Below are 55,930 nucleotides of genomic sequence, written 5' to 3'. Positions count from 1 at the left end.
GCAATGCGGGTCTCCCCCGTGCCGATCCTGCGGATCTTCGCGACCTGGTACGTCAACATCTTCCGCAACACTCCGCTGACGCTGATCATCGTGTTCTGCTCGGTGGGCCTCTACCAGAACCTGGGCGTGCACTTCGCGCCCGAGGACTCGGCGACGTTCATCGATCAGAACAACTTCCGGCTCGCGGTGCTCGGTTTCGTCGTCTACACCGCCGCTTTCGTGTGCGAGTCGCTGCGGTCGGGCATCAACACCGTGCCGATCGGGCAGGCCGAGGCCGCCCGCTCGCTCGGTCTGACGTTCACCCAGGGCATCCGGATGATCGTGCTGCCGCAGGCGTTCCGCGCGGTCATCGCGCCACTGGGCAGTGTGCTGATCGCCCTGACGAAGAACACCACGATCGCGTCGGCGATCGGCGTGGCCGAGGCGTCCCTGCTGATGAAGACGATGATCGAGAACGAGGCGGACAAGTTGTTCCTGGTCTTCGGCATCTTCGCCATCGGCTTCATGATCCTGACGCTGCCGGTCGGGTTCCTGTTCGGTTACCTCGGCAAGCGTCTGGCGGTGAAGCGATGACCCAGCAGTCGAGCGTTCTCTTCGACATCCCCGGGCCGCGCGCCCGGGTCCGCAACCGGCTGATCGCGATCGGCTTCGGCATCGTGCTGGTCGCTCTCGCGCTGTACGTGCTGAACGTGCTCGCCGACAACGGCCAGCTCGAGGCCGACAAGTGGTCGCCGTTCCTCGACCACTTCACCTGGACGACCTACCTGCTGCCGGGACTCAAGGGCACCCTGCTGGCGGCGGCGCTGTCGATCGTGTTCGCACTGATCCTCGGCGCGATCCTCGGCATCGGGCGGCTGTCCGATCACCGCTGGGTGCGCTGGATCAGCGGCGCGTTCGTCGAGTTCTTCCGCGCCATCCCGGTGCTGATCCTGATGATCTTCGCCTACCAGGCGTTCGCGCAGTACGGCGTCTTCCCGTCGAGCCAGTTGGCGCTCGCCGCCGTCGTGGTGGGCCTGACGCTCTACAACGGCTCGGTCATCGCGGAGATCCTGCGGGCCGGCATCCTCTCGCTCCCCAAGGGGCAGACGGAGGCGGCCTCCGCACTCGGTATGCGCAAGAGCCAGATGATGCGGCTGATCCTGCTGCCACAGGCGATCACCACGATGCTCCCGGCCCTGGTGTCGCAGATGGTTGTCGCACTCAAGGATTCGGCGCTCGGCTACCAGATCGGCTACATCGAGCTGATCCGCAGCGGCCAGCAGGCGGCGTCGTACTACCGCAACTTCTTCGCCGCCTTGATCGTCGTCGGCGTGATCATGGTGATCATCAACTTCGCGCTGACCTCGTTCGCGACGTGGCTCGAGAAGCGCCTGCGCACCGGCGGCAAGAAGGGGCGCCGCCCGGCCGTCGTCCCGATCGACACCAACGAACTCGACGGCGCCCCCGGCATCGACGATTTCAGTGACACCGTGCAGTCGCGGCCACCGCGCTGATCGACGGACACACCCGGAGGGCTCGCGGAGGAATCGTTCCTGCGCGAGCCCTTCGCCGTTAGTCTCGCTCCATGACAGTCGATTTCGACTTCTCCTGGTCCCGGTTCCTCACGACGGTGGTCATCTTCGTGGGTGTGCCGACCGCGATCGGCGCGGGCGTCATCTGGTCGTCCTGGCGGGCGGAGCGCACGAGCCTCACCACGTCGATCTCCCGGCCGACGAGCACCGGCCGACTGGGACTGTGGGCGACCGGCCTGATCGCGTTCGTGCTGGGATTCCTGTCCTGCGCAGGCTGGCTCAGCTGGTCGGCCGACTCCAACGGCGACGTCCGCGGACCCGCTCTGCCCGCACCCACCGAGTTCCCCACCTGGCAGGTGGTCGCCTGCGGAGTGACGGTGGTGCTGGCGTGTCTCGTCGCGGCCCACCTGTCCCGCTGGGCGGTCTCCGGCGGCCTCGCTGCCGCGGCGGGCACGGCGGCCGGGTTCACCACCGCATTCACCGTCGCCGCCAGTGTCGGGGTGACCAGCCAGGAGGGAATCGGTGTGGCGTTCTCCGAACTGGGCTGGGGCATCGGACTGGTCGTGCTGATGGCCGTCCGGGGCGCCTGGCTGACCGGCCGCCGCGGCAGACGGGCACCCGGTCCCCTGCCCTGATCGGCAGGAGAATCGCGGGGACTCAGTCCCCCGTGAGACCTTCGGTGTCGGCTCCGAGATTCGCGAGTTCAGCTTTGACGACCGCGAAAGACAGACCCGCCGGATACCCGCGCCGGGCAAGCATGCCGACCAGTCGCCGCATCAATTTTTCCCGGTCGTCGCGGTCGGCGATGTCCGCCGACGTCGTTCGAACCAGCTTCTTGCGCACCAGTTCGGCGGCCCGCTCGTGCTCATCGTCGGCACTGATCTGCGCGAGCGCCTCGGTGGAGGTCTGCTGGTCGATCCCCTTGCGGCGCAGTTCGGTTGCGAGCGCGCGACGCCCCTTGCCGGAGTAGGTGTGGCGAGAATGGACCCACTGCTCGGCGAAGGCCGCGTCGTCGACGAGCCGGACCTCGGCGAGCCGGTCGAGGACGGTGTCGATCACCGCCCGCGGGTAGCCCTTCTGCTCGAGCTTCTGGTCGAGTTCCGCGCGGCTGCGGGCGCGGTCGGTGAGCAGCCGCAGGCACACGTCCTTGGCCCGGGCCGCGAGCGTCTCCGGGCTGCCCTTCAACTCGAACGGTTCACCGTTCTCCCCGACCGGCCGTCCGCGCCCCCGGTTCGAGGCACGGCGCCGGCCGGTGGTGACGTCGTCGCTGCCGTACCGGTCGTAGTGACTGTTGTCGTCGTGGCTGTAGTCGTCACTCATGGCTGATGGTTCGTCTCGGCCCCGACCGTAGAGTCCGGCCGGGGCTGAGACTGCTACCCAGGGCCTAGAAGTCGGCCGACTCGTCGGACTCGTCGGCGGTCAGAACCGCGCCGATGCCGAGCTTCTCCTTGATCTTCTTCTCGATCTCGTCGCGAATGTCGGTGTTCTCGAGCAGGAACTTGCGGGCGTTCTCCTTGCCCTGGCCCAGCTGATCGCCCTCGTACGTGTACCAGGAGCCCGACTTGCGGATGAACCCGTGCTCGACACCCATGTCGATCAGCGAGCCCTCCTTGCTGATGCCCTGGCCGTAGAGGATGTCGAACTCGGCCTGCTTGAACGGCGGCGACACCTTGTTCTTGACGACCTTGACGCGGGTGCGGTTACCGACCGCGTCGGTGCCGTCCTTGAGGGTCTCGATACGACGGACGTCGAGGCGGACCGAGGAGTAGAACTTGAGCGCCTTACCACCGGTCGTGGTCTCGGGCGAGCCGAACATGACGCCGATCTTCTCGCGAAGCTGGTTGATGAAGATCGCGGTGGTGCCCGAGTTGTTGAGGGCACCGGTCATCTTGCGCAGCGCCTGGCTCATGAGGCGGGCCTGCAGACCGACGTGACTGTCGCCCATCTCGCCCTCGATCTCGGCGCGCGGCACGAGCGCGGCGACCGAGTCGATCACGATGATGTCGAGGGCGCCGGAACGGATCAGCATGTCCGCGATCTCGAGGGCCTGCTCACCGGTGTCGGGCTGCGAGACCAGCAGCGCATCGGTGTCGACACCCAGCTTGCGGGCGTACTCCGGATCGAGCGCGTGCTCGGCGTCGATGAAGGCCGCGACGCCGCCGGCGGCCTGCGCGTTCGCGACCGCGTGGAGCGCAACCGTCGTCTTACCCGAGGATTCCGGGCCGTAGATCTCGACGACGCGACCGCGCGGCAGTCCGCCGATACCGAGCGCCACGTCCAGCGCGATCGATCCGGTGGGGATCACGGCGATGGGCTGACGGGCCTCTTCACCCAGACGCATCACCGAACCCTTGCCGAAGCTCTTGTCGATCTGAGCCAGCGCCAGTTCGAGTGCCTTGTCGCGGTCGTGTGCCTGTGGTGCCATCGTGGTCCCCTTTTCGAAGTCTCGTCCAGCGATCTGAGGTTCAGGTTAGAGCCCGGTACCGACAACTTCGCCGGCGCGAACGTTCCGAACCGCCACGATCAGCCGCAACCCGTGGACGCATCGGATACGACCAGCATAAGCGAACACGTGTTCGAGTCAATCACCGGCGCTGGTCTGTTTGTGGCGGTGCCGCACTATCGACACCGTGGCGGTGCCGCGCTATCGGCGCCGCGGCGGGACGTCGAACTCGTCACACAGCGCACGCCACACCTCTTTGGGGTCGAGTCCGGCCTCGATGGCGTCGGCGGCGGTCTTCCCGCCCAGGCTCAGGATCACGTGGTCGACCAGCAGGGAGTCGCCACGGACCTGCCCGAACTCGTCGCGGACGAGATCATGGAATTGGGTCAGTCGCACACGTGCCACCGTAGTCGAATCGGGTGGACGCCTCCCCCGCTCACCCGGCAACCGAGTGACACACCGCGACGGGGTCGGCGACGTCGGCGATCCCCGCGGCCGCCCGGCGCGCCGCGGCCCCGAAGGCAGGGTCGTCGAGGACGCGTCGGACACCGTCGCGGAGGGCGTCGACCGTCAGGGGCCGGATCAGGACACCGCTGCCCTGCCGGGCGACGCGATTGGCCACTTCCCACTGGTCGCCGCCGCCGGGCACGGTCACGAGCGGCACCCCGGCGAGCAGCCCCTTGGCGAGGACGCCGTGTCCGGCGCCGCACACCAGCGCGGACGCGTGCCGCAGCATCTCGTCCTGCCGCCCGTAGCCGGCACGCACCCAGTCGGGCAGGTCGACGTCGGGCTTCTCGAACACGGTGACCAGCATCCGCACCCCCAGGCCGTCGAGGGCACGGATCGCAGTGTCGAGCATTCCGCCGGCCCCGGTGGACGCGGTGGACGGCGCGAGCACGATCAGCGGGCCGTCGCCCGGCGGCGGCTCGAGGACGTTGTCGGCGGGCTCCCACACGAGCGGACCGACGACGTGCGCATTCGCCGGCCAGTCGGGCCGGGGCACCTCGAGCGCGGGCAGTGTCGCGATCAGCCGGGCCGCGGGCCCGGGGTCGTCGAACGATAGACCGACACTCGCGCGCGCCTCGCCGCGCTGGGCCGCGCCCTTCCGGATGGCGGGCGCGGTCATCGCCCGGAACACCGCGTCACGGACCCGGCCGCGAATCCCCGTCCCGGGAGCGAGACCGGACCCGATGGGCGGCAACCCCTTCGACGGCAAGTACAGCGGATGCGGCGACAGTTCCACCCACGGCACACCCAGCCGTTCGGCCGCCATGCCGCCGCCGACGGTGATGATGTCGGAGACCACCAGATCGGGATCGACGTCCCGCAGGTCGGGCAGCAGTTCCGTGGAGACGTGCGCGGCCCGGCCGTGGATCTTCGAGCCGGTGTCCGAGTCGTCGTCGAACTCGCGGGGCGCGAGACCGCCGAGCTTGCGGGCCTCGATTCCGCTGTCGCGCGCGACGTCGAGCCACCGCCCGTCCGAGAAGAACACCGGATCGTCGCCCGCGGCAACGAGTTTCCGGCACAACGCAAGGGCCGGGACGGCGTGTCCGGCTTCGGGGCCGGCGACGACTGCTACGCGCATCCGGACAGCGTGCCACACCCGCCGCCCGGCACACGGTCAGCCGCGCACGAGCGGCCCGAGGGTGCGTCCGGCCAGCTCCACGATGCCCGGCTGGTGGCCGTTCGCAACCAGGTTGAGGATCACCCCGTCGACGCCGACGTCGAGCACCGCGGCCTTGATCTGGTCGGCCACCTCGTCCGGACTGCCGACGAACTGGCGGTCGGTGGCCACCGCGCGTTCGGCGACCGACAAGGCCGACAGATCGACGCCGCGCGACAGCAGGAACTGTCGTTGCAGCTCACGCGCCTTGTCGCCGTCCTCGTCCAGGATGACGAACGCGAGAAAGCTCGTCTCGAGGGTCGCGCGGTCGCGTCCGGCCTCCTCGCAGCGCTGCGCGAGCGCGTCGAGCTTGCGGGGCAGTTCGCTCGCGTTGGCGATGATGTTGAGGTGGTCGGCGTAGCGCGCGGCCAGTCCGAACGTCTTCTTCTCGCCGCCACCCCCGAGCATGATCGGCAGGTCGTCCCGGATCCGCGGCTCGTTGATGGCGTTCTCGGCGCGGTACCACTTGCCCTCGAACGTGGGCCGCTCGCCGTGCAGCATCGGGGCGATGATCTGCAGCGCCTCGTCGAGGCGCTCGAAGCGATCGGTGAACGTGCCGAACTCGAACCCGAGCTGCTGGTGTTCGAGCTCGAACCAGCCGGCCCCGATGCCCAGGACCGCGCGGCCGCCGCTGACGACGTCGAGCGTCGACACCGTCTTCGCCAGCATTGCCGGGTTCCGGTAGGTGTTGCCGGTGACGAGCGCGGACAGCTGGATCGTCTCGGTGGCCGTGGCGATTCCGGCGAGCGACGTGTACGCCTCGAGCATCGGCTCGTCGGGTTCCCCGATGCCCGGAAGCTGATAGAAGTGGTCCATCACGAAGACGGCGTCGAATCCGGCCGATTCCGCCTCGCGCGCTTGGGTGATGACAGTCGGAAACAGGTCCCGGACGGGAGTCGAGTAGCTGAAATTCGGAATCTGGTAGCCCAGTCGAATACTCATGTGGATCGACGCTACGCCGAATCCTCGGATCGGCACTTCGAATGCCTTACCACCCAGACGAATTCCGTCCTACCGTGTCGCGAATGCCGTTATCGTCGCGTCATGCGCGAGCGGCCGGTGGACAGACGCCTGTGGACCTGGGTGGTCCTTCTCGGCCTGACGGGCCAACTGGCCTGGACGGTCGAGAACATGTATCTCAACGTGTTCGTCTACGACACGATCACCGATTCCCCGACGGCTCTGGCGAGCCTGGTCGCGGCGAGTGCCGTCGCGGCGACCGTGGCGACGCTGCTGGCAGGTGCCGCGTCGGACCGCACCGGACGCCGCCGCGAGTTCATCGCCGCAGGCTACGTGCTGTGGGGTGCGTGCACCGCGGGATTCGGCCTGGTCAGCATCGATGCCGCGGCGTCGACGCTGCCGATGCTCGACGCCGTCGTCGTCGCGGTGGTCGCCATCGTCGTCCTCGACTGCGTCATGAGTGTGTTCGGTTCGACCGCCAACGACGCCGCCTTCAACGCGTGGGTCACGGACTCGACGAATCCCGGCAACCGCGGGCGCGTCGACGGCGTGCTCGCCACGATGCCACTGCTCGCGATGCTGGTGGTCTTCGGCGCGCTCGACCCGCTCACCAAGGACGGTCACTGGACCCTGTTCTTCTCGATCATCGGCGGAGTCACCGCGCTGGTGGGCATCGTCGCGTGGTTCGGCCTCCGGGAACCCACCCGCCCACGCCCCAGCGGCACCTACCTGTCCTCGGTTCTCCACGGACTGCGACCGAGCACCGTGCGCGCGCATCCGCGGCTGTACGTGGCGCTGGTCGCGTGGGCGATCCTCGGCACCAGCACGCAGGTCTTCCTGCCGTACCTGATCATCTACGTGCAGCGCTACCTCGACATCGAGGGATACGCGGTCGTGCTGGCCTCGGTCCTGATCGGCGCTGCCGTGATCAGCATCGTCGGCGGCCGGGTGCTGGACCGGGTCGGCCCGTCCCGCGCCATCGCACCGGTCGCCGCGATCTACGCCGTGGGTCTGCTGCTGATGTTTCCCGCGCGCGGGATGGGCGCGGTCATCGGCGCCGGGATCGTGATGATGTCGGGCTTCATGCTCGGCGTCGCCGCCATCTCGGCGACCGTCCGCAACCTCACACCACCGGAGCGTGCCGGCCAGGTACAGGGGCTGCGGATGATCTTCGCGGTCCTCGTACCGATGGTGGTCGGGCCCTTCCTCGGCGCGGCCGTGATCTCCGGCGCCGACGAAACCTTCGTCGACCTGGGCGTCGTGAAGCAGGTGCCGACGCCGTGGATCTTCCCGGCCGCCGCCGTCGTCGTCGCACTGATCGTCGTTCCCGTCGTCCTGCTGCGGAGGATCGACGACACCCCCACGCCCGCAGCCGAACCGTTGGAGACCGCCCCGTGACGACCGTGTGGGGCGACGCCCTCGACCCCGACCACGTCCTGCCCGAGTACCCGCGCCCGCAACTGGTGCGCGACTCGTACCTCAACCTCAACGGCCGGTGGGTGTACGCCTTCACCGCGGCCGGGGCCACCGAGCGGCCGAGCCGCTGGGACGGCGAGATCGTGGTGCCGTTCTCCCCCGAGGCGCCGCTGTCGGGAGTGCACCGGACGCTGCAACCGGACGAGGCACTCTGGTACCGCCGCACCGTCACGCTGCCCGACGGCTTCGTCCGGGATCGGGTGCTGCTGCACTTCGGGGCGGTCGACCAGGACTGTGACGTCTGGGTCGACGGGACTGCGGTCGGCGGGCACCGCGGCGGCTACCTCCCGTTCGCGCTCGACATCACCGACGCGCTCGACGATCGCGCCGAACACGAGCTCGTCGTCCGCGTCCGCGACGTGACCGACACGTCGTGGCGCAGCCGCGGCAAACAGAAACTCGACCGCGGCGGCATCTGGTACACACCGCAGTCGGGAATCTGGCAGACCGTGTGGCTCGAATCGGTTCCCGACCGATGGGTCGACGACCTCGTGCTCGTGCCGCACCTCGAGACCGGCGAGGTCGAGGTGTGTGTGAGGCCGGGCGGCAGTGGCGGTTCCGTGGCCGACATCGTCGTGAGCGCCGGTGGCCGTGAGGTCGTCGGCGAGACGGTCGCCGTCGGTGTCCCGACCCGTCTGAGCCTCGGCGTCGACGTGCGCCGGTGGTCGCCCGAGGACCCGTTCCTGTACGACGTCGAGGTGCGGCTCGGCGACGACCGCGTCACCGGCTATTTCGGGATGCGCTCGTTCGGCCTCGGCCCGGACGCGTCCGGTCGCACCCGGCTACTGCTCAACGGCGAGCCCTACCTGCACGCGGGCCTGCTCGATCAGGGCTACTGGCCCGACGGGCTGTACACCGCGCCGTCGGACGAGGCCCTGATCCACGACGTCCGGACGGCCAAGGATCTCGGATTCACGATGCTGCGCAAGCACATCAAGATCGAGCCACTGCGCTGGTACCACCACTGCGACCGGCTCGGGATGCTCGTGTGGCAGGACATGGTGAACGGCGGACGCAGCTACCGCAGCGCCGTCGTGACCGCACCGGTGCTGCTGCCGGTCAAGCTGGACGACTCCCGTTACGCCCTGTTCGGACGGCAGGACGCCGACGGTCGGGCGGAGTTCCTCACCGAACTCGACGCGACCGTCACACTGCTGCGCTCGGTTCCCAGCGTCGCGGCGTGGGTGCCGTTCAACGAGGGCTGGGGGCAGTTCGACGCGCTTGCGGCCGCCGGGCGGGTCAAGGCGCTCGATCCGACCCGTTCCGTCGACCACGTCAGCGGCTGGCACGACCAGGGCGGCGGGGACATGGCCAGCCGGCACGTCTATTTCCGGCCGTATCAGCTCTCCCGCGCCGACGCCGAGGATCCGCGCGCCGCGGTGCTCTCGGAGTACGGGGGCTACTCCCACCGTGTGCCCGGACACGTGTGGAACGACGACGAGTTCGGTTACCGCAAGTACGCCGACCGCGGCGCCTTCGAACGGGCGTTCCTGCGGCTGCAGCACACCCAGATCGGGCCCGCCGTCGAGCAGGGGCTGACGGCGTTCGTCTACACACAGCTCGCCGATGTCGAGGACGAGACCAACGGCCTGATGACCTACGACCGCCGGGTGCTCAAGGTGGATGCCGACGCGCTCCGATCCTCGAATCGGCGCCTGCGGCAGCGGCACGCCCGCGCGGCCGGCGGCCAGGCGCTCCCCCTCGCGGTGCGCGAGCGCGAGATCACCGCGCCGGTCTCCCTGACCCGGCCCGGCGGACGCCTGAACCCCGACGCGGTCGGCTGGACGCGGACGCCGGTGGTCACCACCGACGGGGTCGGTCGCGGCCGAGTGGGCAACGGCCGCAACAAGCGCTGGGAGTACTGGGCGGTGACGACGCCGACGCACGTGGTCACCCTGGTGGTCTCCGACATCGACTACGCGGCGGTACACGGCATCTGGCTGCTCGACCGGGCCACCGGGCGGACCCACTCGTTCGACGCGATCGGTCTCGGCGGCGGCAGCGCGACGCTGCCCGGCACCCTCGGCGCCGGTCCGGTCCGGGCCCGCACCCGCAAGCTGCAGATCGACATCGACGAGGTCGCCGGCGGGACGCGACTGCGGGCGCGCGCGGAGGGGGTGGAGATCGACGTGATCGCCCACCGGCCCGAGGGCCACGAGTGCCTCGGCGTCGTCGTCCCCTGGACCGAGACACTGTTCCAGTACACCGTCAAGGACGTCGCGCGACCCGCGACCGGGACGATCCGCGTCGACGGGGTTTCCGTAGTCGTACCCGAGGGCGAGTCCTGGGCGACCCTCGACCACGGCCGTGGACGCTGGCCGTACTCGGTGCACTGGAACTGGGGCGCCGGGTCCGGCCGCACCGACGGCCGCGTGATCGGCATCCAGGTCGGCGGCAAGTGGACCGACGGCACCGGATCGGTCGAGAACGCACTCGTCGTCGACGGGCACCTGTCGAAGATCAGCGAGGAACTCGTCTGGAGGTACGCCACGGACGACTGGATGGCGCCGTGGCGGATCACCGGCGACACCGTCGATCTCACCTTCACGCCGTTCCACCTGAAGGAGTCGGTCACCGATCTGAAGGTGTTCTCCTCCCGCACACACCAGTGCTTCGGACACTGGTCCGGGAAGGTCCAGGACGACACCGGCGCCTGGGTACGGCTCGACGACGTGGTCGGCTGGGCCGAGGACGTCCGCAATCGCTGGTGAGGCGTCAGCTCATCGCCCGGTCAGCGCCCGCTCCGCGGCCGGCAGCGCCCGCTCCCGGTCGCCCGCGACGAGACCGATCCGGGTGCGCCGGTCGAGGAGGTCGTCGACGTCGAGCGCGCCCTCGTGGCCGACCGCGAACGCAAGTTCCGCGTGGGTGACGTCGATACCGTCGGCGATCGGGGTGAGTTCGCCGCACTCGGCGACGATCCCGGCCTCGCTGCCGTACCGCGCGACCAACGACGAGGGAAGATTTCGCGGCGCCGTCCGATCCGCGCCGACCGCGGGGAGATTCGTCGTCGCGCACGCGCGGACAGTCAGCCCGCCGGCCGCGATCGCGGCGTCGACCGCGTCCTGCGCCATCTTGCGGTAGGTGGTGAGCTTGCCGCCGACCACGCTGACGACGCCGTTCGACGACCGCAGCACCGCGTGATTGCGGGACAGGTCGGCGGTCTCCCCCTCGCCGGTGTCGAGCAGCGGGCGCAGGCCCGCGAACGTCCCGAGCACGTCGGCCCGGGTGACCGGCGTGGCGAGCGCGGTGTTGACGGTGTTCAGCAGGAAGTCGATCTCGCCGTCGGAGGCCACCGGGACGTCGGGGATCGCACCGTCGACGGCCTCGTCGGTGAGCCCCAGATACACCCGTCCCAGCTGGGCGGGCAGCGCGAACACGAAGCGGTTGCTCTCCCCCGGAATCGGCACCGTGAGCGCCGCGGTCGGGTTGCCCAGCAGCTCCGCCGGCAGCACCAGGTGGGTGCCGCGGCTCGGCTTGAGACGGATGTCCGAGTCGACCTCACCCGCCCACACACCGGCCGCGTTGACGACGGCGCGTGCCCGGATCGTCAGTTCCTCACCGGTCAGCTCGTCGCGCAGCCGGGCCGAGTCGCCGGTGACGTCGTACGCGCCGACGCGGGTGAGGACGGTGGCGCCGTGCGCGGCGGCCGTGCGGGCGAGCGCGACGACCAGGCGGGCGTCGTCGACGAGTTGGCCGTCGTACGCGAGCAGGCCGCCGCGCAGTCCGTCGCGGCGCACCGCCGGGGCCAGCTGCGCGGCCCGCTCGGCACCGACCCGCCGGGACCGCGGCAGCACCGACGACGGGGTCCGGGCCGTGGCGCGCAGCGCGTCCCCGGCCAGGAATCCGACTCGGACCAGGGACTTCTCGAACAGACTCACCGACGGCAGCAGCGGCACCAACTGAGGCAGCGCGCGCACCAGGTGCGGGGCGGTACGGGTCATGAGGATGCCGCGTTCCACGGCGCTCTCCCGGGCGATCCCGACATTGCCCGACGCCAGGTAGCGCAGTCCGCCGTGCGCCAGCTTGGAACTCCAGCGGCTGGTGCCGAACGCGAGGTCGTGCTTGTCGACCAGGACCGTGCGCAGACCGCGCGCCGCCGCGTCGAGCGCCGTGCCGACACCGGTGATGCCGCCGCCGATCACGAGGACGTCGACGTCGGTGCGCTCGCCGAGATCGGCCAGCTCGCGACGACGCCGGTCGGCATTGAGCGCCGACTTCGGATTGTCCTGCACGGGTTCCTCCTGGTTGTGGTGCTGGGGATGCCGCGTCAGCGCGGCGCGAGGTAGTTGTCGACAGCGACCCGCAGTTCCGCGGCGAGGGCGTCCGTGGGCAGCACCTCGGCCACCATGCCCGCCGACTGGACGGCCGACTGCGCCATCAGCAGCACCATCGCCGCGATGTGGACGGGGTCGCCCGCCCGGACGGATCCGTCGATCTGACCGGCGGCCACCGCCTGCGAGACCCGCTCGACAATCGCCCGCTGGCTCGTGCCGAGGCGGTCGACGATGTAGGTCATCAGCAGGTCCGGGTCCGAGCGCAGGATCTTCACGAACAGCGGGTGCTCGCTCATGCCGGTCGCGACGTCGACCACGGCGCGCACGAGCTGGACCCGGGCGGGCTCGTCGCCGTCCATGTCGGGGATGACGACCCGGATCTCGCGGGTGAGCAGGTCCGCGACGACGGCCCGGGTGTCGGGCCAGCGCCGGTAGACGGTGGGACGGCTCACGCCCGCCCGGCGCGCCACCTCGGCGAGCGTCGTCCGACGGAGGCCGAAGTCGAGCACGCACGATCGCGCCGCGTCCAGGATCTGGTCGTCGACGCTGAGAGAGTCCGAAAGCTCGTTACAGATAGACATCGTGTGTAACACTGTAACGCATGTCCGACGCCTTCGTCCCCGAGTTCCCCACCACTCCCGCCCCCGACATGGAGTGGGATGCCTGGGGTGTCGCAGAGTTCCGCCGCCACCTCTCGCCGCAGGTCATCGCGCTCCTCCAGCAGGCGCTCGGCGTCTCTGCCGAGCAGTCCGCGCCGCCGGAGGAGGCCGACGCGATCGTGCGTGCAAGCGCACTCGGCGCCCCACTCGTCCACGCCCTCGAGGACCTCCTCGGCGCCGACAACGTCCGCACCGACGGCCCCACCCGACTGCGGCACGCCGGCGGTAAGAGCACGCCGGACCTGTTGCGCCGCAAGTCCACCGGCGAGCAGGACGCCCCCGACGCGGTGCTGCTGCCCGGCACGCACGACGAGGTCCTGGCCCTGCTGCGGTTCTGCGCGGCCGAGGGCATCGCGGTGGTGCCGTTCGGTGGCGGCACCAGCGTCGTCGGCGGCGTCGATCCGGTCCGCGGCCGCTTCGGCTCCGTCGTCGCCCTCGACCTGCGCCGCCTCGACGCGCTGGTCGACCTCGATCCGATCTCCGGCGTGGCGACCCTGCAGGCCGGAGTGACGGGACCGCAGGCCGAACAACTCCTCGGCGAGCACGGCTTCTCGCTCGGCCACTTCCCGCAGAGCTTCCAGTTCGCGACCATCGGCGGGTTCGCCGCCACCCGGTCCTCGGGGCAGGCGTCCGCCGGCTACGGCCGCTTCGACGACATGGTCGAGTGGATGCGTGTCGCGACACCGTCGGGCACCGTCGACCTGGGCCGCGGACCCGCCTCCGCCGCCGGGCCCGACCTGCGCGAGCTGTTCGTCGGCTCCGAGGGCACGCTCGGCATCATCACCGAGGTGGGCCTGCGGGTGCATCCGGTCCCGGAACGCACCGCCTACCAGGCGTGGTCGTTCCCCGATTTCGAGACCGGCGCCGCCGCGCTGCGAGCCGTCGCCCAGTCGGGTTCGGCACCCACCGTGATGCGCCTGTCCGACGAGGCCGAGACCGGGATCAACCTGGCCCTGGCCGGCGATGTCGGAGGCGACAGCCCGACGTCGGGCTGCCTGGCGATCACCACGTTCGAGGGCACCGACGCGCACGTCGAGGCCCGGTACGCCGAGGCCACCGCACTGCTGGCCGCCGCGGGCGGCACTGCGCTCGGCGACGCGCCCGCACAGGCGTGGGAGCACGGGCGCTTCGGCGCCCCGTATCTGCGCGACGCACTGCTGAACGCCGGCGCGATCGCCGAGACCCTCGAAACTGCCACGCGCTGGTCCAATCTCGCGAACCTGCGTTCGGCCGTCACGACCGCGCTGACGGAATCGCTTACCGCACAGGGCACTCCGGGCATCGTGATGTGCCACATCTCGCACACCTACCCGACCGGCGCGTCCCTGTACTTCACCGTGGTGTGCGCGCAGGCCGCCGATCCCCTGAACCAGTGGGCCGCAGCCAAGCGCGCGGCCGGCGACGCGATCGTCGCGGCCGGCGGCACCATCACCCACCACCACGCGGTCGGCGTCGACCACCGCCCGTGGATGGGCAGTGAGGTCGGAGAACTCGGCGGCCGGATCCTGCGTGCCGTCAAGGACGCAATCGACCCCGCCGGAATCCTCAACCCTGGCAAGCTCATCCCATGACGCGATCGGTCACCGTCCTCACCAACCCCGCCGCCGGTAGCGGTCACGCCCCGTGGGCGTCCGCCGCCGCCGTCACGCGACTGCGCGAGCAGGGTGTCACCGTCACCGAGATCGAGGGCAGCTCCGCGGAGGAGGCGCTCGCGTTGGCCCGTAAGGCCGTCGCGGAGGGCACCGACGCCCTCGTCGCGGCGGGCGGGGACGGGCTGGTCAACATCGCGTGGCAGGCGCTGGCCCAGACGGGAACTCCGCTCGGGATCATCCCGGGCGGCACCGGCAACGACCACGCCCGGCTCTTCCACATTCCGGTCGACGACCCGGTGAAGGCCGCCGACCTCGTCGCGTCCGGCGAGGTCGCCACCGTCGACCTTGCGCGGGTCGGCGAACGCTGGTTCGGCACCGTGCTGTCGAGCGGGTTCGACGCGCTCGTCACCGACCGCGCGAACCAGATGCGATGGCCCAAGGGCCCGATGCGGTACAACCTCGCGATGATCGTCGAACTGGCGCAACTGAAACCGATCCCCTATCGGATCGTGCTCGACGACCGCACGGTCGAACTCGACGCGACGATGGTGTCCGTCGGCAACGGGACGTCGTACGGCGGCGGCATGCTCATCACCCCGCACGCAAAGCTCGACGACGGACTGCTCGACGTCACCGTCGTGAAGTCCGGCGGGCGATTCAAGCTGGTGCGGCTGTTCCCGACGGTCTACAAGGGCACCCACGTGGACCTCGACGAGGTCGAGACGTACCGGACCCGGACGCTGCGGCTCGAGACCGGGACGCCCGTCACGTCGTATGCCGACGGCGAGTTCGTCGGACAACTGCCGATCGACGTCGAGGCCGTCCGCGGTGCCGGACGCGTCATCGTCGGCGCGCCGCTGACCTGAGCGTCAGCCGCCGAAGACGTACAGCTCGAACCCGACCGCGCGTTCGGCGTCGAAGCCCGGCTTGGGCCCGGTGGCCATTTCGATCTGCCGGGCCGCCTGGTCCAGGACGGGCTCGCCGCTGAGCGCCTCGAGGTAGGCGCGGTGCTCGCACAGCGACTGCACCGCCCGCTCGACGGTGGCGGTCACGTCCACCGCGTGGGTGATGCCGACCATCGCGTTGACGGCGGCCCACCGGACTCCCGTCCACGGCGGTTCGGTGAGTTCCGGGAAGATCCACTCGTTCGCGGCGTCGGAGACGGCGTCGAGCGCCGCCAGTCCGACGGCACGGTGGTCGGCGCTGTTGAGGAACCCCGGCCCCCACGTCTCGCGGTGGTTCATCGTCACGACCATCTCGGGGCGGTGCAGCCGGATCACCCGCGCGAGGTCCATCCGCAGCTGCGGCCCGTACTCGATCCGGCCGTCGGGATAGCCGAGGAACTCCACCTTCGTCACCCCGACGATCGCGGCCGACGCCCGCTCCTCGTCCTCGCGCAGCGCTCCGCACTGGGCCGGGTGCAGGCCCGCGATGCCGGCCTCCCCGCTCGTCACCAGGACGTACCGGATGTCCTTGCCCTGGTCGGTCCACCGCGCCACCGCCGCAGCGGCGCCGTACTCGATGTCGTCGGGGTGGGCGACGATCACCAACCCGCGCTGCCAGTCCTCGGGAATCGACTCCATGAGGTCAGCATGCCCCGACGGGGGCACTCGCGCGCGCCGAAATCCGTAGATCGAGCCACCACACCGCGAGGACCGCGACGGACAGTCCGGCGCCGGCCCAGCAGATGCCGGCCCACCCGTGGGTGGCCCACAGCAGCGAGCCGAGCGCCGATCCGGCCGCGCCGCCGACGAAGTAGCCGGTCATGTACACCGCCGTCACCCGCGAGCGCGCCTGTGGTGCAAGCGCATAGATGACACCCTGATTGCTCACGTGCACGCACTTGAGCGCGACGTCGGAGATCAGCACGGCGAGCACGAACGCGACGAGGCTGCTCGCCCCCAGACCGAACAGCGCCCACGACGCCACTAGCACCGCGGCGCCGACCCCGGCCGTGGCCCGCGCGAAGCCGCGATCGGCGAGACGTCCCGCGACGTTCGCCATGACCGCACCGGCCACGCCCGCGAGTCCGACCAACCCGATCGCGACGTCGTCCAGGCCGAACGGCTCGGCGGCGAGCACGAAGGCCATCGCCGCGAACACCGTGCTGGCCGCCGCGAAACTGAGTGCGCTCATCGCGGTCGCGGTCCGCAACCGCGGATGCTGCCGCAGCAGCGTGCCCATCGACGCCAGGATCGCGCCGTACCCCAGCCCGTGACTGTCCCGCGACGTCGGCAACGCGCGCCACAGTGCCACGGCGATCAGGAGCATCGCGACCGCGCTCACGCGATACACCGTCTGCCATCCGCCGAGCGGGGTGAGCAGGCCGGCGACACTGCGGGCCAGCAGGATTCCGACCATGAGCCCGCTCATGACCGTGCCGACCGCGGTGGCGGCGCGTCCGGGTTCGGCGAGCGCCGCCGCGAACGGGACCAGCACCTGTGCCGCCACCGAGAACAGACCCGCCATCGCGGTGCCGACAATCAGCCACCCGATCGACGGCGCGAATCCGCACACCGCCTGCCCGACGGCGGCGAGAACCATCAACCCGACGCTGAGCGCCCGGCGGTCGACCAGGTCACCGAGCGGGACGAGGAACAGCAGGCCGAGGCCGTAGAACACCTGCGACACCGTGACCGTCACGGCGGCGGTCGACTGCTCGACGCCGAGCGCGCTCGCGATCGAGTCGAGCAGTGGCTGATTGAAGTAGTTGCCGCCCACGCACAGTCCGCACGCGACGGCCATGACGAGCAGCAGCCCCGGAGAAAGAGCGGGGCGGACGGTTCGGGATTCGGTAACGCTCACCGGGCAATTCTTTACCCTGGGTAATCATCTGTCTAGCATCTGAATCAGATCGAATTGATCGCTCAGCACGATCAGCGAGGAGGACGGATGGAACTGCGACAACTGCGGTACGCGATCGCGGTGGCCGAGGAACGCCACTTCACCCGGGCCGCGTCGCGACTGCACGTGGCGCAGTCCGCGCTCAGTCATCAGGTACAGCAACTCGAGAACGAACTCGGCACGGCCCTGTTCACCAGAACGAGCCGTCGGGTCGAACTGACCGACGCGGGCCAGGCGTTCGTACTGCGCGCCCGCGAGGTGCTCGCCGCCACCGAAAGACTGCGCGGCGACGTCGCCGCCACCGCGGACGCGGTGACCGGCACCCTGCGGATCGGCACCATCACGACGCTCACACAGATCGACCTGGCCGCGCACCTCCGCACGTTCCTCGACGCCCATCCCGGTGTCGACGTCCACGTGGTGTCGTCGATGAGCGAATCGATCGTCGCGCAGGTCGAGTCCGGCGAACTGGACCTCGGTTTCATCGGCCTGTGGCACACCCGCCCGCGCGCCGGGCTCACCGCCCGCGTGCTCGGCACCGAACAACTGGTCGCGGTCGTCGGACGCGATCACCCGTGGGCGACGCGCACCACCGTCACGCTCCTCGATCTCGCGGGCGTGCCGACCGTCGACTTCCCGGAAGGAACCGGGGCCCGGCGGCAGAGCGACGACGCGTTCACGATGGCCGGACTCCCCCGCAACGTCGTCGCCCAGGCCGGATCGGCGACGCTCGTCGCCGCGCTCACCGAGGCCGGCGTCGGGGTCGGCTTCCTCCCGGAGTCCGACGCCGTCACCCGGCCCGGTCTGCACGTGCTGCGCATCGCCGACGCCCCGATCCGGACGGTGCACATGATCAGCAAGTCGACCCTGCTCACGCCGCCCGGACGGGAGTTCGCCGAGCTGATCGAGCGGCATCTCACCGGCGGCCGGGAGTCCTAGAGTCGCGAGTTGTCGGAACGCTCCGACGATCCCGACATCGCCTTGAACAACATGTATAGCCCGAAGACGATCGCGCTCACCACCAGGATCCCGAACAGGCCCTTGACCAGGGCTCCGATCAGCGCGAACGCGATCCAGACCAGTGCCACGGCGCCGACGATCTTCCAGAACACGATGTGCCTCCCGCTTCGTTCCTCACCGACGATCCTACGACCGCGGCAATTTGATGCTGTCACGGCCGGGTCCGGAAATCAGCAGGTCAGCGGCAAGATCAGGGAAAGATGGGGGAAGACCCTGAGACCACCGAGCGGGAGGGAATGCGTCCCGACAGGCTGCTTGACATAAGCTCGCCAGGTTGGACCCGATCCGTCCCGTTCGCGAACACCACGAGGAGCAGTAGGCAGCCGTGTCGTCGACTTCCACCACGGGCACTCCCCGGAACACCGCTCGCGATCTCGCGCAGATCGCCGTCTTCGCGGCCCTGATCATCGCGCTGGGTCTGCCCGGAACGATCAACGTCGGTGGTTCGGCGGTGCCGATCACGCTGCAGACCCTCGGCGTCATGCTCGCCGGCGCACTGCTCGGCCCCCGTAAGGGCACCCTGTCCGTGCTCACCGTGATCGTCCTCGGCCTGGCCCTGCCGGTCCTGGCCGGCGGCCGCACGTCGCTCGTGTCGCTGTCGAGCCCTACCGCGGGCTTCCTCATCGGCTGGCTGCCCGCAGCCGCGGTGATCGGCTGGCTGAGCTACCGGATGCTGCCCAAGTACAACGTCTTCGGCGGCGTCGCGATCAACCTGCTCGGCGGGATCGTGGTCCTGTACGCGTTCGGCATCCCCGGCATGCTGCTCAAGACGGATCTGACGGTCTCGGCTGCCTTCGCCGCGAACCTCACCTACCTGCCCGGCGACGTGATCAAGGCGGTGGTCGCCGCGGTCGTAGCCGCCCAGGTCCACCGCGCATACCCGGCACTTGCCGCCCGGAGCCTGCCCACGGCCCCGGTTCGAGTCGACGCCGTATAGGGCCGTACCTGCACGATGAGCGAGATCCGGTTCGAGGCTGTCCACCACTCCTACGGTGAGCGCACGGTTCTCGCCGGGATCGACCTCACCCTCACCGAGCGGCGGATCGGCGTCGTCGGCGCGAACGGCAGCGGCAAGTCGACGCTGGCCAGGATGATCAACGGGCTCGTGACCCCGACGTCGGGATCGGTGTCCGTGGACGGCCTCGACGCTGCCCGCAAGGGCCGTCAGGTGCGCAAGAAGGTCGGGTTCGTCTTCACCGACCCCGACCATCAGATCGTCATGCCGACGGTATCGGAGGACATCGCCTTCTCGCTGCGCCGCAGTGCCCTGAGCAAGGCCGAGCGCGCCGACCGGGTCACCCAGGTGCTCACCGACTTCGGCCTCGACGGCCACGCCGACCACCCCACGCACCTGCTCTCCGGCGGGCAGAAGCAGCTACTGGCGCTTGCCGCGGTGATGGTGACCGACCCCGACGTGCTGGTCGCCGACGAGCCGACAACGCTGCTGGACCTGCGTAACGCCCGGCTGATGCGCTCGACGCTCGCGGCGCTGCCGCAGCAACTCGTGGTGGTCACCCATCACCTCGATCTCCTCGACGACTTCGACCGGGTGATCGTGATCGACGGCGGCAGGGTCGCGGCCGACGGCGCACCGCGAGAGGCGATCGCCCACTACCGCGGGCTGATCGGATGACCACGCTCGGCCTGTACACCCCCGGATCGTCGCTCCTGCACCGCCTCCCACCCGGCTTCAAGCTGGTGGCGATGGTGCTGGCGATCGGGGCGGGCACGATCCTGGTGCGCCAGCCGTGGCACCTGATTCCCGCACTGGCCGCGGTCGCCGCGCTCTACGCGATCGCCCGGATCCCGGTGCGGGTCGCGCTCGCTCAGCTGCGACCGCTCCTGTGGGCGCTGATCTTCATCGGTGTCTTCCAGGTGATCTTCACCGGATGGGCCCGCGCGACGGTGGTGTGCGGCACGATCGTGCTCGCCGTGTCGCTCGCGGCACTGGTCACGCTCACGACGCGGGTGACCGACATGCTCGACACCGTCAGCCGGGCACTGCGCCCGCTGCGCCGTGTCGGGGTGAATCCGGAGCGTGCGGGGCTGGTGCTCGCGATGACGTTGCGCTGTATTCCGCTGCTCACCGCAATCGTGCAGCAGGTGTCCGACGCCCGAAAGGCGCGCGGACTGGGGTTCTCGCTGCGCGCGCTGGCCGTTCCCGCCGTCGTGTCGGCGCTCATGACCGCCGAGGCGATGGGTGACGCGCTCGCCGCCCGCGGCGTCGACGACTGACGGACCCGCACTTCAGCGACGGAACCGGCGCTCGATCTCGTCGACCTCGCCGAGCGCGTCGGCCCAGCCTTCCAGCCGGTCCGACGCGGACAGCAGCTCCTGCCGCTGCTGGTCGAGCAGCGAGTACGACGACGACTGCGCGGGAGCGGTCATCCGCGCGGCCGCGGTGACGAGCCCCTCGTACTGCACTACACCGTCGGCGAGCTGCTGCTCGGCGTTGCGGACGGCGTGCTCGAGATGCGGGGCAGCCGCGGCGGTCCCCCGCCCCGCGTTCTCCATCGCAACGACGTCGGACGCGACCGCTCGCAGGGCCGCTGACGCCGCTCGCGCTGTCTCGCCCGTGTGGTCGAGCTCGTCGACGTCGACCACCGCGGACCGCCCCAGGACCCCGAGGATCTGGTTCAGGCTGGTCTCTGCGGCCGTGAGTCGTTCCATGGGCGCCCGCGCCGCCGACCCCGCGGGTGGCAGCGGTTGGCGGGTGACCGTGGCCGGGGGCAGCGGGGTGGCCGTCAGCCGGCGGTAGGTGCCGACTGCGACGACCGCCGGTACCGCGAACAGCGCGGCCGCACCGCCTGTGGCGACGACGGTCCAGTCCGGCGCCGACGCGACCGCGAGCGAGGCCGTGCCCACGACACCGGCGCCCGACGCGATGCCGAACCGGGTCGCGCGTTTACGGGCCCGACGCCGCTTACGGAGCATCCGCTCGCGTGGATCCGACCATCGCCGGACGCTGTCGGCGACGCTGCCGCTTACCTCACGCAGCACGTTCTGCGCGCTCGTCACCGCGGACGCCGCGTTGCCGGCGAGCGTCGATGCCTCTCCGAATACAGAGCCGGCCGGCCGGGATCGTCTCCCGGACCGGCCGTCTCGTGCGTTGCTCATCGAACCCGTCTTCGTGTTCGCCGCTCAGCGTTCCTACTGCGCGGAGGTTTCACCGTTGGCGGACGCCGCCGGAGGCTCCGGGGCGGCTGCCGGCTGCGCCGGAGTCGCGGTGGCGCCACCGGAAGGGAGGGCGTCGCCCTTCATCGAGGCGCGGATCTGCTCGAGACGGCTGTGTCCGGCCATCTGGACGCTCGCCTGCTGGACCTCCATCATGCGACCCTGCACCGAGTTCTGGGCCAGCTCCGCGGCGCCGAGCGCGTTGGCGTAGCGCTGCTCGATCTTCTCGCGGACCGCGTCGAGGCTCGGGGTGTTGCCCGGCGCGGCCAGGGTCTGGTCCATCGACCGCAGCGAGTCCGAGACGCGCTCCTGCATCTTGGCCTGCTCGAGCTGGCTGAGCAGCTTGGTGCGCTCGGCGACCTTCGACTGCAGCGTCATGGCGTTCTGCTCGACGGCCTTCTTCGCCTGCGCGGCCGCCTGCAGGGCCTGGTCGTGCAGCACCTTGAGGTCCTCGACGGACTGCTCCGCCGTGACGAGCTGCGCCGCGAACGCCTCGGCCGCGTTGGTGTACTGGATGGCCTTCTCGTTGTCACCGGCGGTGGCGGCCTGATCGGCGAGCGTGACAGCCTGGCGCGCGTTCGCATTCAGCTTCTCGACCTCGTCGAGCTGACGGCTGAGCTTCATCTCCAGCTGGCGCTGGTTGCCGATGACAGACGCCGCCTGCTGCGACAGGGCCTGGTGCTGACGCTGCGCGTCCTCGATCGCCTGCTGAATCTGAACCTTGGGGTCGGCCTTCTCATCAATCTTGGAATTGAAGAGCGCCATCAGGTACTTCCAGCCCTTGACGAAAGGATTAGCCATGGGTTGATCCTGCCTCCATCTGGTGCGCCGCGCCATGCGCGACCCGATGCGCGACCGTCGCACATCGAATACGAGTTCTGCCCCTGCCGATCGATGGGTGCCACGAACCGCGTGGTTCGCGGCATCCCCGACGACCGTCTACCTGTGAATCTATCCGTTCGTACGTGCCGGGTGCACGACTCAGGCCGCTGCCAGTGCGCGCGCCGTAGGTGCCGGGATCACGACCCGGGTGTCCTGTGCGATGCGCCCGCTGACCTGTTGTGCCCCGGTGGCCGTGCCGGCCGTCTCCGGCGGCTTGACCGCCAGCGACTCGCTGACGTCGACCAGCACCTCGGACAGCGGAACCTCGAGGGCGTCGCAAATGGCGGCGAGCAGTTCGCTCGACGCTTCCTTGCGACCCCGCTCGATCTCGGAGAGGTACCCGAGACTGACGCGCGCGCTGTTCGACACCTCACGCAGCGTTCGGCTCTGCGACACGCGTGTGCGCCGAAGACTGTCACCGATTGCCTCACGCAATAGCAGCGCCATCTCGCTCCTCCTTCTTCCGACACCCCACTCGTGAATACAAACGCACGAACGCGAGCGATTGGTTCCCGAAACCCTATCGCGCCAGACGATCGAGCAAACTCGACACTGCCAGTCGCACACTGCCGAACCGTATTTCCCATCGCTCACCCGACAACTGCAGGGCGGTGACCTCGGTACCGTCCGGTCCGCTCACCCCGAGGAACACCGTCCCGGGAGCATGCCCGTCCTGCGGGTCCGGTCCGGCGACACCGGTCAGCCCGATCCCCCAGTCGGCAGCGCAGCGGTCCCGCGCGCCCTCCGCGAGTTGCGCCGCCGTAGAGGCAGCCACCGGGCCGTCCGACGCGAGCACGGCCGAGTCGACACCGGCGAGACTGCCCTTGAGATCCGTGGCGTAGACGATCAGCCCGCCGCGCAGCACAGCGCTCGCGCCGGGCACGCCCGCCACGGTGGCCGCGAGCAGGCCCGCGGTGAGCGACTCGGCCGTGGCCAGGGTCTGGCCCCGACGAACCAGCGCTTCGACCAGTTCGTGGGCGGGTACCACCGCCGTGAGCGGGTCCGTCATGCGCTTGCGCGCCGCACCCCGGCGCGCAAGCGCACCGCCTGGATCACGTAGTCGAGTCCCGTGACCACCGTCAGCACGACGGCGAAGCCCATCAACGTGGCACTCACCGGCGCGAACGCGTCCGGCAGCGGGGCCAGGTACAGGCCGATCGCGACGGACTGCACGAGCGTCTTGAGCTTGCCGCCGCGTCCGGCCGGAATCACTCCGTGGCGGAGCACCGCGAAGCGCATCAGCGTGATTCCCAGCTCGCGCGCCGCGATGATGCCGGTCACCCACCACGACAGGTCGCCGAGCAACGACAACCCGACCAGGGCGGCGCCGATCAGCGCCTTGTCCGCGATCGGATCCGCCATCTTCCCGAAATCGGTGACCAGCCCGTGCTTGCGGGCCAGTTGTCCGTCGACCCGGTCGGTCAGGGCGGCGATCGCGAAAATCGATGTGGCGGCGATCCGCCACCCCGTGGAATGCCCGTCGTCCATGAACAGCGCCACCAGGAACACCGGTACCAGCACGATGCGCAGGATCGTGAGGATGTTCGCGATGTTCAGCAGCGGCACCGGGGTGTGCGGGGCGATACCGACGCCGGGCTGGGCGTCGGGTGCTGCGGCGGCCGTGTCACGGCGCGGGGCGCTCATGACCGATCCGATCCGACGGTTCGCCGAGGCACGCCCGAGACGAACGGGACGTGATGTGGGGCGACGGATCGGGGCGGCACACTGCTCACAATATCGGTTCGGGGGATGACTACTGTGCACCACATGACTTCTGGGACTCCGACGGCTGGAACGAACGAGGCTGAAGGGATGAAGGTGCGACGCGCGCGCACCTCGGACGTACCGGAGATCAAGCGCCTCATCGACATTTATGCCGGAAAGATCCTGCTCGAGAAGAATCTCGTGACGCTTTACGAGGCCGTGCAGGAGTTCTGGGTGGTGGAGGAGGCCGGCAACGTCGTCGGCTGCGGCGCGATGCACGTGCTGTGGTCGGATCTCGGCGAGGTCCGCACCGTCGCGGTCGATCCGTCGGTCAAGGGACGAGGCGCCGGCCATCTCGTGGTGGCGAAGCTGATCGAGGTGGCACGCGAGTTGGAACTCGAGCGACTGTTCGTACTCACCTTCGAGGTCAACTTCTTCGCCAAGCACGGATTCGCGGAGATCGAGGGCACACCCGTCACCGCGGAGGTGTATGCCGAGATGTGCCGGTCCTACGACACCGGTGTCGCCGAGTTCCTGGACCTGAGCTATGTCAAGCCGAATACGCTGGGTAATACCCGCATGCTGCTCACCCTCTGAGCACGTCCGGACTCAGGGATCGAGGAAACAATGCCGCTGTTCGCCGTCCAGTACACGTACGCACACGAGAAGTCCGCGGAACGCGACGACCACCGCACGGATCACCGTGCGTGGCTCGCGGACCTCGTCCGCCGGGGCATCGTGCATTCGTCCGGGCCGTTCGCCGACGGCGGCGGCGCCCTGATGATGGTCGAGGCCGCGACCGCCGGCGACGTGGAAGCGCTGTTCGACCAGGATCCGTTCGCGAAGCGCGACCTGGTGGAGCACCGCGTCGTCCGCGAATGGATCCCGGTGTTCGGTGTCTTCGTGAAGTGAGCCGCGAACGCCGGCCGGACGATGGGCCCGGCCGGCGTCGCTGTCACCGCGGTGCCCGCTAGCTGGCGACCGGAGTGTTGTCGGACTTGTCGTTGCGGGTCTTGATCAGGCTCGCGACCGTCGTCACCACGAGCACGCCCATGATGACGCTGAGCGACATCACGGTGGAGATCTCCGGGACGGAGACGTGCTCGCCGCCGTTGATGAACGGCAGGGTGTTCTCGTGCAGCGCGTGCAGCACCAGCTTCACACCGATGAAGGCCAGGATGATGGACAGGCCGTAGGACAGGTACACCAGACGCTCGAGCAGGCCGCCGATGAGGAAGTACAGCTGACGCAGGCCCATGAGCGCGAATGCGTTCGCGGTGAACACCAGGTACGGCTCCTGCGTGAGGCCGTAGATCGCGGGGATCGAGTCGAGCGCGAAGAGGACGTCGGTGAAGCCGATGACGACCAGCGCCAGCAGCAGCGGGGTCACGACGCGCTTGCCGTCGATCTTGGTGACGAGCTTGTCGCCGTCGTATTCCTCGGTTGTCGGCAGCAGCTTCTTCGTCAGCCTGATGATCCGGCTGTCGCGCTTCTCCTCCACCTCGGCCTCGTGGCCCGAGTCCTTGACCAGCTTCACAGCCGTGAAGATGAGGAAGGCACCGAAGAGGTAGAATACCCAGCTGTAGGTGTTGATCGCCGCGGCACCGACCGCGATGAAGATGCCACGCATGACCAGCGCCATCACGATGCCGATGAGTAGCACCTTCTGCTGGTACTCACGTGGCACCGCGAAGGTGGACATGATGATCACGAAGACGAAGAGGTTGTCCACCGACAACGCCTTCTCCGTGACGTATCCGGCGAAGTATTCACCGCCGAATGTCGTGCCCCAGATCGACATCACGATCAGGCCGAACACGATCGCCAGTCCGATGTAGACCGCCGACCAGAAGGCCGACTCGCGGAACGTCGGGGCGTGCGGTGTGCGCACGTGCGCGAAGAAGTCGAAGACGAAGAGTCCGAGGATCACCAAGCAGGTGATGATCCAGACGAGTGGGGAGACATGCATCAGCTAATTGCCCTCCGGTAGGTAAGCGTCACCACCGGAGGTCTCTCCCACCGATCGGCCGGCGATGCCGGTTCCGATCAGCCGACAGACCCGGACCGGCAACGGTGCCGATCGTGTTGACGTATCTGCCGCAGGAATGGGGATACTCCCCTCCAAAGTGCTTCCTATTCAACCACAGGCGCGGCGGCGCCGCTGAATCCGGACAGAACGGTCAGGTCACTCGCCGTCCCCGGGCGCCGACTCCGGGTCTCCGCCCCGGATCGACCACAGCAGTCCCTCGAGCTCGTCCGACTTGATCAGGACCTCGCGCGCCTTCGACCCCTCGCTCGGACCCACGACACCGCGCGTCTCCATGAGGTCCATGAGGCGGCCGGCCTTGGCGAAACCGACGCGCAGCTTGCGCTGCAGCATCGACGTCGAACCGAACTGGCTCGACACCACAAGCTCGACGGCCTGCAGCAGAACATCCATGTCGTCGCCGATGTCGGGGTCGACGTCCTTCTTCTCCCCCGCCTTCGCCGCCGTCACGCCTTCGGTGTACTCGGGCTCGGCCTGGTTCTTGGTGAAGTCGACGACGGCGGAGATCTCCTCGTCGGTGATGAAGGCGCCCTGCATGCGGACCGGCTTACCCGCGCCCATCGGCAGGAACAGCCCGTCACCCATGCCGATGAGCTTCTCGGCGCCCGGCTGGTCGAGGATGACCCGCGAGTCCGTCAGCGACGAGGTCGCGAACGCGAGACGCGACGGCACGTTCGTCTTGATCAGGCCCGTGACGACGTCGACCGACGGCCGCTGCGTCGCAAGCACCAGGTGGATGCCGGCGGCACGTGCCTTCTGCGTAATGCGGACGATCGCCTCCTCGACGTCGCGCGGCGCGGTCATCATCAGGTCGGCCAGCTCGTCGACGATCGCGAGGATGTACGGGTACGGCCGGTACACCCGCTCGCTGCCGAGCGGCGTCGTGATCTCCCCGGACTTGACCTTGGCGTTGAAGTCGTCGATGTGCCGGACCCGGCTGGCCTGCATGTCCTGGTAGCGCTGCTCCATCTCCTCGACGAGCCACGCGAGCGCCGCGGCCGCCTTCTTGGGCTGCGTGATGATCGGCGTGATCAGGTGCGGGATGCCCTCGTAGGGGGTGAGCTCCACCATCTTGGGATCGATGAGGATCATCCGGACCTCGTCCGGGGTCGCGCGGGTCAGCAGCGAGACCAGCATCGAGTTCACGAAGCTGGACTTACCGGAACCGGTGGAACCGGCGACGAGAAGGTGCGGCATCTTGGCGAGGTTGGCGCTGACGAAGTCGCCCTCGATGTCCTTGCCGAGGCCGATCACCAGCGGGTGGTGGTCCTTGCGGGTCGACGGCGCCCCGAGGACGTCCGACAGGCGCACCATCTCGCGGTCCGAGTTGGGCACCTCGATGCCGACCGCGGACTTGCCCGGGATCGGCGCCAGCAGTCGCACGTTGTCGGTCGCGACCGCGTACGCGATGTTGCGGGCGAGTGCGGTGATCTTCTCGACCTTCACACCGGGTCCGAGTTCCACCTCGTAGCGGGTGACGGTGGGGCCACGGGTATAGCCGGTCACGGCCGCGTCGATCTTGAACTGCTGCAGGACCTCGGTGATCGCCTCGATCATCGCGTCGTTGGCCTTGCTGCCGAGCTTGGGCGGATCGCCCTCGACCAGCAGCGACAGAGGCGGCAGCGCGTAGTCGCCCTCGACAACCCGGTCGGGGACGAGCGTTTCCATCCGGTCCGCGGGCTCGGGCTCCGGTTTCGGCGTCGGTGCGACCTTCGCGCGCGGCTTCGGCCGCACCGGCGGCGCCGGTTCCGGCTCGGGTTCGGGTTCCGGTTCGGGCGGGGTGGGCACGGGGTCGCCCGGATCCCACAGCCCGAGCACCTCGGTGGCCGCTTCGGGGTGGACCTCGTCGGTCGGGTAGTTCAGTTCGGGGGTGGTGCGGCGACGACGCGGTGTGCGACGGGCGGGGCGGCCGCCGTCGACCGGGTAGCCGTCGGCGTCGAAGCCTGCGGGGTCGTAGTCATCGGTCCCGTAGCCGTCGTGCTCGTCGTCGAAGTCCGGATCGTGGGCGTGGTCGTACTCGTCGTCGTCGTACGACGTGCCGAAGTACGAGCGGAAGCGTTCGGGAACCTCACGGACGGTGGTCCCGGTGAGCAACAGGACGCCGAAGAACATCGCCATCAGCAGCAGCGGGGCGGACAGCCATGCGGTCACCCCGCTGGTGAGCGGGCCGGCCACGACGTAGCCGACGACCCCGGCCGCCGACGGCCAGCCGCCCGAGGTGGTGGGTGATCCCGCGGCGATGTGCCAGAGGCCGACGGCCGGTAGACCGACGAGGAGCGATCCGAGGATCAGTCGGGGACGGATGTCCGGCCTGGGTTCGGTTCGCATCAGGACGATCGCGATGCCGATACCGAGGAGCGGCAGGACCGCAGCGACCGCACCGACGACCGCGCGGACCGCGGTCTCGATCCACTCCCCCACCGGTCCGCCCGCCGAGAACCACATTCCGCCGGCGATCACGACACTGACGGCGATCAGGCCCAGCGCGATCCCGTCCCGACGGTGGCCGTGCTCGATCTCGGTGGCCTTCCCGAAGGTTCGGGTGGTGGCACCGACCCCCTTGGCGACCAGAGACCACCCCGAGCCGACGCCCTTCCCGATCGACGCCAGTGCGCCGGATCCCCGTGAGGACTTCTTGGGCGCCGGTCGACGGCCGCCCGCAGCACCGCGGGATGCGGCGGGCTTACGTTGCGCCGGGGCCCGGCGAGTGGCGGCGGGCTTGCGTGCCCCCGACGACGCGCTGCCGCGTCCGGACCCCTTCGAGCCGCCCCCGGTCGAGGCCGACGAGCGCGCACGGGTCCGCGAGGTGGATGCTGTCGAACTCGATCCGCGGGCGCTCGTCTTACCTGCCATAGGGGTCAGGTTAGTCGCTCGGGCACCATCCGGACCATCCGCAACACCCGCCACACCCGTCGAACCGTCCTGACGTGCGTCACCACGCCGTCGTACTCACATGCTGCGATCGAGTCCCGTGACTGCCGCCACATCCTCGGCCGATCCGACGAACTCCACCCGCGCCTGGTCCCGGCCGAACGCGTGCATCAGCAGCTCGGCGGGCTCGCCCCGCAGCGTGACGGAGCGGTCGCCCGCCGAGCGGACTGTGGCCCGCTCGCCGCCCGGACGTTCGAGAACGATGCCGACCGGTGACCGCCCGTAGCTGCGGCGACCGATCCCGGTCGCAACCTTCCACAGTTTGTCCTGCATGCCGCCGGGCAGCGTCCGCACCGACCAGTCGTCGCGGGCGCGGCGCACGTCCTCGTGGTGGACGAACATCTCGGCGAGATTGGCCTGCTCGTCGACCCAGTGGAACGGCGACCAGACCGGCGGGCCGGAGTCCACGTCATCGAGCAGGACACTCCACTCCCGCGCGGCGATGCCCCGCTGGACGCGCTCGGTGTGGCCCGCCAGGGCCGAGACCATGATTCCGGGCGCCGCGTCGAGGCGACGCTCGCGCAGCACGAGATGCGCGGCGAGGTCGCGGGCGGTCCAGTCCCCGCACAACGTCGGGGCGTCGGGGCCGACGGTGCGCATCGTCTCGACGAGGGCGTGGCGTTCGTCACGGGCGTAGGGCACACCACACCGTAACCGGATCTCCACCCGAACGCGCGAGGTTGTCGGTCCCTGCCCATAGCGTGGAGAGTGCCAACACTCTCAGCGACAAATGCGGTGAGGAGCGACGAATGTCGAAGACCACCATGTCCGCCCACGAACGCGAGGGGTTCCTCGCAGACCTCCATGTCGGGGTGATTGCCGCGGAACGCGACGGCCGGGCTCCGCTGGCGGTGCCGATCTGGTACCACTACTCCCCCGGCGGCGACGTCGCCGTGTGGACCGAGCGCGGGACGGTGAAGGAGCAACTCATCCGCGCTAGCGGGCGGTTCAGTCTGTGCGCGCAGCAGGAAGCGCCGCCGTACCGGTACGTCAGTGTGGAGGGCCCGGCGACGTTCCAGGAGCAGGTCACACCCGACGACGTCCGGCCCCTCGTTCGCCGCTACCTCCCGGCAGACGAGGCCGAGAAGTTCATCGCGGATTCCTTCAACGACCGGGCCGTGTTGATCCGGATGCGCCCACAGAAGTGGTTCACCGTCGACTACGGCAAGCTAGAGGACTGAAACCCCAACGCTCACTTCACCTTCTGCCGACGGCGGAACGGCCACGCGAATCGGCCGGTGATCCGTCGCCGTCGGTCGAAGCGCACCTGCCCTCGACGGATCTCGGTGTAGCCGGCCTCCGCGAGCGCGGCGCTCGCCTGTGCCCGCCGCGCCCGGCGCTGTTCCTCGTCGATCGCTCCGACGTCCACGACAGGCGCCGACGCCCGATCGACGCGCCACTGTTCGACGACCGCGTCGGCGTCCACGCGCCGAATCGGCACCTGTGGCCCGGACGGATTGCGCAGCCACGCCGCGATCCGGCGGTTGAGGCGCGCGACCTCGTCACGCACCTCACGCTCGGTGCGCGTGCTGCGCACCGCGTCGGGTAGCCGTTCGATGTCCTTGCGCAGCCGCAGCGGTTCGGGCAGCAAGTCGTCCGCGGATATGCCCTCGCGTTCGAGGTAGCCGCGGACCCACCAGTCGTCGCCCTCACGACTGGGGATCGGCTTGCCCGCCCCCTCGAGGTCCTCGAACTCGCCGCGCTCGTACGCGCCGCGGATCTGGGTCTCGACCCACGACTCGAACGTGGCCCGCGACGGCTTGCGCTCGGTCATGACGGGACGACGACCTCCTCACCCGCCGGGCGCGGCCACCCCGAGTCGGGTCAGGGCACCGCGATGACGGTCGGCACGATCATCGGCCGACGGCGGTACTTCTCCGCCACCCAACGTCCCACCACGCGGCGCACGGCCTGCGCGATCCGATGGGTGTCGTTGATGCCCTCGGACGCGAGATCGCCGAGGACCTTGTCGACGAGGCGCGCCGCCTCGGACAGCGCCTGCGGATCGTCGGAGAAGCCGCGGCCGCTGACCTCGGGTTCGCTGACGGCCCGGCCGGTCTCGGTGTCGACCGCAACGGAGATCGAGATGAAGCCGCCCTCGCCCAGGATGAGGCGGTCCGACAGCGTCGAGTGCCCGACGTCGCCGACCGAGTTGCCGTCGACGTACACGTGCCCGACCGGGACCCGGCCGACGATCTCGGCGAGCCCGTCGACCATGTCCACGACCACACCGTCCTCGGCGAGCACGATGCGTTCCTTCGGCACGCCGGTGGCCTCGGCCAGCGCGGCGTTGGCGCGCAGGTGACGCCATTCGCCGTGCACCGGCATCGCGTTGGTGGGCCGCACCGCGTTGTAGAGGTACAGCAGCTCGCCGGCGGACGCGTGCCCGGAGACGTGGACCTTGGCGTTCTGCTGCGTGACGACGGTGGCGCCGCGCTTGGCGAGACCGTTGACGACGGCGAACACCGAGTTCTCGTTGCCGGGGATCAGCGACGACGCGAGCACGACGAGGTCGTTGGCGCGGATGTTGATCTGACGGTGCTCACCGCGGGCCATCCGGGACAGCGCCGACAGCGGCTCGCCCTGCGAACCGGTCGAGATCAGCACCAGCTTGTCGTCGGGCAGGTTCGCGGCGGTGTCGATGTCGACGACGAGGCCGTCCGGCACCGACAGGTAGCCGAGGTCCTGCGCGATCTGCATGTTGCGGACCATCGAGCGGCCGACGAACGCAACCCGGCGGTTGTACCGCTTGGCGACGTCGACAACCTGCTGGATGCGGTGCACGTGGCTCGCGAACGACGCGACGATGACCCGCTGCGTGGCCTTGCCGATGACGTTGTCCAGCACGCCGCCGATCTCGCGCTCGGGGGTGACGAAGCCCGGCACCTCGGCGTTGGTGGAGTCGACGAGGAACAGGTCGACGCCCTCGTCGCCGAGCCGCGAGAAGCCGGCGAGGTCGGTGAGCCGGCCGTCGAGCGGCAGCTGGTCGAGCTTGATGTCGCCGGTGTGCAGCACCACGCCGGCCGACGTGCGGATCGCAACGGCGATCGCGTCGGGGATCGAGTGGTTGACGGCGAAGTACTCGCACTCGAACGGGCCGTGGTTGGTCTTGTCGCCCTCGACCACCTCGACGAGGTTGGGGCGCAGGCGGTGCTCACGGCACTTCGCGGCGACGAGCGCGAGCGTGAACTTCGCTCCGACGATCGGGATGTCGGGGCGCAGGCGCAGCAGGAACGGCACGGCGCCGATGTGATCCTCGTGGCCGTGCGTGAGGATGATCGCCTCGACGTCGTCCATCCGGTCCTCGATGTACCGGAAGTCGGGCAGGATCAGGTCCACGCCGGGCTGCTGGTCCTCGGGGAACAGCACACCGCAGTCGACGATCAGGAGCTTGCCCTGATGCTCGAAAACGGTCATGTTGCGGCCGATCTCGCCGATGCCGCCGAGCGCGACGACACGCAGACCCGTCTTGGGCGCCTTCGGCGGCAGGCCGAGCCGGTCGGTGGGGTCCAAGGCCACGGGAGCCGGGGCCTTGGACCGCTGGGATCGCTTGGCCGGAGACTTCCGGGCACCCGACTTCTTCGCGGCGGGCCGCTCGGCGGCTGCCGGCTCACTGGCCGGCGCCACCGGAGTCGGCTCCTGGGCTGCTGGTGCTGCTGGTGCTGCGGCGGAAACCTCGGCGGCGGGGGCCGGCGGGCCGGCCTGACGAGAAGCGCTGCGACGACGTGTGGGACGGGTCATGCCAGCACCCCCGCAGCAGCCAGATCAGCGGCCAGAATGTCGATCTGTTCGGTCGTCGGGGCAACCTGTGGCAGGCGCGGATCACCGACGTCGAGGCCCATCAGTCGCAGACCCGCCTTGGATGCGCTGACGCCGCCGAGGCGCGCCACCGAGCGGTTCACCGGGATGAGGCTGAGGTTGATCTCGCGCGCCTTGACGAGGTCGCCCGCGGCGAACGCGTTGTGGAGTTCGCGCAGACGCTGCGGGACGAGGTGGCCGATGACGCTGACGAAGCCGACGGCACCGACGGACAGCCACGGCAGGTTGAGCGGGTCGTCACCCGAGAAGAAGTCGAGGTCGGTGGTGCCGATCAGCTCTGCACCGGCATTGAGGTCGCCCTTGGCGTCCTTGACCGCGAGGATGCGCGGATGGTCGGCGAGACGACGGATCGTCTCGGTCTCGATGGGAACCACGGAGCGGGGCGGAATGTCGTAGAGCATCACCGGCAGGTCCGTCGCGTCGGCGACCGCAGTGAAGTGCGCGTACAGACCTGCCTGCGGCGGACGCGAGTAGTACGGCGTGACGACCAGCAGACCGTGCGCGCCCGCGCGGGCCGCGTCACGCGCGAGTTCGACGCTGTGCGCGGTGTCGTTGCTGCCGGCACCGGCGACGATCTTGGCCCGGTCGCCCACGGCGGCGATGACCGCGCGCAGCAGTTCCAGCTTCTCGTCCTCGGTGGTGGTGGGCGATTCGCCGGTGGTGCCGGCGAGCACGAGTCCGTCGCAACCGTTGTCGACGAGGTGGGTGGCCAGCCGCACGCCGGCGTCTACGTCCAGCTTTCCGTCCTTGGTGAACGGGGTCACCATCGCCGTGAGGACGGTGCCGAACGGACGCTCGACGGAAGCAGCTGAATCACCGTAGGTCATGGTCAGAAGGCTACCCGGTCTCGGTCGCAGACTTGAACGCGACGGCACCGCGGAACCCCCGCCAGCTCACAGGACTGCAGCGAACTCGCTCGTCGCCACCTCGGAACCGTCGGGCAACGTGACAATTTCGAAGTCGCCGAACACGTTCGGCGCGGCCGCCTGCAGTTGCCGCAGGCACTCGATCGCGACCTGGCGGATCTCGACGTCGGCGTGCTCGGTTGCCCGCATTTCGACGAAATGCCGCCAGGCCCGGTAGTTGCCGGTGACCACGACGCGGGTCTCGGTGGCGTTCGGCAGTACCGATCGGGCCGCCTGCCGTGCCTGCTTGTTGCGAACGGGCCCGTTGGGCTCGTCCGCGAGCTTCACCTCGAGTTCTTCGAGCAGTTCCGTGTACGCCTCGCGGCTGGCCTCGGTCGCCTTCGCGAACAGCGCCTCGAGCCGCTCGTCTCCGGCGATCGCCGGCGGAATCACGACGTTGGCGTCGTTCTCGCGGACGAACCGCTGCGAGAGCTGCGAGTACGAGAAGTGCCGGTGCCGGATCAACTCGTGGGTGCACGAACGCGAGATGCCACTGATGTAGAAGCTGACGCTGCCGTGCTCGAGCACGGACAGGTGACCCACCTCGAGGAGGTGCCGTAGATACCCGGCGTTGGTCGCGGTGCGCGGGTTCGGCTTGGACCAGCTCTGGTAGCACGCCCGCCCGGCGAACTCCGCGAGCGCCTCACCGCCGTCCGCGTCGGTCTCCCACGGGATGTCCGCGGGCGGGAGGAACTCCGTCTTCGCGACGAGTTGCACCTTCAGGGATACCGCGTTGGGCACTGCACATCCTCCCGGGATCGTTCGTACCTGTCAGACCGCACCATAACCCCACGTCGCCTTCCGGAGACGACTGCACAGCGACGTCGACGTGACATCATCCACCATTGACGTGACGCCACGAATGGCGTCACACTGACGTCATGGATCTCACCGAGTACACGGCCCGCCTGCGCGACGACCTGACCGCCGCCGCCGCACTCGGGGACGAACAGACACAGAAGACCGCCCTGGCCCTCGCGGCCGCAATGGAACGCTCGGCGCAGCTGATGCTGGTGTCGGCGCTGTCCGACCTCGCACGCGAGGCGTCGGAGGAGATGGGCGACCGGGCGCTCCACGTGCGGTTCGACGGCACCGAGGCGACCGTCGAGTCGTCCCGTCGTCGCCCCGACCACTCCGCCGGGACCTCCGAGCGGGCCGGCGACACCCGCGACCCGCGCGACCCGTCGGACGCGTACCGCACGCTCGAGGACGTCACCGGCGACATCAGCCGCGTCACCTTGCGCCTGGTCGATCAGATCAAGTCCCGCGCCGAGGAGGCGGCCCTGCAGGACGGGATGTCGCTCAACTCCTGGGTCTCCCAGGCGGTGCAGGGCGCGTTGCGTGACCAGATGCGTCGCGCCCGCCCCGACGACGACCTGTGACCGCACCGCCGCTGTTCGACGCTTCCGATCGCCACCTGCCGGAATCCCGGCACCGGTAATGGTCTAATTGCGTCTCGTCGTTCACTGTTTTCACAGCGTTGAGGAGTGGAGAGCATGGCTGTTTCCGGGGCAAAGGAATTCCAGGTCAAGGCCGCACCGGCCGATGTGATGGCAGCGATCGCCGCCGTCGACCGACTGCCCGAATGGTCGTCCGCTCACAAGAAGGTCATCATCGAGAGCACGCACGCGGACGGGCGTCCCGGCCGCGTGCGGATGACGGTCTCGATCATGGGCATCAACGACGAGCAGGTCGTCGACTACTCGTGGGACGGCGATACCGGCATGTCCTGGACCCTCGTCGAGAGCACGCAGCAGAACAGCCAGGACGGCTCCTACACCCTCACCCCGAAGGGCGACGGGACACTCGTGAAGTTCGCGCTCACCGTCGATCCCAAGATCCCGCTGCCCGGATTCCTGCTCAAGAAGGCCCAGAAGATGGCCCTCGAGACGGCCAGCCAGGGCCTCACCAAGTTCGTCGACGGCAAGTAGGCCGTCACCCGTGAGGGCCTACCTCCGGGCCGCGGCGGCGAGCGCACTCGTCCTCGCCGCCGCCGGGTGCGGCACCACCGTCGACGGTGCCGCGGTCGCGAATCCATTCGCACCGACGGCGGACAACCCCGATCCGTCACTGGGGATCGAGGGCATCACCGTGGTCGAGTACCCGGCAGCCCTGCACGTCCGCCCCACACAGCGGGTGGCGTACGACCGCACTCCCCCGTTCGGCGGCCCACACGACGCGGTGTGGGCGGCGTGCACCGGAACGGTGTACGACAAGCCGATTCGCAGCGAGAACGCCGTGCACTCGCTCGAGCACGGCGCGGTGTGGATCACCTACGACCCGGCACTGGTCACCGGCGCGGCCCTCGACGGTCTGGTCGACCGCGTCGACGGCCGGCCGTACCTGATGATGTCGCCGTATCCCGGCCTGTCCGTTCCCATCTCACTGCAGTCGTGGGGTCACCAACTGGTGGTCGACGGACCGTCGGACAGCCGAATCGATCACTTCGTCGACGCACTTCGGTTGAACCGCAACACGTTTCCCGAACCGGGCGCGACTTGCGCCACGCTGCCGGATGTCTTCGACGTCGACAATCCCCCGCCGTTCCAGGCGGGCCCGCCGGATCGCTCCGATCCGAACACGGTCCCGATGAACTGACCTCAGACGTCGCCGGCGACGGTGACCGCGACAGTGGCACCGAGTTCGTAACAGCTCTCGCGCACCGCCGCGTCGATCGGTCCGGTGACCTCGACGATGCCGGCCGCCTGCACCAACTCCAGGCCGGTGACGATCTTCTGGACGGACTTCACGGCGCCCGCGGTGTCGTTGTTGCCGTGCACCCACAGCCCGAACGGGCGTCCGGCGACCGCGTCGAGGCACGGGTAGTAGACGGTGTCGAAGAAGTGCTTGAGGGCGCCCGACATGTAGCCGAAGTTCGCGGACGTCCCGAACACGTAGCCGTCGGCGCCGAGGACGTCGACGGCCGTCGCGTGCAGTGCCGGGACCGACCGCACCGTGACGCCGGTGATCTCGGGGTCGTGGGCGCCGGCCAGCACCGCCTCGAGCAGCTCTCGGGTCGCCGGAGAGGACGTGTGGTGCACGACCAGCAGTGTCTTCTCGGGCGACCCGTCAGCCATGGGTCAGCTCTCCCGCTCGTGCTTCTCGAGCGCGACGGCGCGGCGCATCGTGTCGCGGGCCCGGCCACGGTCACCGGCGTAGTCGTACGCCCGCGCGAGCCGGTAGGAGTTGCGCCAGTTGTCGGGGTCGGCCTCCCACTCCTGCTTGACCTGCGCGAACAGTTCGTCGGCGGCGTCGCGCTCGATGCGGCCCGACGGCCGGCGCGGCAGATCCTCGACGTCGAGTTCGAGGCCCTCGTCGTGAATGCGGCGAGCGAGGTGCTGGTGCGCCAGACCGGACCGAATGGTCGCGACGACCATCCACACGCCGAGGAACGGCAGCACCAGCACCGCGATACCGAGCACGACAGGGACAGCGCGGCCGTCCTGGATCAGCGCAACGCCGCGCTGACCGAGCAGCACGAAGTAGAACGAGAGCGCCACGACGATCGCCGCGATCGCGACGACGACGCGGGTGGACTGGTTCTTCACAGGTCGAGCAGGGGGTCGATGCCGACGGTCAGCCCCGGGCGCTTACCGATCTCCCGCACGCCCAGCAGCACGCCGGGTGCGAAGGAGTTCCGGTCGATCGAGTCGTGCCGGATGGTGAGGGTCTCGCCCTGCGTGCCCAGGAGCACCTCCTGGTGCGCGACCAGACCCGCGAGCCGGATCGAATGGACCCGTACACCGTTGACGTCCGCACCACGTGCGCCCTCGAGCTCGGTGGTGGTGGCGTCGGGACTCGCCCCGCGGCCGGCCTTCTCGCGTGCCTCGGCGATGAGCGCCGCCGTCCGGTACGCGGTGCCCGACGGCGCATCCGCCTTGTTCGGGTGGTGCAGTTCGATGACCTCGACCGAGTCGAAGAAGCGTGCCGCAGCCGCCGCGAACCGCATCGACAGCACCGCGCCGATCGCGAAGTTGGGGGCGATCAGCACGCCGACACCCGGGCGCTCGTCGAGCCACGACTGCACCTGCGCGAGGCGGGCGTCGTCGAAGCCGGTGGTGCCGACGACGGCGTGGATGCCGTTGGCGATCAGGAACTGCAGGTTGTCCATGACCACGTCGGGGTGGGTGAAGTCGATGACCACCTGCGTGCGCTGATCGACGAAGTGCTCGATGCGCTCACCCTGGTCGACGCCGGCCACCAGCTCGAGGTCGTCGGCCTGCTCGACGGCGTCGCACATCGCGCGACCGACCTTGCCCTTGGCGCCGAGGACACCGACCCTGATGGGTGCTGCTGAAGTCACGTACACGCTCCGCCCGAAATCCCTGAATCCCTGAATGTGTTCGCCACAAGCCTACGATGTGCGGCTCCGCGGCCCGCATCCGACATTCACCGGTCACACACGGACCGCGGTGATGAACATGCTCGACCGCGCAGGATCCCCGCCCGGACTCTCGAGCGTGCGGCCGAATCGCTCGGCGACATCTGCCGAGCGTTCGACGTCGACGTCCCAGCCGTGGTCCGCCAGCCACTCTGCGGGATCGAACGGTCCGTCGTCGGGCCACAGCGACTCGATGTCGACGCCGAACAGATCGCGGGCACGCTGCGTCGACTCCTCCTGCATCATTCCCCGCACGTCGTCGATGTGCTCCACCTCGAAACGACTACCCGGCGTGGACAGGTCGGTGACGAATCGGCACAGCCTCTCCTTCGCCACGTTCGGGAGGAAGGGCAGGAGCCCCTCGGCCAGCCACGCGGACGGGGCCGAACGATCGAACCCCTTCTCCTGCAATGCCTTCGGCCAGTCCTCCCGCAGGTCCACTGCAACTGCCCGACGCTCGGCGCGTGGACTTGCACCCTGCGCCGCCAGGACATCATCCTTGAAGGACAGCACCTTCGGCGCGTCCAGCTCGTACACGGTGGTGCCGTCCGGCCAGTCCAGCCGGTACGCGCGCACGTCCAAACCCGCCGCGAGCAGAACCACCTGCCCGATCCCCGCCCCGCTCGCGCCGCGGAGATACTCGTCGAAATAGCGTGAGCGCACTCCCATGTAGTCGGCCATCGATCGCCACGGCACCTCGCGGTCGTCGGCGTCCTCGAGTCGGGTCGGCATCGGGGCCGGTGGCGCCGCGGCCTCCACGAACGCCTCCGCGTACGGATCGGCGACGAGGCCGCCGTCCCGGTGCGTCTCCATCGCCCGGCCCGCCGCCACCCCGAGCGCCGTGATCCCGACGCCGGTGACGATGTCCCACTCCGCCAGTTCGTCCATGTTCCGTCAGCCCCGTCTCTGCCATCGACGCAATTATCGGAATTCGATGTCGGACAGTCATTTCGGGCGCCAACAATGACACCGACCACGGATCGGACGGGCGCCCGACCCCACCGACCGACGCAGTTCCGAGGCTACTCCCGTCCACACACGCCGAGGCTGAGATTTCCCTGCGAACCGCGGCGACCGGACCGTACCGTCGAGAGAGGACGCCGACGGCACGCGAATCGTCAGGGAGGTCGTCCCGGTGGGCACAACGAGCGAAAACCACGATCCCGGCGACATCGGCCGGCAGATCCTGCCGATACCGAGCGAAAGGTATACCGGCACCGTCCTGTACGACGCGAAGGACCCGGACGCACGGTTCGCGCCCCTTCGGCCGCTGCGACCCCCGGCCGGGGCACCGAACGTGCTGATCGTGCTGCTCGACGACGTGGGGTTCGGGGCGTCGAGCACCTTCGGCGGGCCGGCGCAGACACCCACCGCGCAGCGCCTGGCCGACGCCGGCCTGAAGTACACGCGGTTCCACACGACCGCGCTGTGCTCCCCGACACGGGCCGCGCTGCTCACCGGGCGGAACCACCACACCGTGGGGATGGGCAGCATCACCGAGATGGCGACGGCAGCGCCCGGATACACATCCGTCCGGCCGGACTCGTGCGCGCCCCTCGCGGAGATCCTCAAGCTCAACGGCTATGCCACCGCCCACGTCGGCAAGTGCCACGAGGTACCGATCTGGGAGACCAGCCCGGTGGGACCGTTCGACCGCTGGCCGTCGCCGGGCAACGGCTTCGAGTACTTCTACGGCTTCCTCGGCGGCGAGACCGACCAGTGGTATCCCACGCTGCACGAGGGCACCACCCGGGTGGAACCGTGGGGCACCCCGGAGCAGGGCTATCACCTCACCGAGGACCTGGCCGACAAGGCGATCACGTGGGTGCGGCAGCAGAAGGCCCTCACCCCCGACAAGCCGTTCCTCCTGTACTTCGCGCCCGGCGCCACCCACGCCCCGCACCATGTTCCGCCGCAGTGGGCCGAACGGTATCGGGGCAGCTTCGACGACGGCTGGGACGCCCTCCGCGAGCGGACGTTCGCCCGCCAGAAGAAACTCGGCGTCGTGCCCGCGGACGCCGAACTCACCCGCCGGCACGACGTGATTCCCGCGTGGGAGGACATGGACGAGATGCTGCTGCCGGTGCTGCGCCGGCAGATGGAGAACTACGCCGGGTTCCTCGAACACACCGACCACCAGGTGGGCCGGGTCGTCGACGCGATCGAGCAGGTCGGCGCCCTCGACGACACGCTGGTCTTCTACATCATCGGAGACAACGGTGCGTCGGCCGAGGGCACGCTGCAGGGCACGTTCAACGAGCTGATCAGCCTCAACGGTATGGCGGAGATCGAGACGCCGGAGTTCCTGGTGAGCCAGCTCGACAAGCTCGGCGGCCCCGACTCGTCTCCGCACTACGCGGTGGGCTGGGCGCACGCGATGGACACCCCGTACCAGTGGACCAAGCAGGTCGCGTCGCACTGGGGCGGCACCCGCAACGGCACGGTGGTGCACTGGCCGCGTGGCTTCGCCGCCCGCGGCGAGATCCGCGACCAGTTCCATCACGTCGTCGACGTCGTCCCGACCGTGCTGGCGGCCGCCCGCATCCCGGCGCCGACGACGGTGAACGGCGTCCGGCAGGATCCCGTCGAGGGCGTCGACATGACCTACAGCTTCGACGACGCGTCGGCTCCCGAGCGGCACGTCACGCAGTACTTCGAGATGTTCGGCAACCGCGGGATCTACCACCGGGGCTGGTCGGCGGTGGCCAAGCATCGGACGCCGTGGCAGATCCTCGGCGGGACGGGCATCGCGTTCGACGACGACGTGTGGGAGCTCTACGACGGCAGCTCCGATTGGACGCAGGCCCGCGACCTGTCGAGGGAGCATCCCGATCGGCTGCACGAACTGCAGCGGGTGTTCCTGATCGAGGCGACCCGGCACAACGTGCTGCCGCTCGACGACCGGACGTTCGAGCGGGTGCTGCCGGGGCTGTCGGGCAAGCCGAGCCTCGTCCCGGGCAACCGGCAGGTGCTGCTGCCGGGCATGGAGGCGCTGCTCGAGATGCACATCGTCAACTGGCGCAATCGATCCTGGTCACTGACGGCACAGGTCGACGTGCCCGACGGCGGCGCCCGCGGCGTGATCCTCAACCTCGGCGGGCACGCGGGCGGCTGGTCGTTCTACTTCCACGACGGCCGACCGACGTTCTGCTACAACCTGTTCGGGCTCGAGCGGAGCTACACCCGCGCCCCCGGCCCCGTCCCCGCCGGGTTGCACCAGGTGCGCAGCGAGTTCGCGTACGACGGCGGCGGGCTCGGAAAGGGCGGCACCGTGACACTCTTCGTCGACGGCGCGTCGGTCGCGACCGGACGGATCGAACGCACCGAGCCGATCGGCTTCGGCTACGAGTACACCGACGTCGGGCGCGACAGCCTGTCCACCGTCACGCCGGAGTACCCGGCCGGCGACAACGCGTTCACCGGCCGCATCGACTGGGTGCAGATCGACGCCGGCGAGGACGGCCACGACCACCTGGTCGATCCCGCGGACGTCGTGCGCGTCGCGATGTACCGACAGTGACCGCCGGATCTACCGGACGATCCCCCGCACCGACGCCGGCAGGTCCCGCTTGCGCCGATACGGCCCGACGACGGCCGCTGCGAACGGGCGCTGCAGCAGCACGCGCGCCACCTCACGCACCTCTTCGGTGGTCACCTCGTCGATCCGGGCCAGCGTCTCCGACACCGACTGGTGGTTGCCGTAGTTGAGTTCGCTGCGCCCGATCCGCGTCATCCGCGACCCCGAATCCTCGAGTCCGAGCACCAGCGATCCGCGCAACGATCCCTTGGCCCGAGCGCACTCGGCATCGGTGATGCCCTCGGATGCGACGTTCGCGAGCACCTCACGGATCAGCGTCGCGACCTCGCCGAGGTTGTCGGGCTGGCATCCTGCGTACACCGAGAACGCGCCCGTGTCGGCGAACGTGTCCACGCCGGAGTACACGGAGTACGCGAGGCCCCGCTCCTCCCGAATCTCTTGGAACAGACGAGAACTCAGGCCGCCGCCGACGGCGGCGTTGAGGACCGACAGCGGCCAGCGGTGTCCCTCGTGGCGGCCGAAGGCCCGCACACCGAGAGCCAGGTGGGCCTGCTCGCTGTCCCGCTTGGTCAGGCTCAGCGTCGGCGCCGTCCGCAGCCGGATCGCGCCGCCTCGCCGCGGTGCCGGATCGACCGCACGGTCGAGATGCCCGGCGAAGGCCCGCCGCACCAGTTCCACCGTGTGCTCGTGCTCGATGTTGCCGGCGACCGCGACCACCATCCGCTCGGGGGTGTACCGGCGGACGTGGAACGAGTGCAGCTGGCTCCGGGTCATCCCCTCGATGGAGTCGACGCTGCCGATCACCGGACGCCCCACCGGATGGTCGCCGAACAGCGCGGTCAGGAACGCGTCGCCGAGCAGGTCCTCCGGGTCGTCGTCGCGCATCGAGATCTCCTCGAGCACCACCTGACGCTCGACGTCGACGTCGACCGACCGGCACCGACCCCGCAGCACCACGTCGCTCACCAGGTCCACCGCGAGCGGAAGATCGTCGTCGAGGACGTGCGCGTAGAAGCACGTGTGTTCCTTCGACGTGAAGGCGTTGAGCTCGCCGCCGACACCGTCCATCACCTGCGCGATGTCGAGCGCCGTGCGGGTCGGGGTGGACTTGAACAGCAGGTGCTCGAGAAAGTGCGCGGCACCCGCGACGGAGGGCTGCTCGTCGCGCGACCCCACCCCGACCCAGACGCCGACGGAAGCCGAACGCACACCGGGCACGTGCTCGGTGACCACCCGGAGACCACCGGGAAGGACGGTGCGCTGGACGCCGGTCTGCGGACGACTGTTCGGTGCGGAGCCCCGGCGGGGCTTCTCGCGAAGAGATTGAGCCATATGGCGGTTCGTTTTTCCTCGAGTCCAGGGGTGTCTGCGACAGCGGGAGAGTCTGCGACAGTCCGGACAGGTGCCGGAGGGGGTGGTGAACGTCGATCCACGATACACCGCGGACGAAAAGCCTCGGCCCCGCACGGACGAACCGTGCGGGGCCGAGGGCAGTGCTGTGTGCCGAACTACTCGGCGGCGGCGTCACCCTCGGCGGGGGCAGCAGACTCGTTGCCCTCCTCGACGGGGATCAGCGAGATCTTGCCGCGGTTGTCGATGTCGGCGATCTCGACGCGGAGCTTGGAGCCCACGTTGACGACGTCCTCGACCTTGGCGATCCGCTTGCCGTTGCCCAGCTTGGAGATGTGCACCAGTCCGTCGCGGCCCGGGAGCAGCGAGACGAACGCGCCGAAGGCGGTGGTCTTGACGACCGTGCCGAGGAAGCGCTCGCCCACCTTGGGCAGCTGCGGGTTGGCGATGGCGTTGATCATGTCGATCGCAGCCTGCGCGGACGGGCCGTCCGCGGCACCGACGTAAACCGTGCCGTCATCCTCGATGGAGATGTTGGCGCCGGTCTGCTCGGTGATCGAGTTGATCATCTTGCCCTTGGGGCCGATGACCTCACCGATCTTGTCCACGGGCACCTTGATGGTGGTGATCCGCGGTGCGTACGGGCTCATCTCGTCCGGAGCGTCGATGGCCTCGGCCATGACCTCGAGGATCGTGGTACGAGCATCGTGCGCCTGCGACAGCGCGCCGGCGAGAACCTGCGACGGGATGCCGTCGAGCTTCGTGTCGAGCTGCAGCGCCGTGACGAAGTTCTTGGTGCCCGCGACCTTGAAGTCCATATCGCCGAAGGCATCCTCGGCGCCGAGGATGTCGGTGAGCGCGACGTAGCGGGTCTCGCCGTCGACCTCGTCGGAGACCAGGCCCATGGCGATGCCGGCGACCGGAGCCTTCAGCGGCACACCGGCGTTCAGCAGCGACAGGGTCGAGGCGCAGACCGAGCCCATCGAGGTGGAGCCGTTGGAGCTCAGCGCCTCCGAGACCTGACGGATCGCGTACGGGAACTCTTCCTGGCTCGGCAGCACCGGCACGAGGGCGCGCTCGGCGAGGGCGCCGTGGCCGATCTCGCGACGCTTCGGCGAACCGACGCGACCCGTCTCACCGGTCGAGTACGGCGGGAAGTTGTAGTGGTGCATGTAGCGCTTGCTGGTCTCGGGGCCCAGCGAGTCGATCTGCTGCGCCATCTTGACCATGTCGAGGGTGGTGACGCCCATGATCTGGGTCTCGCCACGCTCGAACAGCGCCGAACCGTGGGCCCGCGGGATCACGGCGACCTCGGCGGACAGCGACCGGATGTCGGTGATGCCGCGGCCGTCGATGCGGAACTGGTCGCGCAGGATGCGCTGGCGCACAAGCTTCTTGGTCAGCGAGCGGAACGCTGCGCCGATCTCCTTCTCGCGACCCTCGAACTGCGGGGCAACCAGCTCGAGGACCTCGACCTTGACCTCGTCGGTCTTGTCGTCGCGCTCCTGCTTGCCGGCGATGGACAGCGCCGCCGACAGCTTCTCGGTGGCAGCGGCCTCGACAGCGGCGTACACGTCGGCCTGGTAGGCCGGGAACAGCGGGTACTCGCCGGTCGGCTTTGCAGCCTTCTCGGCCAGCGCCTGCTGCGCGGCACACAGGCTCGCGATGAACGGCTTGGCAGCCTCGAGGCCCTCGGCCACGATCGCCTCGGTCGGCGCCTGCGCGCCACCGTCGATCAGGCTGATGACGTTCTCGGTGGCCTCGGCCTCGACCATCATGATGGCGACGTCACCGGACTCGACGACGCGGCCCGCGACGACCATGTCGAACACGGCGCCCTCGAGCTGCTCGACGGTCGGGAACGCGACCCACTGACCCTTCTTGTTCTCCTCCGAGGTGATCAGCGCAACGCGCACGCCACCGACGGGGCCGGAGAACGGAAGACCGGCGATCTGCGTCGACGCGGATGCCGCGTTGATCGCGACGACGTCGTACAGGTCCTTGGGATCGAGGCTCAGGACCGTGACGACTACCTGGATCTCGTTGCGGAGACCGTCGACGAACGACGGGCGCAGCGGCCGGTCGATCAGGCGGCAGGTCAGGATCGCGTCGGTGGAGGGACGTCCCTCACGACGGAAGAACGAGCCGGGGATGCGGCCCGCGGCGTACATGCGCTCCTCGACGTCCACCGTCAGCGGGAAGAAGTCGAAATGCTCCTTGGGCTGCTTGCTGGCCGAGGTGGCCGACAGCAGCATGGTCTCGTCGTCCAGGTAGGCGACGACGGCGCCGGCGGCCTGCTGCGCGAGGCGACCGGTCTCGAAACGAATGGTGCGGGTGCCGTAGCTCCCGTTGTCGATGACGGCGGTGGCTTCGAACACGCCCTCTTCGACCTCTACTGCGGTGTTGTCTGTCATTACTTTTCTTCTCTTCCCTCTCGTCTTTTGCCGCTCCGCGCAGGCATCGTGCCCGGCGTGGTCGCGGCTGTTCACCCCTTGCAGCGCGGAGGCGGCCGTCGATCGAAGCCAGCCGGAACTCGTCCGGAGGGCCACTACCGAAGACCGACGCCACGGCTACGGGGTCGGGTGGCAGTCGTACACACCCTGGTGGTGCAAACACCGATAGCCAACGAGGCTCAGTCTAAACAGTGCCTCGCTGGCTATCGGTGAGGTCGGCGAGGCGACTCGCCGTGAGCGCGTCTTATCGGCGCAGGCCGAGACGCTCGATGAGCGAACGGTAACGCGCGATGTCAACCTTCTGGACGTACTTCAGCAGACGACGACGGCGTCCGACCAGCAGCAGCAGGCCGCGGCGGGAGTGGTGGTCGTGCTTGTGCATCTTCAGGTGCTCGGTGAGATCGACGATGCGCTTGGTGAGCATGGCCACCTGCGCCTCCGGCGAACCGGTGTCGGTCTCGTGCAGTCCGTACTCGCCGAGGATCTGCTTCTTCTGCTCGGTGGTCAATGCCACTTGGTGCACTCCTGTAACTGACGTCCGCGTGAAAGGAATCGGCGATCGCGGGTCACCCCGGACATCCGACGGTGCGGCCGCCGCGAACCGCAGCACACACCAGCGGAAGATCTTACCAGGCGGTTCGGGCCGTCAGCGATCGGCCGCTTCCGCGAGGATCGCGCGGGCCTTGTCGGAGTCGCGCCCCATCTCCTCGATGAGCGCATCGACGGAGTCGAACTTCTCCATCCCGCGCACGCGCTGGACGAAATCGACAGCCACGTGCTGGCCGTACAGGTCGGCCTCCCGGTCCAGGACGAACGCCTCGACCGTCCGGGTGCGACCGGAGAACGTCGGGTTCGTACCGACCGACACGGCCGCCGCGTATCGCTTGCCCGGCTCCACCGTGCCCTCGACGGGACCCGGACCGAGCACCGTGAACCAGGCCGCGTAGACGCCGTCGGCGGGGATCGCCGAGTACATCGGCGGTGCGATGTTCGCGGTGGGGAACCCGAGTCCACGACCGCGACCGTCGCCGTGCACGACGACGCCCTCGACGCGGTGCGGGCGACCCAACGCCTCGGCCGCCGCCGACACGTCCCCGGCGTCGACGCACGAGCGGATGTAGGTCGACGAGAACGTCACCGCGTGCTCCGCGAGCAGATTCACGCCGTCGACCGCGAATCCGAACCGCGCACCGGTCTCGCGCAGCAGATCGACGTTTCCGGCCGCCTTGCGTCCGAACGTGAAGTTCTCCCCCACGACGACCTCGGAGACGTGGAGACGCTCGACGAGGATCTCGTGCACGTACCGCTCGGGCGAGAGCTTCATGAACTCGGTCGTGAACGGCATGACGCAGAAGACGTCGATGCCCAACTCCTCGACCAACTCCGCACGCCGCGGCAACGTCGTCAACTGGGCCGGGTGACTTCCCGGCCGCACGACCTCCGCCGGATGCGGATCGAATGTCATCAGGACACTGGGGATTCCACGCACCCGCGCCGCGTCGACCGCACGGGAAATCAGTTGCGCGTGCCCACGATGCACGCCGTCGAAAACGCCGATCGTCAGGACGCAACGCCCCCAGTCCGCCGGCACATCGTCCAGACCTCGCCATCTCTGCACAGGTGGCAGCCTACGGCCACGGCACACACCGGTCACGTTCGGACCGACCCTGCGCCCCGAATCCGCTGATCATGTTGCGCAATCGCCGAACCGAACGGGAGGTGATGTGTGTCCCACGTGATGGTTGCCTAAGCTCGTATCCGTGGCCACGCAGAAATCAGACGTACCCGCACCGAGCGAGGTGACGCGCCCGGAGACCTTGTCGTCGGTGGCACAGGACTACCTCAAGGTCATCTGGACGGTCCAGGAATGGTCGCGGGAGCGGGTGTCGACCAAGCTGCTCTCGGAGCGCATCGGCGTATCCGCCTCCACGGTCTCCGAAGCGATCCGCAAGCTGTCCGATCAGGGACTCGTCGATCACGCCCGGTACGGCTCGATCGCCCTCACCGACGCCGGTCGCTCCGCGGCGGTGTCCATGGTGCGCCGGCACCGGCTGATCGAGACTTTCCTCGTCAACGAACTCGGCTACGGCTGGGACGAGGTCCACGACGAGGCCGAGGTTCTCGAGCATGCGGTGTCCGACCGCATGATCGACCGGATCGACGCCAAGCTCGGTTTCCCCGAACGTGATCCGCACGGCGACCCCATCCCGTCCGCGGACGGGTCGGTGCCCACTCCCCCCGCACGGCAGCTGAGCGACTACCAGGACGGCGAGTCCGGCCGGGTCGCCCGGATCTCCGACGCCGATCCGGCGATGCTCCGGTACTTCGACTCCGTCGGGATCGCCCTCGACACCGACATCACGGTCGTCGAGCGGCGCGACTTCGCGGGCACCGTCTCGATCCGGCTCGGCAGCGACGCGGGCACCGGGAACGTCGACCTCGGCAACCCTGCGGCACAGGCCATCTGGCTGGTCTAGGCTCGGCTCACGCATCCCGCGTCCGAGGCGGGCAGCCGTTCGAGACGAGGTCCGCGATGAGCACAACCGTCCGCCGTACCGCCCGTGTCGCCGCGTCGCTGTGCGCGGCCGCGACCGTCGTCCTGGCCGGCGCGGGCATCGCGTCGGCGGACGAGTGGCCCACGCCCCCGCCCTATCCCAGCCCGTTGGCGCCGTTCGACTACAACGGCTTCCTCACGCCCACGGACCTGGACTACTGGAACCCGTTCGTCAGCCAGAACCGGCTCACGTCGCCGTTCGGCACCAGCACCCGCATCGTGTGCACCGGCTTTCACGGCGTTCTGCTCGAGTGCTGGCAGGCCGACCGCGAGGGCAACCCGCACAAGCTCACCAAGCTGGCTCAGGACTACCCGGGGTCGTTGGGCGGCGGACTGCCCGGCGGCGGCCCCGGCCACTTCGTCTACCCGGGCTTCATCCCGGGTAGCTGACCACCGCTACCGCAGCGTCGCGGGGCGCACGACCATCACCGAACTGGCCCGCTTGCCGCGTTCCTGGATGAGCGCGATCGTGTGTCCACTCGGGTCGATGGCGGCGTAGATCTCCTTGCGGCCGATCGGCTCGAGCCAGCGTCCCTGGCTGATCGACTCGGCCTCCGCGTCACTGATCTGCCGGTGCGGGAACGCGGTCTGCGCGGCCTGGTCGATGTCGAGGCTGACTGCGGGATCCTCGGCCAACTGGTCCAGGGTGCGCGCGTGCTCGAGCGTGAACGGTCCGACCTTCGTGCGGCGCAGCGCGGTCAGGTGTCCCCCGACGCCCAGTGCCGCGCCCAGATCACGGGCGAGCGCCCGGATGTAGGTGCCCGACGAGCAGTCGACGTCGACGTCGAGGTCCACGAAACCCCCGGCCTCCGTCGCGACGTCCCGGCGCGCCAACACGTCGAAGCGCGACACCGTCACGGGACGCGCCGCGAGGGTGACCTCCTCGCCGGCCCGGATCAGGGCATGCGCGCGCTGTCCGTCCACTTTGATGGCGCTGACGCTCGCGGGCACCTGCTGGATGTCGCCCGTCAGTTTCGCGATCTCGGCGGCGATCTGCTCGTCGGTAACGGCGGACGCGTCGGCGGTCGTGAGCACCTCGCCCTCCGCGTCGTCGGTCGTCGTGGCCTGACCCAGCCGGATCGTCGCGCTGTACGACTTGGTGGTGAGGGCCAGCAGGCCGAGCAGCTTGGTCGCCCGCTCCACGCCGAGGATCAACACGCCGGTCGCCATCGGATCGAGGGTGCCCGCGTGCCCCACCTTGCGGGTGTTCAGCAGCTTCCGGCAACGCGAGACGACATCGTGGCTGGTCATCCCAGCTTCCTTGTCGACGATCAGCAGGCCGGCGCCGACGAGGCCGGAGGACGGTTTCTGAGACTTGGGCACGTGGTCCGATTCTGCCAGCCGTCGCCCGGTTCGCCGATTCGGCTCCCCCGTCAGCTCACCGCGATGGCGGTGACGATGAGTCCGTCGGAGACGATCCAGCGGCCGTCGAAATTCGCGAGCGGCGCACCGCCGTCCGTCGTGTCCCCCGGCACCAGGAGCCGCGAATGGAACGTCCCGGCGATCCCGTCGGAGGTCTCGGTGCCGGCCGTGAACGTGATGTGCGCGTCCTCGAACCCGAGCCACCGGCCGGTGAGCGGGAACCACGCCTTGTAGGTGGCCTCCTTGGCGCAGAACAGCAGCCGGTCCCAATGGACGGGCGCGGGGCCGACCGACGCCAGCCACTCACGCTCCTGGGGCAGGCTCACGGCGTCGAGGACGCCGTTCGGCAGCGGGCCGTTCGGTTCGGCATCGATGCCGACGCTGCGCACCTGCATCGCGTAGCCGAGGACCGCGGCGCGGTAGCCGTCGCAGTGCGTCAGACTCCCCACGACGCCGCGCGGCCACACCGGAGAACCCATGTCGCCGCGCAGGATCGGCGCCGGCTCCACTCCCAGGTCCGCCATCGCGAGGCGGGCGCAGTGCCGGGCTCCGATGAACTCGCGGCGCCGCTTCTCGACCGCCTTGGCGATCAGCGACTCCTCCTGCGGATGCGGCTGCAGTCCCGGCGGATCCTCGAAGAGTTCCGCGGACTTCACGCCGGTGGGCAGAATGCGCTCGATCAATCCAACTCCCCTGTCAGCGCTGTGCGCGCATGCGTTCGTACTCGGCCTCTTGCTCGGCGGTGATCCGGAAGTGGCCGCCGAACTTGTTGAGCGTGCCGGGCGCGTACTCAGGCACCGGCAGGATCTGACGCAGCAACTTGTCCGGCAGGCCGCGCCGCTGCCACTCGCGCGGGTAGCCGACCGAGACCTCCTCGAAGCGAACACCGTCGTAGTAGGTGGTGCGCGGGATGTGCAGGTGGCCGTAGACGCAGCACGCGGCGTTGTAGCGGGTGTGCCAGTCGGCCGTCGAGATCGTGCCGCACCACAGCGCGAACTCCGGGTAGTAGAGCACCTCGGTGGGCTGACGCACGAGCGGGAAGTGGTTGATCAGAATCGTCGGGATCGTGGCGTCCAACGCGTCGAGGCGCTTCCGCGTCTCCTCGAGTCGGGCGCGGCACCACGCGTCGCGGGTCGCGTACGGCTCGGACGAGAGCAGGAACTCGTCGGTCGCGACGACGTTCTTGTCGCGGGCGATCCGCAGTCCGTCGGCCTTGTCGGTGGCCCCGTCCGGCAGGAACGTGTAGTCGTACAGCAGGAACATCGGGACGATCGTCGCGGGACCGCCGTCGCCCTCCCACACCGGGTACGGGTCCTCGGGGGTGACGACACCGATCTCCCGGCACATGTCGACCAGATAGTCGTAGCGCGCCTTGCCGTGCATCTGCACGGGATCCTTCGCGGTGGTCCACAACTCGTGGTTGCCGGGCACCCAGATCACCTTCGCGAAGCGACTCTTCAGCAACGTCAGCGCCCAGCGGATGTCGTCGGTCTTCTCCGACACGTCGCCCGCGACGATCAGCCAGTCGTCCGGCGAATCCGGGAAGATCTCCTCGGTGATCGGCCGGTTGCCCCGGTGCCCGACGTGCGTGTCGCTCACCGCCATCAGTTTGCCTGCCACACCACTACCCTTTCGCCTCCTGCAGTTGGCGGTCGGAACCGCCGACGGCCCAACGACCCGACGCGGCACGCCACAACACCGTCAGCATCCGCAACACCATGAACACGGTAAGCCCCAGCCAGATTCCGGCCAGCCCCCAATCCCACACCAGCGACGACCAGATGAGCGGCAGAAAGCCGACCAGCGCGCACGCCAGTGTGGCCGTCCGCAGGAACGCCGCATCTCCGGCGCCGAGGAGGACGCCGTCGAGCGCGAAGACGACACCGGCGACCGGCATGATCCCGACGAAGAACCACCACGCGACGGAGGTCTGGCCGAGCACGTCGGGATCGTCGGTGAAGAACGTCGGGATCAGCGAGGCCCCGGCCGCGAAAACCAGCGCCAGGACGATGGCGAACACCGCCGACCACCGCGTCACCCGCCACGCCAGACGGTTAGCGCCGCGCACGTCGCTGCGCCCCAGCGCGGCGCCGACGAGGGTCTGCGCGGCGATCGCGAGCGAATCGAGGGTCAGTGCCACGAAGTTCCACAGCTGGAGCACCACCTGGTGCGCCGCGACGGACGCCGCCCCGAAGCGGGACGCGACGGCCGCAGCGGACAGGAAGCATGCCTGGAACGCGAGGCTCCGCAGGATCAGGTCGCGGCCGAGCACCATCTGCGCCCGCATGACCGTCCAGCTCGGACGCAACGGCACCCGGGCGCGCAGCAGCGCGACGCCGAACAATGCGGCCGACGTCGCCTGTCCGGCCACGTTGGCGACCGCCGAGCCCTCCAGTTCCCAGCGCGGCGCACCCGCCACCCCGTGGACGAGCAGCACGCACAGGACCGCGGAGACCGCCTGCCCCACCAGGACGAAGCGCAGCGGCCGCATCGTGTTCTGCACGCCGCGCATCCAGCCGTTGCCGGCCATCGCGACGAGGATCAGCGGCGCACCGAACACGGCGATCCGCAGCCACCGCTCCGCCGAAGCGGCGATGTCGCCGGACCCGGCGATCAGCGCCGTGACCGGACCCGCGAGGACCTGCACCGCGGCGACCACTACCGCACCGATCCCGAGCGCGAGCCACGTCGCCTGCACCCCCTCGCGGACCGCGTCACGTTCGCGGCCGGCACCGTGCAGGCGGGACGCCCGCGCGGTGGTGCCGTACGAGAGGAAGGTCAGCTGGGTGCTGACCTGGGCGAGGATGAGACCGCCGACCGCGAGGCCGGCGAGAGCGAGCGCACCGAGACGCCCCACGACGGCGATGTCGAGGAGCAGGTACAGCGGTTCTGCCGCCAGGACGCCCAGAGCGGGCACGGCGAGCCCGAGGATCCTGCGCGGGCCGGCTTCCGTCGGCTCGCGCTCCTGCGGGGTGTGCTCGGCGGTCCCGGTCAAGTCAGTCGAGGGTCTCGCGCAGTGCGGCGATCGCGGACTCGACGGCACCGGTCGCGGTGTAGCCGGCAGCGAATCGGTGGCCGCCCCCGCCGAGACGTTCGGCCACCGCCGACACGTCCACGGATTCCTTCGAGCGCAGCGACACCGACCACGAGCCCGGAGTGGACTCCTTGAACACCGCGGCCACCTCGGCCTCGGCGGTGGTACGCACGATGTCGATCACGCTCTCGACCTCCTCTGAGCCGAGACCGGCCGAGTCGGTGCAGCGGATGACGGCATGGACCAGACCGCGTCCGGCCGCGGCGTCCGGCACCAACACGGCCGACGAGAGCACCGTGCCCAGCATCGGCAGCCAGCCGAACGGGTGGGTGTCGAGCAGACGGCGCGCGATGCCCGCCCCGTCGATGCCGGTGGCGAGCAGACGCTCGGCGAGCGCATGCGTGCCCGGTTGGACCCACCGGAAGGACCCGGTATCGGTGACGAGACCCGCGTACAGGCAGTGCGCGAGATCGGCGTCGATCTCGACACCCCACAGGTCGAACAGGCGGGCCAGCACGGCGGTCGTGGCCTCGGCGGAATCGTCGATCAGGTCGAACGTCCCGTAGCGGGTGTTGGACCGGTGATGGTCGATCACGAGCGAGCGTCGCGCTCCCCCGAGCCGGGAGGCGAGCGCGCCGAGACGCCCCGCGCTGCCGCAGTCGACCGTGACGAGCAGGTCGACGGACTCGGCGACCGCGTCGGCAGGGACGATCAGGTGCGTGCCGGGCAGACCCGACATCGACACCGGCAGCCGATCCGGCGAGGCGAACGACACCTGCACCGGAATTCCCTTGCGCTCGAGCACAATTCCGAGCGCAAGCCCGCTACCGATGGTGTCGGCATCGGGCTGGACGTGACACAGGACGGTCACCGACGTCGCACCCGCCAGCACCTCGATCACGTCCTGCAACTGCAGGGGCTGTGACGCGAGGGCCGGGGGCATGGTTTCCGGGCGGTGAGTCATGACGGCCTCGGGTCAGGCGTCCTCGTCGGAGACATCGTCCGCGGCGTCGCGCGCCTCCTTGTACGGGTCGGCGTCGCCGGCCGGCTTCGCGTTCTCCCGTGCACGGGCCACCGCGTCGTCCGCGGCGCGCGCCCGGGCGAGCAGTTCTTCCATGTGCCGCGCGGTGTCGGGCACCGTGTCGGCGACGAACGTCAGGGTGGGCGTGAACCGCACTCCGGTTCCCGCGCCGACCTTGGACCGCAGAACGCCCTTGGCCTTCTCGAGGCCCGCAGCGGCACTGGCCACGTCCGGTTCGGTGTCGATGTTCTCGCCCATGACGGTGTAGTACACCGTGGCGTCGTGCAGGTCGGCCGTCACCTTTGCGTCGGTGATGGTCACGAAGGCAAGACGCGGGTCCTTGATCTCGTGGTCGATCGCCGTCGCGACGATCGTGCTGATGCGCTTCGCGAGCCTGCGCGCGCGTGCAGGATCTGCCATGGCAATCAGTCTCCTCTCCCGGATTTCTCCAGCTGTCTCCAGCGTCTGCCCGCGCTAGCTGGTGCTAGTCGTTGGGGCCGAAAATTCTTCGTCGAACCGCAAGTAGTTGCAGCTCAGGTCGTCCGGCGACGTGCCGCTCGCACTGATCGAGCACCTCGTGGACGTGTCCCACCCCTGAACTTGCCACCGCGACGCCGAGTAGCGCCCGTCGGTAGCGGTCGTGCTCACCTGTCTCCGCGGCGGACACCCCGTATCGTCGCAGTTCGGTCAGGATCGGCCGCACCAGCGACCGCTTCTCCTTCAATGACCGCACATCGCCGAACAGAATGTCCATCTCGAGCGCGCCGAGAAACACCAGTCCTCCCTCCGGTGTGAGACTTGTCGACCCCGGCACAGCCGGAGCGTCCCTCCCCGGTGGCACGAGGCCACCGGGGAGGGACACGTTCGGTACGACTAGTCCCGCGGCTTCTCGCGAAGCTCGTAGGCCTCGATCACGTCGCCGACCTTGATGTCGGAGTACGTGACGGTCAGACCACACTCGTAGCCTTCGCGGACCTCGGTCGCGTCATCCTTCTCCCGCTTGAGCGAGGAGATGGTGACGGTCTCGGCGACAACCTTGTTGTCGCGCAGCAGGCGTGCCTTCGCGTTGCGACGCATGATGCCCGAGGTGACGAGGCAGCCGGCGATGTTTCCGACCTTCGACGAACGGAACATCGCGCGGATCTCGGCCTTGCCGAGCTCCACCTCTTCGTAGACCGGCTTGAGCATGCCCTTGAGGGCCTTCTCGACCTCGTCGATGGCCTGGTAGATCACCGAGTAGTACCGGATGTCGACACCCTCGCGGTTCGCCAGCTCTGTCGCCTTGCCTTCGGCACGGACGTTGAAGCCGATGATGATCGCGTTGGACGCGGACGCCAGGTTGACGTTGGTCTCGGTGATGCCACCGACACCGCGGTCGATCACACGCAGCTGCACCTCGTCGTCGATCTCGATCCCCATGAGGGCCTCTTCCAGCGCCTCGACGGTGCCGGAGTTGTCGCCCTTGAGGATGAGGTTGAGCTCGTTGTGCTCCTTGAGCGCGGCATCCAGATCTTCCAGGCTGATGCGCTTGCGGCTGCGGGCAGCGAGCGCGTTGCGCTTGCGTGCATTACGCCGGTCCGCGATCTGGCGGGCGATCCGGTCCTCGTCGACCACGAGCAGGTTGTCGCCTGCACCGGGGACCGACGTGAAGCCGACGACCTGGACGGGACGCGAAGGCAGAGCCTCCTCGACATCGTCACCGTGCTCGTCGATCATGCGACGGACGCGGCCATAGGCATCGCCCGCGACGATCGAGTCGCCGACCCGCAGCGTGCCGCGCTGGATGAGCACGGTCGCGACGGGACCACGGCCACGGTCGAGGTGAGCCTCGATCGCGACACCCTGGGCGTCCATGTCCGGGTTGGCGCGCAGATCCAGGGAGGCATCCGCGGTCAACAGCACCGCTTCCAGGAGGGCATCGATGTTGGTGCCCTGCTTGGCGGAGATGTCGACGAACATGGTGTCGCCGCCGTACTCCTCGGTGACCAGGCCGTACTCGGTCAGCTGCTGACGGATCTTGTCCGGGTTCGCGCCTTCCTTGTCGATCTTGTTCACCGCGACCACGATCGGCACGTCGGCCGCCTGGGCGTGGTTGATCGCTTCCACCGTCTGCGGCATGACGCCGTCGTCGGCTGCGACCACGAGGATCGCGAGGTCGGTGGCCTTGGCACCACGAGCACGCATGGCCGTGAAGGCCTCGTGACCCGGGGTATCGATGAACGTCACCAGACGCTCGTTGCCGTCCAGCTCGGTCAGCACCTGGTAGGCGCCGATGTGCTGGGTGATGCCGCCGGCCTCGCCCTCGCGGACGTTTGCCTTGCGGATCGTGTCGA

The 55,930-nt window shown here is 69.2% G+C and carries 58 protein-coding genes (2 of these 58 only partly in view); 20 read left to right on the top strand and 38 right to left on the bottom strand.

Annotated elements, in window-relative coordinates; genetic code table 11:
- The 3 genes from LCL87_RS19870 to LCL87_RS19860 form a co-directional block, all read left to right on the top strand.
- A protein-coding gene (locus LCL87_RS19870) for an amino acid ABC transporter permease (protein WP_225022954.1) crosses the window boundary here: on the top strand, nt 1-573 show its 3' portion. The gene continues 111 nt to the left of window position 1, outside the view; 573 of the gene's 684 nt are visible here — the last part of the coding sequence; the start codon falls outside the window, past its left edge; its stop codon occupies nt 571-573.
- Nucleotides 570-1,493 (top strand): amino acid ABC transporter permease, encoded by a 924-nt coding sequence (locus LCL87_RS19865; RefSeq protein WP_225022952.1) that lies wholly within the window; start codon nt 570-572, stop codon nt 1,491-1,493. The genes LCL87_RS19870 and LCL87_RS19865 overlap by 4 nt, the downstream gene beginning before the upstream one ends.
- A gap of 71 nt (nt 1,494-1,564) precedes the next feature.
- Nucleotides 1,565-2,146: a hypothetical protein gene (locus tag LCL87_RS19860; protein ID WP_225022943.1), complete on the top strand. Its 582-nt coding sequence runs from the start codon at nt 1,565-1,567 to the stop codon at nt 2,144-2,146.
- A 22-nt stretch (nt 2,147-2,168) separates the two neighbouring features.
- Here LCL87_RS19860 and recX read toward each other — a convergent pair whose 3' ends face one another.
- The 5 genes from recX to LCL87_RS19835 form a co-directional block, all read right to left on the bottom strand.
- A complete protein-coding gene (gene recX, locus LCL87_RS19855) occupies nt 2,169-2,831 on the bottom strand; it encodes a recombination regulator RecX (RefSeq protein ID WP_225022935.1) in 663 nt (220 codons plus the stop codon).
- Between the two features lie 64 nt (nt 2,832-2,895).
- On the bottom strand, nt 2,896-3,936 hold the full coding sequence (gene recA / locus LCL87_RS19850) for a recombinase RecA (RefSeq protein ID WP_225022933.1): 1,041 nt from the start codon (nt 3,934-3,936) through the stop codon (nt 2,896-2,898).
- Between the two features lie 219 nt (nt 3,937-4,155).
- Nucleotides 4,156-4,350 (bottom strand): DUF3046 domain-containing protein, encoded by a 195-nt coding sequence (locus tag LCL87_RS19845; protein WP_225022931.1) that lies wholly within the window; start codon nt 4,348-4,350, stop codon nt 4,156-4,158.
- 40 nt (nt 4,351-4,390) lie between these two features.
- Complete coding sequence (locus LCL87_RS19840) at nt 4,391-5,539, bottom strand: nucleotide disphospho-sugar-binding domain-containing protein (protein ID WP_225022930.1); 1,149 nt, start codon at nt 5,537-5,539, stop codon at nt 4,391-4,393.
- A gap of 36 nt (nt 5,540-5,575) precedes the next feature.
- Nucleotides 5,576-6,559 (bottom strand): LLM class F420-dependent oxidoreductase, encoded by a 984-nt coding sequence (locus LCL87_RS19835; RefSeq protein ID WP_225022928.1) that lies wholly within the window; start codon nt 6,557-6,559, stop codon nt 5,576-5,578.
- 102 nt (nt 6,560-6,661) lie between these two features.
- Here LCL87_RS19835 and LCL87_RS19830 point away from each other — a divergent pair, with 102 nt between their 5' ends.
- Both LCL87_RS19830 and LCL87_RS19825 read left to right on the top strand, forming a co-directional pair.
- Entirely contained in the window at nt 6,662-7,975 is a 1,314-nt protein-coding gene (locus LCL87_RS19830) for an MFS transporter (protein WP_225022926.1), read from the top strand.
- Entirely contained in the window at nt 7,972-10,764 is a 2,793-nt protein-coding gene (locus LCL87_RS19825; protein WP_225022924.1) for a DUF2804 family protein, read from the top strand. Before LCL87_RS19830 ends, LCL87_RS19825 begins: the two co-directional genes overlap by 4 nt.
- Before the next feature lie 9 nt (nt 10,765-10,773).
- Here the strand turns inward: LCL87_RS19825 and LCL87_RS19820 are convergent, their stop codons facing one another.
- The gene (locus LCL87_RS19820; RefSeq protein WP_225022922.1) at nt 10,774-12,285 is read right to left on the bottom strand and encodes a glycerol-3-phosphate dehydrogenase/oxidase; all 1,512 of its coding nucleotides are present in this window, start codon (nt 12,283-12,285) and stop codon (nt 10,774-10,776) included.
- 35 nt (nt 12,286-12,320) lie between these two features.
- Nucleotides 12,321-12,908 carry a TetR/AcrR family transcriptional regulator gene (locus LCL87_RS19815; protein WP_225022920.1) on the bottom strand — a complete coding sequence of 196 codons (588 nt, stop codon included), beginning with the start codon at nt 12,906-12,908 and terminating at the stop codon, nt 12,321-12,323.
- Nucleotides 12,909-12,928: 20 nt separating this feature from the next.
- On the opposite strand from LCL87_RS19815, the gene LCL87_RS19810 reads away from it, so the two are divergent.
- Nucleotides 12,929-14,557 carry an FAD-binding oxidoreductase gene (locus LCL87_RS19810; RefSeq protein WP_225022918.1) on the top strand — a complete coding sequence of 543 codons (1,629 nt, stop codon included), beginning with the start codon at nt 12,929-12,931 and terminating at the stop codon, nt 14,555-14,557.
- On the top strand, nt 14,554-15,444 hold the full coding sequence (locus tag LCL87_RS19805) for a diacylglycerol kinase (protein WP_225022917.1): 891 nt from the start codon (nt 14,554-14,556) through the stop codon (nt 15,442-15,444). The genes LCL87_RS19810 and LCL87_RS19805 overlap by 4 nt, the downstream gene beginning before the upstream one ends.
- A 3-nt stretch (nt 15,445-15,447) precedes the next feature.
- On the opposite strand, the gene LCL87_RS19800 is transcribed toward LCL87_RS19805, so the two are convergent.
- Nucleotides 15,448-16,161, bottom strand: coding sequence for a PIG-L deacetylase family protein (locus tag LCL87_RS19800; RefSeq protein WP_225022915.1), 714 nt, complete (start codon nt 16,159-16,161; stop codon nt 15,448-15,450).
- A 4-nt stretch (nt 16,162-16,165) separates the two neighbouring features.
- A complete protein-coding gene (locus LCL87_RS19795; protein WP_225022913.1) occupies nt 16,166-17,383 on the bottom strand; it encodes an MFS transporter in 1,218 nt (405 codons plus the stop codon).
- Nucleotides 17,384-17,470: 87 nt separating this feature from the next.
- On the opposite strand from LCL87_RS19795, the gene LCL87_RS19790 reads away from it, so the two are divergent.
- The gene (locus tag LCL87_RS19790; RefSeq protein WP_225022911.1) at nt 17,471-18,361 is read left to right on the top strand and encodes a LysR family transcriptional regulator; all 891 of its coding nucleotides are present in this window, start codon (nt 17,471-17,473) and stop codon (nt 18,359-18,361) included.
- Here LCL87_RS19790 and LCL87_RS19785 read toward each other — a convergent pair.
- Nucleotides 18,358-18,534, bottom strand: a complete 177-nt coding sequence (locus LCL87_RS19785) for a hypothetical protein (protein WP_225022901.1) — start codon at nt 18,532-18,534, stop codon at nt 18,358-18,360. The two genes, LCL87_RS19790 and LCL87_RS19785, sit on opposite strands and share 4 nt — an antisense overlap.
- Before the next feature lie 233 nt (nt 18,535-18,767).
- Here LCL87_RS19785 and LCL87_RS19780 point away from each other — a divergent pair, with 233 nt between their 5' ends.
- From LCL87_RS19780 to LCL87_RS19770, 3 genes are read left to right on the top strand one after another with little or no spacing between them, the layout of a single operon-like run.
- Nucleotides 18,768-19,379, top strand: coding sequence for a biotin transporter BioY (locus tag LCL87_RS19780; protein ID WP_225022899.1), 612 nt, complete (start codon nt 18,768-18,770; stop codon nt 19,377-19,379).
- Between the two features lie 15 nt (nt 19,380-19,394).
- Complete coding sequence (locus tag LCL87_RS19775) at nt 19,395-20,075, top strand: ABC transporter ATP-binding protein (RefSeq protein ID WP_225022897.1); 681 nt, start codon at nt 19,395-19,397, stop codon at nt 20,073-20,075.
- A complete protein-coding gene (locus LCL87_RS19770; protein ID WP_225022895.1) occupies nt 20,072-20,677 on the top strand; it encodes an energy-coupling factor transporter transmembrane component T family protein in 606 nt (201 codons plus the stop codon). Before LCL87_RS19775 ends, LCL87_RS19770 begins: the two co-directional genes overlap by 4 nt.
- 12 nt (nt 20,678-20,689) lie before the next feature.
- Here the strand turns inward: LCL87_RS19770 and pspM are convergent, their stop codons facing one another.
- The 5 genes from pspM to pgsA all read right to left on the bottom strand — a co-directional run bounded on the left by pspM (nt 20,690) and on the right by pgsA (nt 24,142).
- Complete coding sequence (gene pspM / locus LCL87_RS19765) at nt 20,690-21,460, bottom strand: phage shock envelope stress response protein PspM (protein WP_225023100.1); 771 nt, start codon at nt 21,458-21,460, stop codon at nt 20,690-20,692.
- A 132-nt stretch (nt 21,461-21,592) separates the two neighbouring features.
- On the bottom strand, nt 21,593-22,417 hold the full coding sequence (gene pspA / locus LCL87_RS19760; protein WP_225022893.1) for a phage shock protein PspA: 825 nt from the start codon (nt 22,415-22,417) through the stop codon (nt 21,593-21,595).
- A gap of 180 nt (nt 22,418-22,597) precedes the next feature.
- Entirely contained in the window at nt 22,598-22,945 is a 348-nt protein-coding gene (locus LCL87_RS19755) for a helix-turn-helix domain-containing protein (RefSeq protein ID WP_225022891.1), read from the bottom strand.
- Nucleotides 22,946-23,018: 73 nt separating this feature from the next.
- Nucleotides 23,019-23,507 (bottom strand): nicotinamide-nucleotide amidohydrolase family protein, encoded by a 489-nt coding sequence (locus LCL87_RS19750; protein ID WP_225022888.1) that lies wholly within the window; start codon nt 23,505-23,507, stop codon nt 23,019-23,021.
- On the bottom strand, nt 23,504-24,142 hold the full coding sequence (gene pgsA / locus LCL87_RS19745) for a CDP-diacylglycerol--glycerol-3-phosphate 3-phosphatidyltransferase (protein WP_225022881.1): 639 nt from the start codon (nt 24,140-24,142) through the stop codon (nt 23,504-23,506). The genes LCL87_RS19750 and pgsA overlap by 4 nt, the downstream gene beginning before the upstream one ends.
- 168 nt (nt 24,143-24,310) lie before the next feature.
- On the opposite strand from pgsA, the gene LCL87_RS19740 reads away from it, so the two are divergent.
- Both LCL87_RS19740 and LCL87_RS19735 read left to right on the top strand, forming a co-directional pair.
- A complete protein-coding gene (locus tag LCL87_RS19740; protein ID WP_225023098.1) occupies nt 24,311-24,799 on the top strand; it encodes an amino-acid N-acetyltransferase in 489 nt (162 codons plus the stop codon).
- Between the two features lie 30 nt (nt 24,800-24,829).
- The gene (locus LCL87_RS19735; protein ID WP_225022878.1) at nt 24,830-25,114 is read left to right on the top strand and encodes a YciI family protein; all 285 of its coding nucleotides are present in this window, start codon (nt 24,830-24,832) and stop codon (nt 25,112-25,114) included.
- Nucleotides 25,115-25,172: 58 nt separating this feature from the next.
- On the opposite strand, the gene LCL87_RS19730 is transcribed toward LCL87_RS19735, so the two are convergent.
- From LCL87_RS19730 to LCL87_RS19720, 3 genes are all read right to left on the bottom strand, one after another.
- Nucleotides 25,173-26,171: a TerC family protein gene (locus LCL87_RS19730; RefSeq protein WP_225022876.1), complete on the bottom strand. Its 999-nt coding sequence runs from the start codon at nt 26,169-26,171 to the stop codon at nt 25,173-25,175.
- 216 nt (nt 26,172-26,387) lie between these two features.
- Nucleotides 26,388-29,102 (bottom strand): FtsK/SpoIIIE family DNA translocase, encoded by a 2,715-nt coding sequence (locus tag LCL87_RS19725; RefSeq protein WP_225022874.1) that lies wholly within the window; start codon nt 29,100-29,102, stop codon nt 26,388-26,390.
- A gap of 96 nt (nt 29,103-29,198) precedes the next feature.
- The gene (locus LCL87_RS19720; RefSeq protein ID WP_225022872.1) at nt 29,199-29,822 is read right to left on the bottom strand and encodes a TIGR03085 family metal-binding protein; all 624 of its coding nucleotides are present in this window, start codon (nt 29,820-29,822) and stop codon (nt 29,199-29,201) included.
- Between the two features lie 107 nt (nt 29,823-29,929).
- On the opposite strand from LCL87_RS19720, the gene LCL87_RS19715 reads away from it, so the two are divergent.
- Nucleotides 29,930-30,361, top strand: a complete 432-nt coding sequence (locus LCL87_RS19715) for a pyridoxamine 5'-phosphate oxidase family protein (RefSeq protein WP_225022871.1) — start codon at nt 29,930-29,932, stop codon at nt 30,359-30,361.
- A gap of 11 nt (nt 30,362-30,372) precedes the next feature.
- Here LCL87_RS19715 and LCL87_RS19710 read toward each other — a convergent pair whose 3' ends face one another.
- The 4 genes from LCL87_RS19710 to thyX form a co-directional block, all read right to left on the bottom strand.
- Nucleotides 30,373-30,954: a DnaJ family domain-containing protein gene (locus tag LCL87_RS19710; protein ID WP_225022869.1), complete on the bottom strand. Its 582-nt coding sequence runs from the start codon at nt 30,952-30,954 to the stop codon at nt 30,373-30,375.
- A gap of 50 nt (nt 30,955-31,004) precedes the next feature.
- The gene (locus tag LCL87_RS19705) at nt 31,005-32,921 is read right to left on the bottom strand and encodes a ribonuclease J (protein ID WP_225022867.1); all 1,917 of its coding nucleotides are present in this window, start codon (nt 32,919-32,921) and stop codon (nt 31,005-31,007) included.
- Entirely contained in the window at nt 32,918-33,826 is a 909-nt protein-coding gene (dapA, locus tag LCL87_RS19700) for a 4-hydroxy-tetrahydrodipicolinate synthase (protein WP_225022865.1), read from the bottom strand. Before dapA ends, LCL87_RS19705 begins: the two co-directional genes overlap by 4 nt.
- A 66-nt stretch (nt 33,827-33,892) precedes the next feature.
- Nucleotides 33,893-34,645: an FAD-dependent thymidylate synthase gene (thyX, locus tag LCL87_RS19695; protein ID WP_225022863.1), complete on the bottom strand. Its 753-nt coding sequence runs from the start codon at nt 34,643-34,645 to the stop codon at nt 33,893-33,895.
- A 140-nt stretch (nt 34,646-34,785) separates the two neighbouring features.
- Between thyX and LCL87_RS19690 the strand changes: the two genes are divergently transcribed.
- The 3 genes from LCL87_RS19690 to LCL87_RS19680 all read left to right on the top strand — a co-directional run bounded on the left by LCL87_RS19690 (nt 34,786) and on the right by LCL87_RS19680 (nt 36,502).
- Entirely contained in the window at nt 34,786-35,286 is a 501-nt protein-coding gene (locus tag LCL87_RS19690) for a hypothetical protein (RefSeq protein WP_225022861.1), read from the top strand.
- 114 nt (nt 35,287-35,400) lie between these two features.
- Nucleotides 35,401-35,835, top strand: coding sequence for an SRPBCC family protein (locus tag LCL87_RS19685; protein WP_225022860.1), 435 nt, complete (start codon nt 35,401-35,403; stop codon nt 35,833-35,835).
- Between the two features lie 10 nt (nt 35,836-35,845).
- Nucleotides 35,846-36,502, top strand: coding sequence for a thioredoxin-like domain-containing protein (locus LCL87_RS19680; RefSeq protein WP_510850814.1), 657 nt, complete (start codon nt 35,846-35,848; stop codon nt 36,500-36,502).
- Between the two features lie 2 nt (nt 36,503-36,504).
- Here the strand turns inward: LCL87_RS19680 and LCL87_RS19675 are convergent, their stop codons facing one another.
- From LCL87_RS19675 to LCL87_RS19660, 4 genes are all read right to left on the bottom strand, one after another.
- Nucleotides 36,505-36,981: a flavodoxin family protein gene (locus LCL87_RS19675; RefSeq protein WP_225022852.1), complete on the bottom strand. Its 477-nt coding sequence runs from the start codon at nt 36,979-36,981 to the stop codon at nt 36,505-36,507.
- A gap of 3 nt (nt 36,982-36,984) precedes the next feature.
- On the bottom strand, nt 36,985-37,452 hold the full coding sequence (locus tag LCL87_RS19670; RefSeq protein WP_225022850.1) for a hypothetical protein: 468 nt from the start codon (nt 37,450-37,452) through the stop codon (nt 36,985-36,987).
- On the bottom strand, nt 37,449-38,207 hold the full coding sequence (dapB, locus tag LCL87_RS19665) for a 4-hydroxy-tetrahydrodipicolinate reductase (RefSeq protein ID WP_225022849.1): 759 nt from the start codon (nt 38,205-38,207) through the stop codon (nt 37,449-37,451). Before dapB ends, LCL87_RS19670 begins: the two co-directional genes overlap by 4 nt.
- A gap of 93 nt (nt 38,208-38,300) precedes the next feature.
- Nucleotides 38,301-39,173 (bottom strand): SAM-dependent methyltransferase, encoded by an 873-nt coding sequence (locus LCL87_RS19660; protein ID WP_225022847.1) that lies wholly within the window; start codon nt 39,171-39,173, stop codon nt 38,301-38,303.
- Between the two features lie 247 nt (nt 39,174-39,420).
- Between LCL87_RS19660 and LCL87_RS19655 the strand changes: the two genes are divergently transcribed.
- Nucleotides 39,421-41,805: an arylsulfatase gene (locus LCL87_RS19655; protein ID WP_225022845.1), complete on the top strand. Its 2,385-nt coding sequence runs from the start codon at nt 39,421-39,423 to the stop codon at nt 41,803-41,805.
- A gap of 9 nt (nt 41,806-41,814) precedes the next feature.
- Here the strand turns inward: LCL87_RS19655 and LCL87_RS19650 are convergent, their stop codons facing one another.
- The 4 genes from LCL87_RS19650 to LCL87_RS19635 all read right to left on the bottom strand — a co-directional run bounded on the left by LCL87_RS19650 (nt 41,815) and on the right by LCL87_RS19635 (nt 47,244).
- Entirely contained in the window at nt 41,815-43,155 is a 1,341-nt protein-coding gene (locus tag LCL87_RS19650; protein WP_225022843.1) for a M16 family metallopeptidase, read from the bottom strand.
- Nucleotides 43,156-43,331: 176 nt separating this feature from the next.
- Nucleotides 43,332-45,587 carry a polyribonucleotide nucleotidyltransferase gene (locus LCL87_RS19645; RefSeq protein WP_225022841.1) on the bottom strand — a complete coding sequence of 752 codons (2,256 nt, stop codon included), beginning with the start codon at nt 45,585-45,587 and terminating at the stop codon, nt 43,332-43,334.
- Between the two features lie 283 nt (nt 45,588-45,870).
- On the bottom strand, nt 45,871-46,140 hold the full coding sequence (gene rpsO / locus LCL87_RS19640) for a 30S ribosomal protein S15 (RefSeq protein ID WP_031939812.1): 270 nt from the start codon (nt 46,138-46,140) through the stop codon (nt 45,871-45,873).
- A gap of 132 nt (nt 46,141-46,272) precedes the next feature.
- A complete protein-coding gene (locus tag LCL87_RS19635) occupies nt 46,273-47,244 on the bottom strand; it encodes a bifunctional riboflavin kinase/FAD synthetase (protein WP_225022839.1) in 972 nt (323 codons plus the stop codon).
- A gap of 181 nt (nt 47,245-47,425) precedes the next feature.
- Here LCL87_RS19635 and LCL87_RS19630 point away from each other — a divergent pair, with 181 nt between their 5' ends.
- Nucleotides 47,426-48,103, top strand: a complete 678-nt coding sequence (locus LCL87_RS19630; RefSeq protein ID WP_225023094.1) for a metal-dependent transcriptional regulator — start codon at nt 47,426-47,428, stop codon at nt 48,101-48,103.
- Between the two features lie 56 nt (nt 48,104-48,159).
- Complete coding sequence (locus tag LCL87_RS19625; RefSeq protein ID WP_225022837.1) at nt 48,160-48,570, top strand: hypothetical protein; 411 nt, start codon at nt 48,160-48,162, stop codon at nt 48,568-48,570.
- A 6-nt stretch (nt 48,571-48,576) separates the two neighbouring features.
- Here the strand turns inward: LCL87_RS19625 and truB are convergent, their stop codons facing one another.
- From truB to infB, 8 genes are all read right to left on the bottom strand, one after another.
- Complete coding sequence (truB, locus tag LCL87_RS19620; protein WP_225022835.1) at nt 48,577-49,503, bottom strand: tRNA pseudouridine(55) synthase TruB; 927 nt, start codon at nt 49,501-49,503, stop codon at nt 48,577-48,579.
- 50 nt (nt 49,504-49,553) lie between these two features.
- Nucleotides 49,554-50,225 carry a 4'-phosphopantetheinyl transferase Npt gene (gene npt, locus LCL87_RS19615; protein ID WP_225022833.1) on the bottom strand — a complete coding sequence of 224 codons (672 nt, stop codon included), beginning with the start codon at nt 50,223-50,225 and terminating at the stop codon, nt 49,554-49,556.
- Between the two features lie 13 nt (nt 50,226-50,238).
- On the bottom strand, nt 50,239-51,162 hold the full coding sequence (locus LCL87_RS19610; protein ID WP_225022827.1) for a metallophosphoesterase family protein: 924 nt from the start codon (nt 51,160-51,162) through the stop codon (nt 50,239-50,241).
- A 4-nt stretch (nt 51,163-51,166) separates the two neighbouring features.
- A complete protein-coding gene (locus tag LCL87_RS19605; protein ID WP_510850818.1) occupies nt 51,167-52,474 on the bottom strand; it encodes an MATE family efflux transporter in 1,308 nt (435 codons plus the stop codon).
- Nucleotides 52,475-52,538: 64 nt separating this feature from the next.
- Nucleotides 52,539-53,540, bottom strand: a complete 1,002-nt coding sequence (locus tag LCL87_RS19600) for a DHH family phosphoesterase (protein WP_510850813.1) — start codon at nt 53,538-53,540, stop codon at nt 52,539-52,541.
- 12 nt (nt 53,541-53,552) lie between these two features.
- Nucleotides 53,553-54,017, bottom strand: a complete 465-nt coding sequence (gene rbfA / locus LCL87_RS19595) for a 30S ribosome-binding factor RbfA (RefSeq protein ID WP_225022824.1) — start codon at nt 54,015-54,017, stop codon at nt 53,553-53,555.
- Nucleotides 54,018-54,081: 64 nt separating this feature from the next.
- Nucleotides 54,082-54,372, bottom strand: coding sequence for a DUF503 domain-containing protein (locus LCL87_RS19590; protein ID WP_225022822.1), 291 nt, complete (start codon nt 54,370-54,372; stop codon nt 54,082-54,084).
- A gap of 98 nt (nt 54,373-54,470) precedes the next feature.
- On the bottom strand, nt 54,471-55,930 hold the 3' portion of the coding sequence (infB, locus tag LCL87_RS19585; RefSeq protein ID WP_225022821.1) for a translation initiation factor IF-2. Its footprint extends 1,426 nt past the window's final position; only the last 1,460 of its 2,886 coding nucleotides appear in the window; its start codon lies off the right edge, out of view — the gene reads right to left on this strand; its stop codon occupies nt 54,471-54,473.

The sequence above is a fragment of the Prescottella equi genome (assembly GCF_020171745.1).
Taxonomy (GTDB): Bacteria; Actinomycetota; Actinomycetes; order Mycobacteriales; family Mycobacteriaceae; genus Prescottella; species Prescottella equi_A.
Note: the sequence above shows the minus strand (reverse complement) of the source record. Positions and strands in the feature narration are given on the sequence as shown.

Bases quoted from the DNA above. Each gene is read 5' to 3' on its own strand.
- LCL87_RS19865 (WP_225022952.1), top strand. From the start codon at position 570: ATGACCCAGCAGTCGAGCGTTCTCTTCGACATCCCCGGGCCGCGCGCC.
- LCL87_RS19860 (WP_225022943.1), top strand. From the start codon at position 1,565: ATGACAGTCGATTTCGACTTCTCCTGGTCCCGGTTCCTCACGACGGTG.
- recX (WP_225022935.1), bottom strand. From the start codon at position 2,831: ATGAGTGACGACTACAGCCACGACGACAACAGTCACTACGACCGGTAC.
- recA (WP_225022933.1), bottom strand. From the start codon at position 3,936: ATGGCACCACAGGCACACGACCGCGACAAGGCACTCGAACTGGCGCTG.
- LCL87_RS19840 (WP_225022930.1), bottom strand. From the start codon at position 5,539: ATGCGCGTAGCAGTCGTCGCCGGCCCCGAAGCCGGACACGCCGTCCCG.
- LCL87_RS19835 (WP_225022928.1), bottom strand. From the start codon at position 6,559: ATGAGTATTCGACTGGGCTACCAGATTCCGAATTTCAGCTACTCGACT.
- LCL87_RS19830 (WP_225022926.1), top strand. From the start codon at position 6,662: ATGCGCGAGCGGCCGGTGGACAGACGCCTGTGGACCTGGGTGGTCCTT.
- LCL87_RS19815 (WP_225022920.1), bottom strand. From the start codon at position 12,908: ATGTCTATCTGTAACGAGCTTTCGGACTCTCTCAGCGTCGACGACCAG.
- LCL87_RS19810 (WP_225022918.1), top strand. From the start codon at position 12,929: ATGTCCGACGCCTTCGTCCCCGAGTTCCCCACCACTCCCGCCCCCGAC.
- LCL87_RS19805 (WP_225022917.1), top strand. From the start codon at position 14,554: ATGACGCGATCGGTCACCGTCCTCACCAACCCCGCCGCCGGTAGCGGT.
- LCL87_RS19800 (WP_225022915.1), bottom strand. From the start codon at position 16,161: ATGGAGTCGATTCCCGAGGACTGGCAGCGCGGGTTGGTGATCGTCGCC.
- LCL87_RS19790 (WP_225022911.1), top strand. From the start codon at position 17,471: ATGGAACTGCGACAACTGCGGTACGCGATCGCGGTGGCCGAGGAACGC.
- LCL87_RS19775 (WP_225022897.1), top strand. From the start codon at position 19,395: ATGAGCGAGATCCGGTTCGAGGCTGTCCACCACTCCTACGGTGAGCGC.
- LCL87_RS19770 (WP_225022895.1), top strand. From the start codon at position 20,072: ATGACCACGCTCGGCCTGTACACCCCCGGATCGTCGCTCCTGCACCGC.
- pspA (WP_225022893.1), bottom strand. From the start codon at position 22,417: ATGGCTAATCCTTTCGTCAAGGGCTGGAAGTACCTGATGGCGCTCTTC.
- LCL87_RS19755 (WP_225022891.1), bottom strand. From the start codon at position 22,945: ATGGCGCTGCTATTGCGTGAGGCAATCGGTGACAGTCTTCGGCGCACA.
- LCL87_RS19750 (WP_225022888.1), bottom strand. From the start codon at position 23,507: ATGACGGACCCGCTCACGGCGGTGGTACCCGCCCACGAACTGGTCGAA.
- pgsA (WP_225022881.1), bottom strand. From the start codon at position 24,142: ATGAGCGCCCCGCGCCGTGACACGGCCGCCGCAGCACCCGACGCCCAG.
- LCL87_RS19740 (WP_225023098.1), top strand. From the start codon at position 24,311: ATGAAGGTGCGACGCGCGCGCACCTCGGACGTACCGGAGATCAAGCGC.
- LCL87_RS19735 (WP_225022878.1), top strand. From the start codon at position 24,830: ATGCCGCTGTTCGCCGTCCAGTACACGTACGCACACGAGAAGTCCGCG.
- LCL87_RS19730 (WP_225022876.1), bottom strand. From the start codon at position 26,171: ATGCATGTCTCCCCACTCGTCTGGATCATCACCTGCTTGGTGATCCTC.
- LCL87_RS19725 (WP_225022874.1), bottom strand. From the start codon at position 29,102: ATGGCAGGTAAGACGAGCGCCCGCGGATCGAGTTCGACAGCATCCACC.
- LCL87_RS19715 (WP_225022871.1), top strand. From the start codon at position 29,930: ATGTCGAAGACCACCATGTCCGCCCACGAACGCGAGGGGTTCCTCGCA.
- LCL87_RS19710 (WP_225022869.1), bottom strand. From the start codon at position 30,954: ATGACCGAGCGCAAGCCGTCGCGGGCCACGTTCGAGTCGTGGGTCGAG.
- LCL87_RS19705 (WP_225022867.1), bottom strand. From the start codon at position 32,921: ATGACCCGTCCCACACGTCGTCGCAGCGCTTCTCGTCAGGCCGGCCCG.
- dapA (WP_225022865.1), bottom strand. From the start codon at position 33,826: ATGACCTACGGTGATTCAGCTGCTTCCGTCGAGCGTCCGTTCGGCACC.
- LCL87_RS19690 (WP_225022861.1), top strand. From the start codon at position 34,786: ATGGATCTCACCGAGTACACGGCCCGCCTGCGCGACGACCTGACCGCC.
- LCL87_RS19685 (WP_225022860.1), top strand. From the start codon at position 35,401: ATGGCTGTTTCCGGGGCAAAGGAATTCCAGGTCAAGGCCGCACCGGCC.
- LCL87_RS19675 (WP_225022852.1), bottom strand. From the start codon at position 36,981: ATGGCTGACGGGTCGCCCGAGAAGACACTGCTGGTCGTGCACCACACG.
- LCL87_RS19660 (WP_225022847.1), bottom strand. From the start codon at position 39,173: ATGGACGAACTGGCGGAGTGGGACATCGTCACCGGCGTCGGGATCACG.
- LCL87_RS19650 (WP_225022843.1), bottom strand. From the start codon at position 43,155: ATGGCTCAATCTCTTCGCGAGAAGCCCCGCCGGGGCTCCGCACCGAAC.
- LCL87_RS19645 (WP_225022841.1), bottom strand. From the start codon at position 45,587: ATGACAGACAACACCGCAGTAGAGGTCGAAGAGGGCGTGTTCGAAGCC.
- LCL87_RS19625 (WP_225022837.1), top strand. From the start codon at position 48,160: ATGAGCACAACCGTCCGCCGTACCGCCCGTGTCGCCGCGTCGCTGTGC.
- LCL87_RS19600 (WP_510850813.1), bottom strand. From the start codon at position 53,540: ATGACTCACCGCCCGGAAACCATGCCCCCGGCCCTCGCGTCACAGCCC.
- rbfA (WP_225022824.1), bottom strand. From the start codon at position 54,017: ATGGCAGATCCTGCACGCGCGCGCAGGCTCGCGAAGCGCATCAGCACG.